Annotated in this window: 53 protein-coding genes and 6 pseudogenes (1 of these 59 running past the window's edge); 29 read left to right on the top strand and 30 right to left on the bottom strand. The window is 73.2% G+C overall.

The features are described 5' to 3' along the window. Nucleotides 1-1,345 carry the 5' end (the start) of an HAD-IC family P-type ATPase gene (locus ABZ928_RS37155; protein WP_361528640.1) on the bottom strand. It extends 1,358 nt beyond the left edge of the window, so only the first 1,345 of its 2,703 coding nucleotides appear in the window; the start codon lies at nucleotides 1,343-1,345; its stop codon lies off the left edge, out of view. Between the two features lie 2 nt (nucleotides 1,346-1,347). Further along, complete coding sequence (locus tag ABZ928_RS37150; protein ID WP_361528638.1) at nucleotides 1,348-2,145, bottom strand: universal stress protein; 798 nt, start codon at nucleotides 2,143-2,145, stop codon at nucleotides 1,348-1,350. Nucleotides 2,146-2,570: 425 nt separating this feature from the next. Between ABZ928_RS37150 and ABZ928_RS37145 the strand changes: the two genes are divergently transcribed. The 5 genes and pseudogenes from ABZ928_RS37145 (at nucleotide 2,571) to arsM (ending at nucleotide 5,301) form a co-directional block, all read left to right on the top strand. After that, nucleotides 2,571-3,239 carry a DUF4389 domain-containing protein gene (locus ABZ928_RS37145; RefSeq protein WP_361528636.1) on the top strand — a complete coding sequence of 223 codons (669 nt, stop codon included), beginning with the start codon at nucleotides 2,571-2,573 and terminating at the stop codon, nucleotides 3,237-3,239. A 184-nt stretch (nucleotides 3,240-3,423) separates the two neighbouring features. Continuing rightward, nucleotides 3,424-3,945, top strand: a complete 522-nt coding sequence (locus ABZ928_RS37140; RefSeq protein WP_361528634.1) for a universal stress protein — start codon at nucleotides 3,424-3,426, stop codon at nucleotides 3,943-3,945. A gap of 4 nt (nucleotides 3,946-3,949) precedes the next feature. Continuing rightward, a complete protein-coding gene (locus tag ABZ928_RS37135; protein ID WP_361528632.1) occupies nucleotides 3,950-4,234 on the top strand; it encodes a flavodoxin domain-containing protein in 285 nt (94 codons plus the stop codon). A 27-nt stretch (nucleotides 4,235-4,261) separates the two neighbouring features. Then, on the top strand, nucleotides 4,262-4,459 hold the full coding sequence (locus tag ABZ928_RS37130; protein WP_361528630.1) for a hypothetical protein: 198 nt from the start codon (nucleotides 4,262-4,264) through the stop codon (nucleotides 4,457-4,459). Nucleotides 4,460-4,505: 46 nt separating this feature from the next. Further along, nucleotides 4,506-5,301: pseudogene (gene arsM / locus ABZ928_RS37125) on the top strand (arsenite methyltransferase). 46 nt (nucleotides 5,302-5,347) lie between these two features. On the opposite strand, the gene ABZ928_RS37120 reads toward arsM, so the two are convergent. Beyond that, a complete protein-coding gene (locus tag ABZ928_RS37120) occupies nucleotides 5,348-5,584 on the bottom strand; it encodes a DUF1918 domain-containing protein (protein ID WP_361528628.1) in 237 nt (78 codons plus the stop codon). Between the two features lie 238 nt (nucleotides 5,585-5,822). Here ABZ928_RS37120 and ABZ928_RS37115 point away from each other — a divergent pair, with 238 nt between their 5' ends. The 6 genes from ABZ928_RS37115 to ABZ928_RS37090 all read left to right on the top strand — a co-directional run bounded on the left by ABZ928_RS37115 (nucleotide 5,823) and on the right by ABZ928_RS37090 (nucleotide 12,133). Continuing rightward, on the top strand, nucleotides 5,823-6,875 hold the full coding sequence (locus ABZ928_RS37115; protein ID WP_361528626.1) for a class I fructose-bisphosphate aldolase: 1,053 nt from the start codon (nucleotides 5,823-5,825) through the stop codon (nucleotides 6,873-6,875). 257 nt (nucleotides 6,876-7,132) lie between these two features. Then, complete coding sequence (locus ABZ928_RS37110; protein WP_361528624.1) at nucleotides 7,133-7,990, top strand: universal stress protein; 858 nt, start codon at nucleotides 7,133-7,135, stop codon at nucleotides 7,988-7,990. A 30-nt stretch (nucleotides 7,991-8,020) separates the two neighbouring features. After that, nucleotides 8,021-10,354, top strand: a complete 2,334-nt coding sequence (locus ABZ928_RS37105) for a heavy metal translocating P-type ATPase (protein ID WP_361528622.1) — start codon at nucleotides 8,021-8,023, stop codon at nucleotides 10,352-10,354. Nucleotides 10,355-10,481: 127 nt separating this feature from the next. Continuing rightward, nucleotides 10,482-10,988, top strand: coding sequence for a hypothetical protein (locus ABZ928_RS37100; protein WP_361528620.1), 507 nt, complete (start codon nucleotides 10,482-10,484; stop codon nucleotides 10,986-10,988). 298 nt (nucleotides 10,989-11,286) lie between these two features. Next, nucleotides 11,287-11,946, top strand: coding sequence for a phosphoribosyltransferase (locus ABZ928_RS37095; protein WP_361528618.1), 660 nt, complete (start codon nucleotides 11,287-11,289; stop codon nucleotides 11,944-11,946). Between the two features lie 55 nt (nucleotides 11,947-12,001). Then, nucleotides 12,002-12,133: a hypothetical protein gene (locus ABZ928_RS37090; RefSeq protein WP_361528616.1), complete on the top strand. Its 132-nt coding sequence runs from the start codon at nucleotides 12,002-12,004 to the stop codon at nucleotides 12,131-12,133. 302 nt (nucleotides 12,134-12,435) lie between these two features. Here ABZ928_RS37090 and ABZ928_RS37085 read toward each other — a convergent pair whose 3' ends face one another. Continuing rightward, entirely contained in the window at nucleotides 12,436-12,900 is a 465-nt protein-coding gene (locus tag ABZ928_RS37085; protein WP_361528614.1) for a cyclic nucleotide-binding domain-containing protein, read from the bottom strand. A gap of 380 nt (nucleotides 12,901-13,280) precedes the next feature. Between ABZ928_RS37085 and ABZ928_RS37080 the strand changes: the two genes are divergently transcribed. The 3 genes from ABZ928_RS37080 (at nucleotide 13,281) to ABZ928_RS37070 (ending at nucleotide 15,096) form a co-directional block, all read left to right on the top strand. Further along, nucleotides 13,281-13,664: a hypothetical protein gene (locus ABZ928_RS37080; RefSeq protein ID WP_361528612.1), complete on the top strand. Its 384-nt coding sequence runs from the start codon at nucleotides 13,281-13,283 to the stop codon at nucleotides 13,662-13,664. A gap of 367 nt (nucleotides 13,665-14,031) precedes the next feature. Beyond that, the gene (locus ABZ928_RS37075; protein ID WP_361528610.1) at nucleotides 14,032-14,409 is read left to right on the top strand and encodes a hypothetical protein; all 378 of its coding nucleotides are present in this window, start codon (nucleotides 14,032-14,034) and stop codon (nucleotides 14,407-14,409) included. A gap of 279 nt (nucleotides 14,410-14,688) precedes the next feature. After that, nucleotides 14,689-15,096, top strand: coding sequence for a universal stress protein (locus tag ABZ928_RS37070; RefSeq protein ID WP_361528608.1), 408 nt, complete (start codon nucleotides 14,689-14,691; stop codon nucleotides 15,094-15,096). A 207-nt stretch (nucleotides 15,097-15,303) separates the two neighbouring features. Here the strand turns inward: ABZ928_RS37070 and ABZ928_RS37065 are convergent, their stop codons facing one another. After that, nucleotides 15,304-16,926, bottom strand: a complete 1,623-nt coding sequence (locus tag ABZ928_RS37065; RefSeq protein WP_361528606.1) for a multicopper oxidase family protein — start codon at nucleotides 16,924-16,926, stop codon at nucleotides 15,304-15,306. Between the two features lie 75 nt (nucleotides 16,927-17,001). Then, complete coding sequence (locus ABZ928_RS37060) at nucleotides 17,002-17,478, bottom strand: hypothetical protein (protein WP_361528604.1); 477 nt, start codon at nucleotides 17,476-17,478, stop codon at nucleotides 17,002-17,004. 331 nt (nucleotides 17,479-17,809) lie between these two features. Here ABZ928_RS37060 and ABZ928_RS37055 point away from each other — a divergent pair, with 331 nt between their 5' ends. Beyond that, nucleotides 17,810-18,703: a universal stress protein gene (locus tag ABZ928_RS37055; RefSeq protein WP_361528602.1), complete on the top strand. Its 894-nt coding sequence runs from the start codon at nucleotides 17,810-17,812 to the stop codon at nucleotides 18,701-18,703. A 104-nt stretch (nucleotides 18,704-18,807) separates the two neighbouring features. On the opposite strand, the gene ABZ928_RS37050 is transcribed toward ABZ928_RS37055, so the two are convergent. Next, complete coding sequence (locus tag ABZ928_RS37050) at nucleotides 18,808-19,488, bottom strand: pyridoxamine 5'-phosphate oxidase family protein (protein ID WP_361528600.1); 681 nt, start codon at nucleotides 19,486-19,488, stop codon at nucleotides 18,808-18,810. 19 nt (nucleotides 19,489-19,507) lie between these two features. Then, nucleotides 19,508-20,578, bottom strand: a complete 1,071-nt coding sequence (locus ABZ928_RS37045) for an alcohol dehydrogenase catalytic domain-containing protein (protein WP_361528598.1) — start codon at nucleotides 20,576-20,578, stop codon at nucleotides 19,508-19,510. Between the two features lie 723 nt (nucleotides 20,579-21,301). Here ABZ928_RS37045 and ABZ928_RS37040 point away from each other — a divergent pair. The 3 genes and pseudogenes from ABZ928_RS37040 (at nucleotide 21,302) to ABZ928_RS37030 (ending at nucleotide 23,019) form a co-directional block, all read left to right on the top strand. After that, nucleotides 21,302-21,871 (top strand): hypothetical protein, encoded by a 570-nt coding sequence (locus tag ABZ928_RS37040; protein ID WP_361528596.1) that lies wholly within the window; start codon nucleotides 21,302-21,304, stop codon nucleotides 21,869-21,871. Nucleotides 21,872-21,917: 46 nt separating this feature from the next. Next, nucleotides 21,918-22,409: pseudogene (locus ABZ928_RS37035) on the top strand (DUF4118 domain-containing protein); the annotation flags it as partial. A gap of 79 nt (nucleotides 22,410-22,488) precedes the next feature. Beyond that, on the top strand, nucleotides 22,489-23,019 hold the full coding sequence (locus ABZ928_RS37030; RefSeq protein WP_361528594.1) for a TerD family protein: 531 nt from the start codon (nucleotides 22,489-22,491) through the stop codon (nucleotides 23,017-23,019). Nucleotides 23,020-23,079: 60 nt separating this feature from the next. Here the strand turns inward: ABZ928_RS37030 and ABZ928_RS37025 are convergent, their stop codons facing one another. The 4 genes and pseudogenes from ABZ928_RS37025 to ABZ928_RS37010 all read right to left on the bottom strand — a co-directional run bounded on the left by ABZ928_RS37025 (nucleotide 23,080) and on the right by ABZ928_RS37010 (nucleotide 24,391). Then, the gene (locus tag ABZ928_RS37025; RefSeq protein ID WP_361528592.1) at nucleotides 23,080-23,220 is read right to left on the bottom strand and encodes a hypothetical protein; all 141 of its coding nucleotides are present in this window, start codon (nucleotides 23,218-23,220) and stop codon (nucleotides 23,080-23,082) included. Nucleotides 23,221-23,654: 434 nt separating this feature from the next. Continuing rightward, a pseudogene (locus tag ABZ928_RS37020) lies at nucleotides 23,655-23,831 on the bottom strand (isoprenylcysteine carboxylmethyltransferase family protein); the annotation flags it as partial. Further along, nucleotides 23,824-24,105, bottom strand: a complete 282-nt coding sequence (locus ABZ928_RS37015) for a hypothetical protein (protein ID WP_361528590.1) — start codon at nucleotides 24,103-24,105, stop codon at nucleotides 23,824-23,826. The gene ABZ928_RS37015 and the pseudogene ABZ928_RS37020, both read right to left, overlap by 8 nt. 31 nt (nucleotides 24,106-24,136) lie before the next feature. Beyond that, a complete protein-coding gene (locus tag ABZ928_RS37010; protein ID WP_361528588.1) occupies nucleotides 24,137-24,391 on the bottom strand; it encodes a hypothetical protein in 255 nt (84 codons plus the stop codon). A gap of 176 nt (nucleotides 24,392-24,567) precedes the next feature. Here ABZ928_RS37010 and ABZ928_RS37005 point away from each other — a divergent pair, with 176 nt between their 5' ends. The 3 genes and pseudogenes from ABZ928_RS37005 to ABZ928_RS36995 form a co-directional block, all read left to right on the top strand. After that, nucleotides 24,568-27,315, top strand: coding sequence for a heavy metal translocating P-type ATPase (locus ABZ928_RS37005; RefSeq protein ID WP_361528586.1), 2,748 nt, complete (start codon nucleotides 24,568-24,570; stop codon nucleotides 27,313-27,315). Further along, on the top strand, nucleotides 27,312-27,623 hold the full coding sequence (locus tag ABZ928_RS37000) for a metal-sensitive transcriptional regulator (RefSeq protein WP_361528584.1): 312 nt from the start codon (nucleotides 27,312-27,314) through the stop codon (nucleotides 27,621-27,623). Before ABZ928_RS37005 ends, ABZ928_RS37000 begins: the two co-directional genes overlap by 4 nt. 97 nt (nucleotides 27,624-27,720) lie before the next feature. Continuing rightward, a pseudogene (locus tag ABZ928_RS36995) lies at nucleotides 27,721-27,873 on the top strand (transcriptional regulator); the annotation flags it as partial. 91 nt (nucleotides 27,874-27,964) lie between these two features. Here ABZ928_RS36995 and ABZ928_RS36990 read toward each other — a convergent pair. From ABZ928_RS36990 to ABZ928_RS36940, 11 genes and pseudogenes are all read right to left on the bottom strand, one after another. Next, nucleotides 27,965-28,314: pseudogene (locus ABZ928_RS36990) on the bottom strand (metalloregulator ArsR/SmtB family transcription factor). Between the two features lie 148 nt (nucleotides 28,315-28,462). Further along, nucleotides 28,463-28,876 carry an anti-sigma factor antagonist gene (locus tag ABZ928_RS36985; protein ID WP_361528582.1) on the bottom strand — a complete coding sequence of 138 codons (414 nt, stop codon included), beginning with the start codon at nucleotides 28,874-28,876 and terminating at the stop codon, nucleotides 28,463-28,465. 77 nt (nucleotides 28,877-28,953) lie between these two features. Continuing rightward, nucleotides 28,954-29,070, bottom strand: a pseudogene (locus ABZ928_RS36980) (pyridoxamine 5'-phosphate oxidase family protein); the annotation flags it as partial. 155 nt (nucleotides 29,071-29,225) lie between these two features. Further along, the gene (locus ABZ928_RS36975; protein ID WP_361528580.1) at nucleotides 29,226-29,585 is read right to left on the bottom strand and encodes a zinc ribbon domain-containing protein YjdM; all 360 of its coding nucleotides are present in this window, start codon (nucleotides 29,583-29,585) and stop codon (nucleotides 29,226-29,228) included. Nucleotides 29,586-29,675: 90 nt separating this feature from the next. After that, nucleotides 29,676-30,245, bottom strand: coding sequence for a hypothetical protein (locus ABZ928_RS36970; RefSeq protein ID WP_361528578.1), 570 nt, complete (start codon nucleotides 30,243-30,245; stop codon nucleotides 29,676-29,678). Continuing rightward, the gene (locus ABZ928_RS36965) at nucleotides 30,242-31,237 is read right to left on the bottom strand and encodes a hypothetical protein (RefSeq protein WP_361528576.1); all 996 of its coding nucleotides are present in this window, start codon (nucleotides 31,235-31,237) and stop codon (nucleotides 30,242-30,244) included. Before ABZ928_RS36965 ends, ABZ928_RS36970 begins: the two co-directional genes overlap by 4 nt. Nucleotides 31,238-31,297: 60 nt before the next feature. Next, a complete protein-coding gene (locus ABZ928_RS36960) occupies nucleotides 31,298-31,804 on the bottom strand; it encodes a flavodoxin domain-containing protein (RefSeq protein WP_361528574.1) in 507 nt (168 codons plus the stop codon). Nucleotides 31,805-31,825: 21 nt separating this feature from the next. After that, nucleotides 31,826-32,557: a CBS domain-containing protein gene (locus ABZ928_RS36955; RefSeq protein ID WP_361528572.1), complete on the bottom strand. Its 732-nt coding sequence runs from the start codon at nucleotides 32,555-32,557 to the stop codon at nucleotides 31,826-31,828. 13 nt (nucleotides 32,558-32,570) lie between these two features. Next, on the bottom strand, nucleotides 32,571-35,264 hold the full coding sequence (locus ABZ928_RS36950; protein ID WP_361528570.1) for a GNAT family N-acetyltransferase: 2,694 nt from the start codon (nucleotides 35,262-35,264) through the stop codon (nucleotides 32,571-32,573). 180 nt (nucleotides 35,265-35,444) lie between these two features. Next, complete coding sequence (locus ABZ928_RS36945) at nucleotides 35,445-36,329, bottom strand: universal stress protein (protein WP_361528568.1); 885 nt, start codon at nucleotides 36,327-36,329, stop codon at nucleotides 35,445-35,447. 41 nt (nucleotides 36,330-36,370) lie between these two features. Further along, a complete protein-coding gene (locus ABZ928_RS36940; RefSeq protein ID WP_361528566.1) occupies nucleotides 36,371-37,276 on the bottom strand; it encodes a universal stress protein in 906 nt (301 codons plus the stop codon). 153 nt (nucleotides 37,277-37,429) lie between these two features. On the opposite strand from ABZ928_RS36940, the gene sulP reads away from it, so the two are divergent. Continuing rightward, nucleotides 37,430-39,154: a sulfate permease gene (gene sulP, locus ABZ928_RS36935; RefSeq protein WP_361528564.1), complete on the top strand. Its 1,725-nt coding sequence runs from the start codon at nucleotides 37,430-37,432 to the stop codon at nucleotides 39,152-39,154. Between the two features lie 7 nt (nucleotides 39,155-39,161). Here sulP and ABZ928_RS36930 read toward each other — a convergent pair whose 3' ends face one another. Next, nucleotides 39,162-40,085: a carbamate kinase gene (locus ABZ928_RS36930; protein ID WP_361528562.1), complete on the bottom strand. Its 924-nt coding sequence runs from the start codon at nucleotides 40,083-40,085 to the stop codon at nucleotides 39,162-39,164. Nucleotides 40,086-40,274: 189 nt separating this feature from the next. Here ABZ928_RS36930 and ABZ928_RS36925 point away from each other — a divergent pair, with 189 nt between their 5' ends. Both ABZ928_RS36925 and ABZ928_RS36920 read left to right on the top strand, forming a co-directional pair. Continuing rightward, nucleotides 40,275-40,739 carry a cyclic nucleotide-binding domain-containing protein gene (locus ABZ928_RS36925; protein ID WP_361528560.1) on the top strand — a complete coding sequence of 155 codons (465 nt, stop codon included), beginning with the start codon at nucleotides 40,275-40,277 and terminating at the stop codon, nucleotides 40,737-40,739. A 44-nt stretch (nucleotides 40,740-40,783) separates the two neighbouring features. After that, entirely contained in the window at nucleotides 40,784-41,443 is a 660-nt protein-coding gene (locus tag ABZ928_RS36920) for a CBS domain-containing protein (protein ID WP_361528558.1), read from the top strand. A gap of 22 nt (nucleotides 41,444-41,465) precedes the next feature. Here ABZ928_RS36920 and ABZ928_RS36915 read toward each other — a convergent pair whose 3' ends face one another. The 5 genes from ABZ928_RS36915 to ABZ928_RS36895 form a co-directional block, all read right to left on the bottom strand. Next, entirely contained in the window at nucleotides 41,466-43,190 is a 1,725-nt protein-coding gene (locus ABZ928_RS36915) for a GAF domain-containing sensor histidine kinase (protein WP_361528556.1), read from the bottom strand. Nucleotides 43,191-43,306: 116 nt separating this feature from the next. Next, complete coding sequence (locus ABZ928_RS36910) at nucleotides 43,307-44,158, bottom strand: universal stress protein (protein WP_361528554.1); 852 nt, start codon at nucleotides 44,156-44,158, stop codon at nucleotides 43,307-43,309. A gap of 125 nt (nucleotides 44,159-44,283) precedes the next feature. After that, a complete protein-coding gene (locus ABZ928_RS36905; protein ID WP_361528552.1) occupies nucleotides 44,284-44,523 on the bottom strand; it encodes a hypothetical protein in 240 nt (79 codons plus the stop codon). 121 nt (nucleotides 44,524-44,644) lie between these two features. Then, nucleotides 44,645-46,066, bottom strand: coding sequence for an MBL fold metallo-hydrolase (locus tag ABZ928_RS36900; protein WP_361528550.1), 1,422 nt, complete (start codon nucleotides 46,064-46,066; stop codon nucleotides 44,645-44,647). 185 nt (nucleotides 46,067-46,251) lie between these two features. Further along, a complete protein-coding gene (locus ABZ928_RS36895; protein ID WP_361528548.1) occupies nucleotides 46,252-46,983 on the bottom strand; it encodes a CBS domain-containing protein in 732 nt (243 codons plus the stop codon). Nucleotides 46,984-47,205: 222 nt separating this feature from the next. Between ABZ928_RS36895 and ABZ928_RS36890 the strand changes: the two genes are divergently transcribed. Continuing rightward, a complete protein-coding gene (locus tag ABZ928_RS36890) occupies nucleotides 47,206-49,161 on the top strand; it encodes a PAS domain S-box protein (RefSeq protein ID WP_361528546.1) in 1,956 nt (651 codons plus the stop codon). On the opposite strand, the gene ABZ928_RS36885 is transcribed toward ABZ928_RS36890, so the two are convergent. After that, on the bottom strand, nucleotides 49,145-49,525 hold the full coding sequence (locus ABZ928_RS36885) for a respiratory nitrate reductase subunit gamma (protein WP_361528544.1): 381 nt from the start codon (nucleotides 49,523-49,525) through the stop codon (nucleotides 49,145-49,147). The genes ABZ928_RS36890 and ABZ928_RS36885 overlap by 17 nt on opposite strands. 23 nt (nucleotides 49,526-49,548) lie before the next feature. Between ABZ928_RS36885 and ABZ928_RS36880 the strand changes: the two genes are divergently transcribed. The 4 genes from ABZ928_RS36880 to ABZ928_RS36865 are packed head-to-tail and all read left to right on the top strand — an operon-like array spanning nucleotide 49,549 to nucleotide 53,885. Next, the gene (locus ABZ928_RS36880) at nucleotides 49,549-50,127 is read left to right on the top strand and encodes a 2-oxoacid:acceptor oxidoreductase family protein (protein ID WP_361528542.1); all 579 of its coding nucleotides are present in this window, start codon (nucleotides 49,549-49,551) and stop codon (nucleotides 50,125-50,127) included. After that, complete coding sequence (gene porA, locus ABZ928_RS36875) at nucleotides 50,111-51,352, top strand: pyruvate ferredoxin oxidoreductase (protein ID WP_361528540.1); 1,242 nt, start codon at nucleotides 50,111-50,113, stop codon at nucleotides 51,350-51,352. The genes ABZ928_RS36880 and porA overlap by 17 nt, the downstream gene beginning before the upstream one ends. Then, nucleotides 51,349-52,359, top strand: coding sequence for a thiamine pyrophosphate-dependent enzyme (locus ABZ928_RS36870; protein ID WP_361528538.1), 1,011 nt, complete (start codon nucleotides 51,349-51,351; stop codon nucleotides 52,357-52,359). Before porA ends, ABZ928_RS36870 begins: the two co-directional genes overlap by 4 nt. Then, nucleotides 52,356-53,885, top strand: a complete 1,530-nt coding sequence (locus ABZ928_RS36865) for an NAD(P)-binding protein (RefSeq protein ID WP_361528536.1) — start codon at nucleotides 52,356-52,358, stop codon at nucleotides 53,883-53,885. The genes ABZ928_RS36870 and ABZ928_RS36865 overlap by 4 nt, the downstream gene beginning before the upstream one ends. The last annotated feature ends 36 nt before the right edge of the window (nucleotides 53,886-53,921 follow it).

Genomic DNA, 53,921 nt, shown 5'->3' with positions numbered 1-53,921 from the left:
AGGGCAGCTCGCCCACGCGGGGCACCTCGGCCCGCAGCAGGTCGGCGTCCACGCCGGCCTTGGCCGCGAGCACCACGAGCGCGGCCTCCGTCGGGTCGCCGACGAACCCGCCGTCGGTCAGGCGGGCGTCGTTGCACAGCGCGAACGGCACTACCGCGTCGGAGAGTTGACCCGCCCCTCCCTCGGCGTCGCGTACGGTGCCCCGCGTGCCGTAGCCCTCGCCGGTGACCTCGTGAAGCCTGCCCGCGGCCCACAGCGCCCGTACGGTCATCTCGTTGAGGGTCAGCGTGCCGGTCTTGTCACTGCACACGACGGTGGCCGAGCCGAGGGACTCCACGGAGGCCAGGCGCTTGACGATGGCACCCCGGCGGGCCATCCGGTACACACCGAGGGCGAGGGTCAGGGCCAGCACGGCGGGCAGTCCTTCGGGGATCGCCGCGACGGCGAGCGCCACGGCCCGCAGCGCGATGTCCGCCAGCTCCTCACCCCTCACCAGGGCGACGAGCGCGTACGCGACGACCGCGACGCCGCTGAGCAGCGCGAGCCGCCGCCCGAGGCTGTCCAGCTGCACCTGGAGCGGACTGGGCGGTTCGGTGCCGCCACGCAACTCCTCGGCTATGGCGCCCAGTTCCGTCCGCATTCCGGTCGCCGTGACGATCATCTCGGCGCGGCCCCGGGTCAGCGCGGTGTTCATGAACAGCATGCCGGTGCGTTCGGCGAGCGGGAGGGCCCCCGCGGTGTCCGCGACCGCCGTGGTCTTGGCGACGGGCTGCGACTCCCCCGTCAGCGCCGCCTCGGCGACCTCCACCGACTCCGCGACGACCAGCCGCCCGTCGGCCGGCACCCGGTCACCGGCCTCCAGCAGGACCACGTCGCCGGGGACGAGGGTGTGGGCCTCCACGATCAGTTCCTCGCCGCCGCGGCGCACCCGGGTGGTGGGCACCAGCATCCGGCGCAGCGCCTCCAGGCTGCGTTCGGCGCGCCGCTCCTGGAGGTATCCGAGAACGGCGTTGATCTGCAGGACGACGGTGATCACCAGGGCGTCCTTGAGGTCGCCGATGGCTCCGGCGACGACGGCCGCGATGAGCAGGATGCCGATGAGCCAGTTGCGGAACTGGTCGAGGAACTTCAGCCATTCCGGCCGCCGGGCCGGTTCGGCCAGCCGGTTCGGGCCCCAGGCCACGGCCCGCTCGGCCGCCTCGGGCCCGCTCAGCCCGGTCGCCGGGTCCACGTCGAGGCGCTCCGTCACCTCGACGGCGGTCAGCCGATACGCGTCCGGTGCGCCCGCCGGGTGACGCCCGGCCGGGAGCGGCGGTGCAGCGGTCATCGCCGTCGGTCCGTCCATGCTCACGCCTTCCCTCCGGGCACCACGGCGACGGGGCAGTGCGCGTGGCGCAGGGCCGTCCGGCCGATCGAGCGGGGCCGCAGGCCCGTGCCGTGCGCGCGCCGCCGTACGCCGACCACGACGAGCTGCGCGCCGACGCTCGCCTCGGCGAGCCGCCGGTGGGTACGCCCGCGCACCCGCCGGAGACGCACGACGACGTCCGGGTGCTTCTCGCGCAGGACCGACACCGCCCGCGCGGTCCGGACACCGCGCCGGTTCAGGACCACCAGATCCGTGCCGCGTTCGGCGGCCTCGGCGAAGGCGAACTCGGCGGCTTCCCGGAACGCCGGGGAGGCGTCACCGGCCAGCACCACCGATCCCGTCCGGGCCGGCCGGCCGCACACCACCAGCACCGGACAGGCGCCGTCGGCGCTCAGCCGCCCGGCGACCGATGCGTGCAGCAGATCGCTCAGCCCGCCGCGACGGTGACCGCCCAGCACGGCGAGGGAGGCGGTGTCCGCCTCCTGTTCGAGCACCGACGCGGGCGCGCCGACGAGGACACCACGGGTGACCGTCAGCCCGGGGGCGATCCGGCGGGCGCGCCATTCGGCGTCGCCGAGTGCGCCGTTGATCCGGTCGCGCTGCTCGGCGGCGTCGGGATCCCAGGGCGGCACACCGGGTGCCGGCTGCCCGGAATCCGGATCGAGGGCGTGCGCCAGCCGCAGCTGCACACCGCGCCGCTCGGCTTCCCGGGCCGCGATCTCCACGGCCGCCAGGCTCGCCGGCGATCCGTCCACTCCCACGACGACCGGACCGGTCATGGCCCCTCTCCCCTCTCCGGGCGACCCGTCCCCGAGGGCCGGGACGACGACGGCACCGCGCGGCCGGACCCGCCCCACCGCGTCGGCCGGGCGGCCCCCTCTCGCGTCCACCTCCCACCCTCCGGCCGCCGCGCCCGCGTCCGCACTGGGCCGTACGGACCCCAAGGGCACACCGTCCGGCCCTCCCCCTTCCCGCCCGTCTCCCCGACGGCGCGACGGGGACCCACGGCGGCACACCCCGGCGTCCGGAGCCCCTGCGGACCGGAGCCCTGGCGGAGCCGCGGGCCGGGACCCTCGGCCGCCCGGACGCCCCCGGTCGGCCCTCGCGGAGCCGGCCGGACGGCGCAACGCTGATGCTGGGCCACGCCTCGGCGTGCGGCGCCCTGCCCCGCCGGGAGCGGGCCGGCCCGAAGGAGCTGATCCCCATGACGACCCTTGCCGGACTGCCGGACCGCCCGGTCCGGGTGAACGCGGTGCTGGACGCGCCGCTGTCCCGCTGGCTGTGGCTGGTGAAGTGGATCCTCGTCATCCCGCACTACGTGGTGCTGTTCTTCCTCTGGATCGCCTTCACCGCGGTGAGCGTGATCGCCTTCTTCGCGATCCTGTTCACGGAGCGCTACCCCCGTGCCCTGTTCGACTTCAACCTCGGGGTGCTGCGCTGGAGTTGGCGGGTCGCCTACTACTCGTACGGCGCTCTGGGCACCGACCGCTACCCCCCGTTCAGCCTGAGGGAGGAACCCGACTACCCGGCACGCCTCGACATCGCCTACCCCCAGCACCTCTCCCGGGGCCTGGTCCTGGTGAAGTGGTGGCTGCTGGCCATCCCGCACTACATCGTCATCGGCTTCTTCCTCGGCGGCTGGCACCTCGGCTGGTGGGACGGCGGGCTCGTCGCCGTACTGGCGCTGATCGCCGCCGTGATCCTGACCTTCACCGAGAAGTACCCCAAGAGCCTGTTCGACCTCATCCTCGGCCTCAACCGCTGGGTGCTCCGAGTCGCCGCCTATGCCGCCCTGATGACCGACACCTACCCGCCGTTCCGGCTGGACCTGGGCGGCACCGAGCCGGACGAGGTCCCGCAGGACCGGCCGTGACCAGCCGGTGAGGACGCCCCGGCGCGCCCAGGCCCGCGACGAGGACGAGGCGGGCGCTGGACACGGTCCACGAGCGCCGCCGGGGAGGGGCCGTTCGGCACGTGCTCGGTGCCGCACGGCCCACGTCCCCGCCGGCCCGGCCGGGTCACTGTGGGACCGGGAAGGGTCTTCCGGGGAGGCAACCATGACCGAACGCGCCGACGGCAACGGCATCGTGGTGGGTGTCGACGGATCCGAGGCGTCGCTGGCCGCCCTGCGCTGGGCCGCGAGCCAGGCGCGCGCCCTCGGCGTCGTCCTCGTCGCCGTGCACGCCTGGGAACCGGCCTCGGCCGCTTTGGCCCCCTACGCTCCGGCGTCCGCACAGCCCACCGAGGAGGAACAGCGGGAGCGGGCCGCCGCGCTCCTGGCCACCGCCGTCCGGGAAGCCTTCGGACCGCGGGTCGGCCCGGCCGTGCGCGCTGTCGTGGTGCAGGGGCCGCCGGCCCGGGTGCTGCTCCAGCACACACGCGACGCCCTGCTGCTCGCTCTGGGGCGCAGGGCCCGCGGGCAGTGGGAGGCGCCCGCCATCGGCACGGTGGGGCGCGAGTGTCTCCGGCACGCGGCGGTGCCCGTGGTGACTGTGCCCCCTGCCCGACCGTCCCTGCGGACGTCGAGGGCCGTCACCCTGCCCGAGCGTGTCCGCAGTGGCGCCGCACAGCCGAGGTGACGTCATGGACATCCTGGTGGGATACGCGAGCAGCCACGGCTCCACCCTCGAGATCGCGGACCGTCTCGCGGTCCGGCTGGGGGAAGCGGGCTTCAAGACCGAGGTGAGGGCGATGGAGACGGTGGACGACGCCGACGCCTACCGCGCGTTCGTCCTCGGCAGTGCCGTGCACGGGCAGACCTGGCTGGAACCGGCGAAGGCGTTCCTCCGCGACAACCCCGACGTGCTGGGCGCACGGCCGGTATGGATCTTCAGTGTCGGGATGCCGGGCGCACTGCCCGGGCCGTAGAAGCGACTGGCTTCCACGGAGATCCCGGTGATCGCGCGGAGCCTGCCCGGCGATCTCACCTACCGCGACCACCGGCTCTTCTCCGGTGTCGTCGCCCCCGCCCAACTGCCCCTCGCCGGCCGTCTGCTGTTCCGTCTCATGGGCGGCCGGTTCGGCGACCACCGCGACTGGGCCACCATCGACGGCTGGGCGGACACGATCGCCGCGGAACTCGCCGCCGGCTGAACTGGAGCGCTGACCCGCCTCGTCACCCAGGAGCGCGTCCACGAGCGTGCAGTCCACCGATCTCTGTGAAGCCGTACGCCGTCGGTACGCCGCCGCGGCCGAGAGGGTCGCCGACGGCGGAACCGCCTGCTGCGGGCCGCAGCCCGTCGAGGTCGACGAGAATTTCGGCTCCGCCCGCTGCACCGCCGACGAACGCGAGGCCCTGCCGCCCGAGGCCGTCGCCGCCTCGCTCGGCTCCGGCAACCCCACCGCCGTGGTCGAACTCCGCGAGGGCGAGCGCGTTCTCGACCTCGGGTCCGGGGCCGCCATCGACGTCCTGCTCTCCACCGGCCGCGTCGGTCCCACCGGCAAGACGTACGGGCTGGACATGACCGACGAGATGCTCGCCCGCGCCCTGGCCAACGCGCGGGAGGCGGGCACCACGAATGTGGAGTTCCTCAAGGCACCATCGAGGCCGTACCGCTACCCGCGAACACCATCGACGTGGTCATCCCCAACTGCGTCATCAATCTGTCCACGGACAAGCCCGCGTCTTCGCCGAGGCCTTCCGCGTACTCAGGCCGGGTGGCCGCGTCGGCGTCTCCGGCCTCGTCGCGGACGACAGCCTCACGCCCGGGCCGCGGGCCGAGTGCGGCGACCATGTCGGCTGCATCGCCGGTGCGCTGTCCTTCGCCGAATACCGCCAAGGCCTGGAGGCCGTCGGCTTCACCGCCGTCGAGATCACCCCGACCCACCCGGTAGCCGACGGCATGTACTCCGCCGTCGTCCGTGCCACCAAGCCCCTGGTCACCGAAACGCCTCCCGCGGCGGCCGGGCCGACCGGGACATGCCGCCGGAACTGACCGCACGCCATGCCGCGGGTGCGGACCAGGCGGGTGACGGAGCGCTTCAGGCCGCGTCGGTCGCGTCAGGGCCGGCGGCCGGAGCGCCGGTGCGGTGCCCGATGTGACGGACATGGGCGTCAGGGCCGGGGAACACGAGCGTCACGTGCTGCGTGTCCGACCAGCGCACGTCGTACGGAGGCGTGCCGTCCTCGTGGTGCAGTCCGACGATCTCGCCGTCGCGCTTGGTGACACCGGTGGTCGGGCTTTCGACGACAAGTACATCACCGACATGAGCTCGCATGATCTCCACCCGCTTTCTCGGACGGCTCTCCTGTGCTCAAGCTGGCGCACGCCCTACGCACGGCGATGCGCGTCTGTCCAGCGTCGCGCCCTCGGGCCTGTCCCTCAAGGGCCGTTGGACCTCCGTCAGGGGTCCCACGGGCCCTGCCGAGCACCTGGAACGGATCGCAGGGTGAGAGTGAACCCCCGAGGCGGCCCGTGGCCTCTCGGCGCTTCCGTGTGACAGGAAAGGCGGAGCGATGACCGACATCCAAGCCTTGCTGGGCGAGGACGCCAAGGACCTGCTGACGCACACGAGTGAGGGGATCCCGAAGGAGGACCTGACGCTGCCGGGTCACGACTTCGTCGACCGGGTCATGGCCGCGACCGACCGCTCGCCGCAAGTGCTGCGCAACCTGCAGTCCCTCATCGACCACGGCCGACTGGCCGGCACGGGCTACGTGTCGATCCTGCCGGTCGACCAGGGCATCGAGCACTCCGCGGCATCGGCGTTCGCACCCAACCCCCGCTACCTCGACCCGAAGAACATCGTCGAACTCGCCGTCGAGGGCGGCTGCAACGCGGTCGCCAGCACACTGGGCGTGCTCGGGGCCGTGTCCCGGCGCTACGCGCACAAGATCCCCTTCATCGTGAAGCTCAACCACAACGAACTGCTCACCTACCCCAACCACCACGACCAGGTCATGTTCGGCACCGTCCAGCAGTGCTTCGACCTCGGCGCGGCCGGCGTCGGGGCCACCGTCTACTTCGGCTCCGAGCAGGCCGACCGCCAGCTGCGGGAAGCCAGCGAGGCCTTCGCCCGCGCCCACCAACTGGGCATGTTCACCGTGCTGTGGTGCTATCTGCGCAACCCGGCGTTCCAGCACGTCGGCGTGGACTACTCGCTGTCGGCCGACCTCACCGGCCAGGCCAACCACCTCGGCGTGACCATCGAGGCCGACATCGTCAAACAGAAGCAGCCCGAGAACAACGGCGGCTACCGCGCGCTGGACTTCGGCAAGACCCATCCCCTCGTGTACGACCGGCTCACCACCGACCATCCGATCGACCTCACCCGCTGGCAGGTCGCCAACTGCTACATGGGCCGCGCCGGTCTGATCAACAGCGGCGGCGCCTCGGCGGGCCAGGACGACCTCGCCCAGGCCGTCCGGACCGCGGTCATCAACAAGCGGGCCGGCGGCACCGGCCTGATCACCGGCCGCAAAGCCTTCCAACGGCCCACCCGTGAGGGCGTCCAGCTCCTCCACGCCGTCCAGGACGTCTACCTCGACGACGGCATCACCATCGCCTGACGCAGACGACACGAGAACCCCGGCGCATCCGCTGCGCCGGGGTCATCCATGGCCGGTGCTGTCACCGGCCGACCTGGCCTTCACTTCTCCTCCGGGCGCCTCTGTCCACTTCGAGCGTCCAGCGGAACGCGGCGGGGGCCATGGGCTGACCGGCGGTGGCAGGGGGCCGTCCGGCCCTCCCTCGCGGCTCGCGCGACGGCCAGCCTGGATACAGGAGGCGTGGTGGTCGGCGTTCGCATCGACACCGGAGGTGTGCCATGACCGGACCTGTCGTCGTCGGACTCGACGGCTCCCCCGCGAGCGTGACGGCCGCGTGGTGGGCGGCGCGCGAAGCCGCGGGCCGCCATCTGCCCGTCGTGCTGCTGCACTCCTGGACCACCCAGCCACTCGACGCGCCCGTCGCCCAGGAGGCCCTCGGTAAGCAGCGCTACGGAGGGCGGGTGCTGCACCAGATGGAGGCCGAACTGACGCACCGTTACAAAGACCTCACCCTGATCACGGAACTGGTCTCCGGCACCGCGGCACAGTCCCTCGTGGACGCGAGCGACGGCGCATCGCTCCTCGTGCTCGGCTCCCGCGGCCACGGTTCGGTGGCCGGTTTCCTGCTCGGGTCCGTCAGCCTGCACGTGCTCGGTCTGACCCGCTGCCCCACCGTGGCCGTACGCGCGGACGGTCCCGCCGCGGAGGCCGGCCGGCCGGAGATCGTCGTCGGCGTGCGGGAGGCCGGACCGAGCACCGACCCGCTGCTGGAGCTCGCCTTCACCTCCGCCGAACTGCACGGGGCCCGGGTGCGCGCCGTCCGGGCACTGCCGCTGTCGTCGCTGGTGACCCATCCGCACATCGGCGGGGATGACGACGGCTACGAGTCGGACGAACGCGGCCGGCTCGGCGCCGCGCTCGCACCGTGGCGCGAGAAGTTCCCCGACATCGACGTCGTGAACCACGTCGCCCGCGGCGTGGCGGCACAGGTACTGCTCTCCGCCTCCGCCCACGGCATGCTCACCGTCCTGGGCCGTCGGCGCCACCCCGCGCCGCTCACGTGGCGGCTCGGTCCCGTCACGCACGCGGCCCTCCACCACACGCCGTGCCCCGTGGCCGTCGTCCCGCACGACTGAGCCGCGCCGGCCGAGGGAGCGAGGCCCGACATGGACCGTGGGACCACGAGGAAGCGGCTGCGCCGGCTGTACGCGGCCCTGTTCGTGCCGCCGACGCCCGAATCCGTCCTGTTGTGCCTGACCACGGCCGCGCTCGTCGCGGGCGGTGTCTTCCGCCTCGCCGGTGCTCCCGCGCTCGCCGACCTGTGCTGGGCGCTCGGCACGGTGGCCGCCGTGATCCCGGCGGTCGGCTGGGTGCTGGAGACCCTGCGGCGCGGCAACGCCGGCGTCGACGTCATCGCCGTCCTCGCGCTCGGCGGAACTCTGGCGGTGCGGGAGTACCTGGCGGGTGCGCTGATCGCGCTGATGCTCGCCTCCGGCCGCACCCTGGAGGCGGCGGCGCAGCGGCGCGCCTCGCACGATCTGCGGGCCCTGCTGGAACGGGCGCCCCGCACCGCGCGGATCACCACCGGGTCCGGCGTGCGGACGGTCCCCTCCGCCGAGGTCGCCGTCGGTGACCTGCTGGTCGTGGGGCCCGGCGAGGTGGTGCCCGTGGACGGCCGGGTGGTCTCGGCTCCCGCCGTGCTGGACGAGTCCGTGCTCACCGGCGAGCCGCTCGCCGTGGAGCGCGCCCCGGAGGAGTCGGTGCGCAGCGGGGTGGTCAACGCGGGCGGCGCCTTCGAACTGCGCGCCACCGCGACCGAGCAGGACAGCACCTACGCCGGGATCGTCCGGCTGGCCCGGCAGGCGGGCGCGGAATCGGCACCGGTGGTGCGGCTGGCCGACCGGTACGCGGCCTGCTTCGTGCCACTGTCCCTGGCGGCCGCCGGGCTGGCCTGGCTGGTCAGCGGCTCCGCCGTGCGGGCGGTGGCCGTCCTGGTGGTGGCGACGCCGTGTCCGCTGCTGCTGGCGGCGCCGGTAGCCGTCGTCTCCGGTCTGTCCCGGGCCTCCCGGCTCGGGGTGGTGGTCCGCGACGGAGGGGCGCTGGAGAACCTCGGCCGCGCCCGGACGCTGCTCCTCGACAAGACGGGAACCCTCACGGGCGGCCACCCCCGCGTGCTCGACGTGGCCGCCGCGCCGCGCTGGCAGCCGGCCCAGGTGCTCAGGCTCGCGGCCTCCCTCGACCAGTACTCGCCGCACGTCCTGGCGCAGGCCGTGGTCGACGCGGCCCGTGAGCGCGGCCTTCGCCTGTCGGTGCCCGCGGACATGTCGGAGGAACCCGGCCGGGGCGCATCCGGCACGCTGGCCGGGCGCCGGATGACGATCGGCAGGCGCCCCGACCACGCTCGACTGCCTGACTGGGCACGGTCGGTGGAGAACCGGGCGCTGCTGGACGGCGCGGCCGTGGCCTGGCTCTCGGTGGACGGCCGTCCCGTCGGCGCGGTGCTCCTGCGCGATCCGCTGCGTCCGGACGCGCCGCGCACCCTGCGCCGGCTGCGCGCCTCGGGCATCGCACGCCTGGTGATGATCACCGGCGACCGGGCCGCGCCCGCGCGCGAGGTGGGCGCCGTCCTCGGCCTCGACGACGTACGGGCCGGCCTCACCCCCGCCGACAAGGTCGCCGCCGTCCGCGCCGAGCGTGAGCGCGCGGTCACCGTGATGGTGGGCGACGGCGTCAACGACGCCCCGGCCCTGGCGGCCGCCGACATCGGCGTGGCCATGGGCGCACGGGGCTCCACGGCCTCCTCGGAGGCGGCCGACATCGTCCTGACCACCGATCGGGTGGACCGTCTGGCCGACGCCGGGGCCATCGCCGTACGCACCCGGCGCATCGCCGTGCAGAGCGCGCTCGGCGGCATGCTGCTGTCGCTGGCCGCCATGACCGCGGCCGCCTTCGGGCTGCTCCCGCCGGCCACCGGTGCCCTGCTGCAGGAAGGCATCGACGTCGCGGTGATCCTCAACGCCCTGCGGGTGCTGCGCGACGACCGGCAGGGCCGGCCTGCGCTGCCGCCGTCGACCGAGGCCCTCATCCGCCGCTTCGCCGCGGAGCACGACGACCTGCGGGACGTCCTGGACGCCGTACGCGACGCCGCCGACCGGCTGTCGGACGGCGCGGGGCCGCGGTCGCTGGCCGCCGTGCGCGAGGTGCACCGGCTGCTCACCGAGCGGCTCCTGCCACACGAGTACGCCGAGGAGCATCAGTTGTATCCCGCGCTCGCCCCGACGCTCGGAGGTCCGGAGGCGACAGCCACCATGAGCCGCGCGCACGCCGAGATCGAACGGCTGGCCCTGCGCATCGCCACCCATCTCACGCTCGCGGGCCGCGACGGATCCCTGTCCCCGGAACAGCTGGACGATCTGCGGGCCTGCCTCTACGGCCTGCACAGCGTGCTGCGCCTGCACTTCACGCAGGAGGAGGAGAGCTACTTCTCCCTGGCACCCTGAGCACCCGCCCCGGGCCGCGGCCAACCGGCCCGCCGCATCGGGCCGGTCGGCCCGCGATCGCGGCAACTCAATGGCGGTGTACTGGAGTTGACGGGATTTCCGCACCGCGTCGAGGGAGGGAAACGACATGATGACACCTCGTGCCGTACGCCGTGTCGCGCTGGGTTCCGTGGTGCTGGCTCTCGCGGCCACCGCACCGGCCACGGCCACGGGCCTGCGGACGGAGCGCGGCTCCGCGAACGCCACCACCGCCACCACCGCCGCGCCCGCCCGCACGGGCACGCCGCGTTCCGCGGTCGACAGGGTCGCCGACTTCTACGGCACCTACATCGACGTCCTGTACGACTCCGGCCGCGGCCGGCTCGCCGGTGCCCTGCGTACCCACTATCTGACCGCCGGTCTGCGCGCGGACCTGGCGCGGTGGGAGGCCGCCCACCACAAGGACGGCGTCCTGCGCGCCAAGGGGGTGCCCATCGCCTGGGAGGTCGTCTACAACGACAGCGGCATGGGGCACTGCTGGAGCAGGGTCACGCTCACCTGGGAGGACTCCGGGGAGCACACCCACCGAACGCGCCTGATGGTCCAGTCCGACCTGTCCTCGCAGTTGATCTCCGGCATCCGCTCCGACAGCTGACGCACCGGGCCGCCCCGTCCTGTCCGCGGGTGGGCCTGTCGGCCCCGATACGGTCCGCTCCGGCCCATGATCGGGGGTCGAAGGCCCCATGGCGCCGCCTCCGGTCCGGGACAAGGCTTGTCGCTGTACGCGGCGCCGGGATCACCGGCACCTCGCGGACCACACGGCAGGAGGAGGCGGCCATGAAGCGGATACAGGAGACCCGTCGCCCCGGCACACCGCGCCGGCCGGAGCCCCCGGATCTGCGCACGCCGTCGGGGCGGCCTCTCCCCTACTGAGCGAGAACGAGGCGGTGACCATGCGTTTCGAGAACCGTTCGGATGCGGGCCGCCGGCTGGCGCCCCTGCTGGCGGACCTGCGCGGCCACCATGCCGTCGTCCTGGGACTGCCCAGGGGTGGGGTGCCCGTGGCCTTCGAGGTGGCGCGGGCACTCGACGCCCCGCTGGACATCCTCGTGGTGCGGAAGCTGGGCGTGCCCTGGCAACCCGAGCTGGCCTTCGGCGCCATCGGGGAACACGGGGTCCTCGTGCTCAACGACGACGTGATCGAGCAGACGAGGCTGGGACCGGCCGAGCGTCGGACGGTGGAGCAGGCCCAGCGTGCCGAACTGCGCCGACGGTCGGACCTCTACCGCCGCGACCGTGCACCCGTCCCGCTCACCGGCCGGACGGTCGTGGTGGTCGACGACGGGCTGGCCACCGGCGCCACCGCCGAGGCCGCATGCCGGGTCGTCCGGGGTCTGGGGGCGGCCCGGGTCCTGCTCGCCGTGCCCGTCGGCGCGGAAGGAACCGTCGTACGCCTGCGCGGAGCCGCCGACCAAGTGGTCTGTCTCCACTCGCCGCGCTTCTTCGGCTCGGTCGGCGCCTGGTACCGGGACTTCACGCAGGTCACCGACGCGGAGGTGACCGACCTGTTGCACCGGGCCACTCGCCCCGCGCCGTCGGGGCATTCCGCGTGAGGTCCACGGGCCCCTGCCCCGGGCCGTACGGTCCCTGGCCGCCGCGGACGGCACGGTGTCCGATGGAAAGGAGAAGAAGAGGAAGAGGGAGGACACCATGGACTGGCCGACCGCGGCTGTGGTCATCGCCGCCATCTTCGCCTTCGCGGGCATCGTCAGCGCCTTTGCCGGGCGCCAGAAGAAGTAGCCGTCATCGCGGGTGATCCGGATCGTGTATCGCGGTACCGGCCGGCTCACCTGCCGTCATCCGTCACTGCACCGGATCCTCCGGCTCCCGCGCCGGTACGGTGCGGGCCACGGCGCCGGGGCGCCGTGGCCGGCTGCCGCGCCGTCGTGGGGTCGGCCCGTGCGGCACAGGGCCTCGGCCCGGTCAGTTTCTCCACGACCTGCGCTGCGAGCCGTGCGGCCAAGGCGTGCCGTTCATCTTCATGCGCACCAGCGCACACGCAGCGGCCGAACCGCGAGGACGGCAGCGCCGGTCACACGGCCTCAGTCCCGGGCTCCGCTGCCGTAGGGGGTACGGAGATCCGGCAGCCGGGTGCGGGCGGCGTTCAGCCTGCGGACGACGGCTTCGCCCACCCACAGCGCGATCGCGCGCCCCGCCTCCGGATCGTCCTCGCACATCCGCCGGACGGCCTCGGCGTCGAACTCGTGTGCTCGCACCGGGCCGACGGTCCGGGCACCGAACCGCCACCGGTGGGGCTCGTACAGCCAGGACCAGCCGAGGAGTTCGCCGGGGCCCAGGGTGCCGATCACGGCCGCGTGGCGTCCGGGCACACGCATCTCCAGGGCGATGGTGCCCGACTCGACGAGCCAGAAGTGATCGGCCCGGCCCCCCTCGTCGAACAGACGCGTGTCCGGTGGGTAGCACACATCGTGCGCCATGCTCATGAGCCTGCCCCGGTACACGGCGGCGAGATTCCGGGCCGTCCGGGTAGTGGTCGCGGTGGTCATGGCTGCGCCTCCTCCTGCGCCGAGCCGGCTCGGCGGTCGTCCAGGGGGACGTCGCCCGTCTCCAGCGTCAGGGCACGACCGAGGGCACCACATGGGCCGACCGGCCCCCGTCAAGAGGGCCGACAGGCAGGTCTCCGAAGACCAGTGGGCAGTGGTACGGAAGACGCGGTGTGCGCCACACCCACCCGACCCCCGTGGGACCGCGCCGGAGTGTCCGATGGCCCCCGGAAGCGCCCCCAACGGCCCTCGCACGGACCGGCGTTCGGCGCGAGGCTGGACCTGAACCCAGGTCGCCGCGCGGCGGCTTGTCGGTCCGAAGGAGCTGATGGCCATGACGACCCCGGCGAGCGCACCGAACCGTTCGAGCCGGTGAGCGGGCCATGACCGCTCTGCTGGTGGCGGCTTTCCTGGTCGTGCACGGGCTGCTGCATCCCGGCGTGTGGACGGCACCTCAGCAGCCCGGTGGCACGCCCGCGCCGTTCACCCCCGGACACTCGTGGCTGCTGGTGTCCGCGGGGGTCCCGGCGGCGACCGCCAGGACGGCTGCGCTCACGCTGGCCTGGTGCACGGCCCTCGTGTACGTGGTCGCCGGCGCCGGGGTTCCGGCGGACGCCGGGTGGTGGCCCACGGCCGCTCTGGTCGCCGCGTCGGGCGGACTCATGCTCAAGGCGGTCTGGTTCGACCCGTGGCTCAGCGTGGGCGTGCTGCTGGACCTGGGCGTCATCACCGCCGTCGCCTGTTCCTGGCCCGGCTCCCTCTACTGACGCACGGCCCGAGCGACGCAGTCCGCACGAGCACGCGTTCCCTCGCGAACGGGCGACGGCCGGACCGGGATCGAAGGAGCGCGGACAAGGGCCCGAACGGCCCGCAGAGAGATCCGGTCATCCCTCTTCCCGACCTCCTCAGGGAGCGATCCTTGAATCAGGCGCGGAGGCCGCACACGGTGTCCCCAAGGGGCTCCCCCGTCCCCACCCGGAAACGGCTCCACGCCAGGGGGACGGCCTCGGAAAGGGGCCGTGGCCGCACGTGGGTCGTCGGCCGCGTGCCCGCGCGATCCACCCCCGCGGGCTCGTCCCCCGTCCCTCCTCGATCTCGGAGGGGCGCGGTTTCACCTGCAGAAAGGGGAGCACGATGACCAGCGACAGAGTCCGGCCCACGCGGACGGTCCGGTTGCGTGCCGACGGGCCGGTGGACCAGGCCACGCTCGTCTACGCCCGTACCAAGATCGATGCCGTCGTCGGCCGGACCGGTCTGCCCGCCGTCACCGGTGAGGTCCGGATCGTGCGGGCGGGCGCCCGGCACGCGGACCGCCCCTGGCTGGCCACGGCCGACCTCCGGGTCGGCGGCCGACAAGTGGTCGCCGCCGCCGAGGAGGCAACCGGCCGGGAGGTCATCGACCAGCTTCAGGACCGGCTGCGCCGCCAGACCGCCAGGGCCGCCCACACCCCGGGCGGAGACCACCGGACGGCAGCTCCGCCGTGGCGAGGAGGCGAACAGCAGTCGGTGTAGGCCCCATTGGCGCGGTTCCCCGACCGACCACCCCCCCCTTGCGGGGCAATGTCCACACGGCTCACGGGCGGGCCGTGGAACGGCCCGCTCCTCTGGAGGAGTTCGAGCGGATCGCCGACCGGATCCCCGTCTTCCGTATCCGGCCCGCCGGGGCTGGTGCGCAGGGGCCACAAGGACCCCAGGGCGGGACCGCCGGCCCCTCCGGCCCGCCGGGCTCCCGGACGACGATGAGCACGGAACCACGCCAGCCGAGTGCGCAACACCACGGAGGTGCCCGCCATGTCACGACCGGTCGTCGTCGGGGTCGACGGATCTCCCGAGAGCCTGGCCGCCGCCGAGTGGGCGGCGCGGGAGGCGGTGCGCCGCGGTCTCCCCCTTCACCTGCTGCACACCTCCGAGTGGCGCCCGGAGCGGTCCCCCGCCGGCGCGGGGAACGTCGCGCGGCGGCACATGGGCGAGGGCTTCCTGCGCCAGGCCGAGGACCACGTCGCGTGGACCTGCCCCGACGTGTCGGTCACCCAGGAGCAGATCGAGGCGCCGGCCGTCACGGCCCTGTCGAGCGCCGCGTCCTGTTGCACGCCACCACCCGCTGGGCCGTGGCCGCCTTCCACACCCAACCTCTCGAAGTGGCCGCGCTGCGCGAGCAGGTGCGCACGGCGATCGTCCGCGGCGAGTTCCCTCAGATGATCCTCCGCCTGGGCCACTTCACCCGCGGCCGCCCGACCCCGAGACGTGCCGCGGACGCGGTGCTCACGACGGCGTGAAGGCGCCCGCCACGCCACCGCCGTACGCCCTGTCCGCAGCACGCCTCGTCTCGGCGCGCCACCCGCACGAGGACCGCCCGTTCCGCCTGCGGGCCGGGCACCCGTTCTCACCGGGCACGCGCCGTGAACCTCAGGCCTGGTAGGCCACGTTGGCCATCATCCCGGCCTCACCGTGGTAGGCGTTGTGGCAGTGCAGCATCCACTGGCCCGGGTTGTCGGCGTCGAAGAAGACGCTCAGCTTCTTCTTGGGCAGCACGATCGCGGTGTCCTTGCGCGGCCCCGCGGCACCGATCTGGTACGTGTGCCCGTGCAGGTGCATGGGGTGCCACATGGTGGTGTCGTTGACGAAGTCGAGCCGTACGCGCCCGCCTTGCTCGACGAGGATCGGGTTCGCCTCGGGGTTCTTCATGTCGAACGGCTCGCCGTTGATGGCCCAGTTGTACTTCGTCATGCCGCCGGTCAGTTTGATCTGGTGCGTGACGTCGGTCTTCGCGGAGTTCAGGCGTACGTCGTCGGCGGCGCGCAGCTGGGACGCCGTCATGATCATGCCGTCGAGTTCCTTCGGGCGGACGGTCGGCTTCGGGGCGCTCCCCGAGCCCGTGCGCACCAGGGCGAGGCCGTTGGCGTTCTTGCCCTCGGCCAGGGCGACGAGCGGGAAGACGCCGTCGCCGAGGGTGACGAGCACGTCGTAGCGCTCACCCATGCCGATCAGCAGGGCGTCCACCTGCTGGTGCCGGACCGGGAATCCGTCGGTGTGGGTGATGGTGAGCTTGTGACCGCCGAGGGCGAGACGGTACGCGGTGTCGGAGCCCGCGTTGATGATGCGCAGTCGTACCTTCGTGCCGGGCTTGCCGGTGTAGGTGTCCGGGTCGGTCGCCACGCGGCCGTTGACCAGGTGGTGCGGGTACCGCACATCACCGGCGTCACCGCCGAGCAGCTCGCTCTCGGCGCCCATGAGCATGAACTTCATGGACATGCCGCCGGAGGAGGCGGAGGCCGAGGGGGACGCGGAGTCGCCGCCCATGTCCATTCCGCCCATGTCCCCCATGTCATGGCCGTCCATGCCGCTGGAGCCGCCGCTGTCCCCCATGTCCATGCCCATGCCGCCCATGCCGTGCCGGAGTTCGGCCCAGACCTCGTCGGGCGTGCCGGTGACGCCGTCGACCCAGTCGTCGAGGACGACGACCCACTCGTCGTCGTGGCCGAGGCTCTCCTTGGGGTCCTCGACGATCAGCGGGGCGTAGAGGCCGCGGTCGAGCTGGACACCGATGTGCGGGTGGAGGAAGTAGGTGCCGGGGGCGTCCGCGACGAAGTCGTAGGTGAAAGTAGAGCCTGCCCGGACAGCGGTCTGGGTGGCGGGCGGGACGCCGTCCATGTCATTGCGCAGGGCGATGCCGTGCCAGTGGATGGATGTGCTGGTCCTGCCGGGGAGCTGGTTGGACAGCTCGGCGACGAGGGTGTCACCGACGGAGAGACGGATCTCCTTGCCCGGGGTGCGGCCATCGAAGGCCCAGGTCCTGGGGGTGATGCCGCCGCCCAGGTCGATCGTCGCGGGCGCCGCGGTCAGAGTGAGTTTCCGCTGCCGTCCGGTGGCCCTGCGCTTCTTCTCGGCGGCGGCGACCGCCGAACCGGTGGGGTCGACCAGGGCGTTGCCGGAGCCGGAGCCACCCCCACTCGTACAGGCGGCGAGCGCGCCCGCACCGGCGGCTCCCAGACCGGCGAGCAGGACGGAGCGGCGGTTGATGCTGTTCATCGTGGTGTGTCCTCAGTGTCGTAACTGCCGATGCGGTCGCGGAAGGACGGCACATCGCGCGCCGTCCGGCGCGGCCTATATGCGCAGTTGCGAGAGGACGGACAGATCGGGCGGGGCGCGGCCGACCGCACCGGCCGGCGAGTACCCCGCGATGCCTCCACGGAGGTCCGCAAGCGGTGAGGGGTCGCTCTCGGCGGGCACGGCCAGCTGTACGGAGGTGATGCTCGCCGTGGTGCAGTGCTGCATACCGAGGGCGGAGCAGCCGCCGGCATCGGCACTGTGCGCGGAGGGCGGCCCCCAAGCGGCCGGCGTCGCCTGGCCCGGCATGGCATGAGCGGCGTGAGACGCGCCCGGCGCGGCATGGGCGGCGCTCGGCATGGACGTGGACGCGGCGTCCGTCATGGACATGGATGACGCGCTCATCACGTGCGTGGCGCTCGTCGCGGCCGTCTCATGGTGCACGAGTACGGCCAGCGCGACGCACAGGGTGAGCAACACCCCGTACGTCCAGCGGACGGCGCTGCCGCCGCCGCGAGCCGCCCGTATCGCCATGACCTCCACCTGTGCCGAACTTCGCCGTGACCGAGTCGCCATCTTACCCCCAGGGGGTAATTTTCCCGCCCGGTGGAGCGTTCGGTAGGGCCCCCACCGTCCCCCGGCGCAGGGCCACACGGCCCCTGCACCGATGCCCTAGTCGAGTGGAAGGTTGCCTCATACGCAGTTTCGGTGCCGCCGACGTCCGTCTCCAAAGAGGGCCGTTCGGCCCCGTTGTCGGACCGCTCCGGCCTCTGCCGGTGACGGGCCCGCGAGAGGACCCTGGTACTGCAAGGACCCGCACACCGGCACACCGGCGTGCGAGCACCGATCCAGGGAGGTGTCGGCCATGCTTCGCCCTGTCGCTGTAGGACTGGACGGCTCTCGTGAGAGTCTTGCCGCCGCGGACTGGGCGGCCCGAGAGGCCCTCAGGCGCGGCCTGCCGCTGCGCCTGGTACATGCGTGGGAGGGCGGTACGTCGCCCCTGGAGACGGAGCTTCCCGAGCTGGAGGCGCCTCGTTACTGGGCACGTCGGATTCTCCGCGGTGCCATGGACCGGGTCAACGAGCGCTACCCGCAGGTCTATTTGAGCGGGGACCAGATCTCCCGGCCCGCCGCCGATGCCCTGGTGGCAGCGGGTGACGAGGCCGAGCTGCTGGTTCTGGGCAGCCGGGCGTTCAGCGGCTTCGGCGGGTTCATGGCCGGTTCGGTGGCGCAGGCGACGGTGGCCCATGTGACGCGGCCCGTCGTGCTGGTCCGAGCGGAACAGACGCTGGAGGACGAGCACCTGGCAGACGCCTCGGGGCATGCCTCGACACATACGCCGTTCCGCGCCGTCGTGGTCGGGGTGGATCCGGCGTCTCCGTGCGAGGAGTTGCTGGCGTTCGCCTTCGAGAGCGCGGCACTGCGTTCCGCGCCGCTGAAGGTGGTGCACGCCTGGCATCTGCCGTACGTACCCGACTCGCTGGAGAGCAAGGCCCGCAAGGCCGTCGAGAAGGCGGCCGAGCGGGCGCTGGCCGCCGTGCTCGGGCCGTGGCGGGAGAAGTACCCCACGGTGGAGATCCTTGAGCTGCTGGAGGAGGGGCGTCCGGCGCAGCAGCTGCTGGAGGCCACGCGGGACGCCGGCCTGCTGGTGGTCGGCCGCAAAGTCCGCCCCGCCAAGCTCGGTGCACACACCGGTCCCATCGCGCACGCGGTGATTCACCACGTCCGCTGCCCGGTCGCGATCGTGCCGCACGAGTAGGTCCACACGGGAGCGGGGCACCGTCCTGGTGCCCCGCTCCCGCATGATCCGCCGGTGCAGATCAGCGCGTCATCACCGTCCCGGGGCCCTGCCCTAATCGGTCCCTAATCGATCGAGCGGCCGGTGATGCCGTCGGCCTCGATGCACACCCAGAAGTCGCGCCGGCCGCCGGCCCAGGGCTCGCTGTACGCCTGGTCCTCCAGTCGGCGCAGGGTCTCCGGACTCGTCACGCCCCGGGCGCGGCCACGCACCAGCACACTCCACCCCCGGCTGAGCGCGTCGTCGATGTGATCGACCTCGAACGCGACGCGCTCCCCCAGGACTTGGGACGGTACGGCGCCGACAGCGGTCCGGAACGTGATCGTGCCGTCGACGACGGTGTAGTTCACGGGCAGGACGGTCGGCCCCTCGGGGCTGTTCCTCGCGAGTCGGCCCACACCGTGTGTTCCCAGTCGGCTCCAGCATTCCTCGGTGCCGAGCGCGGTGAGCTCGGGGTGGCGGGCGGCCTGCCCGGGACCTGGCGGGTCGTCGGCGTCGCCACCGGTCAGCACCGTGAGGGGGGTCTCGAGGGCCGCCGCGAGCCGGAGGAGCACGTTCCTGCCGGGGGCGGCGACGGGCGACTCCTCCAGGTACCGGAGATAGTTCGAGGACATGCCCGCTCGGTCGGCCGTCTCCTGGCGCGTCAGCTCGAGTTCGGCCCGGCGCCGCACGAGACGGCGCCCGAGGTCCCCGTGCGCGTGGGCCGTCCGGGGGTGCGGTGCGGGCGACACCGTGGGCTCGTCCACAGTCCTCGCCTCCTTCGTGTCAGGCCGTCGGGACGGCCAGGGCGTCGTGCCGTTGTCCGCCGAGCACCACCTTGAGCGCGCCGGTGTCGGCGGCGTTGGCGAAGACGTCGTAGGCCTCCGCCATGTGCTCCACGGGGAACGTGTGGGTGACCAGGGACGAGGTGGGCAGCCGGCCGGCGGCGGACAGGCGCAGCAGGGTCGGTGTGGAGGAGGTGTCGACGAGACCGGTGGTGATCGTCACGTTCTTGATCCACAGGTCTTCGAGGTGCAGCGTCGCGGGCTTGCCGTGCACACCGACATTGGCGACGTGTCCGCCCGGGCGCACCATCCGTGTGCACATCTCGAAGCTCTCCGGCGCACCGACCGCCTCGATGACCACGTCGGCGCCACGTCCTTCGGTGAGGTCGGTGATCAGCTGCTCGGGGGCTTCCCGGGCATCGGCCACGGCGTCCGCGCCGATCCGTCGTGCGGCTTCGAGCCGGGAGCCGACACGGTCCACGGCGATGATCCGCTCGGGTGTGTACAGACGGGCGGTGACGATGGCCGCGAGTCCGACGGGACCGGCTCCCACGACGACGACGGTGTCTCCGGGCCCCACCCGCCCCTTGAGCACACCCACTTCGTAGGCGGTCGGGAGGATGTCGGCGAGCAGCACGGCGTCCTCGTCGCCGACCGTGCTGGGCAGGGTGTGCAGGGAGTGGTCGGCGTACGGCACCCGGACGTACTCCGCCTGCGTGCCGTCGATCCGATGGCCGAGGATCCATCCGCCGCCTCCCAGGCACTGGCCGTAGGCGCCTTCCCGGCACGAGCGGCAGCGCCCGCAGGCCGTGATGCACGAGACCAGGACCCGGTCCCCGGGCCGCATCGTGCGTACGTCGGAGCCGGTCTCCACGATCTCGCCGACCGCCTCGTGCCCCAGCACCGTGCCGGGAGGGACGTCCGGCACGTCGCCCTTGAGGATGTGCAGGTCCGTTCCGCAGACGGTGACCGTGTCGACGCGCACGATCGCGTCGGTGGGGTCCTTGATGCCGGGATCCGCCACGTCTTCCCAGGCGGACTGTCCGGGGCCGTGGAACACGAAGCCCTTCATGACCGATCCTCCCTTGGTCCGGAGTCGCGCGGCCGAGGCGCCATGGCTTCTGGTCCGCAACTCCAGCGTCTCCCGGAGAGCCGTCGGCCGCTTGGGCCGATCGGCCCTGGCACACGCCCCACTTCCACCGCTTCCAACCGACCGAGTCCGCGCCCTGCACCCCGCCCCAGGCCTGTGCCCTGGCTGTACTGTGCCGGGCGGGTGAGCCGGGCGCCCACGTCTTCCACGTGGCCGGACCGCGGCCGCCGCCGGGGATCGACCCGCGCCGGCGGCAGCCGCGTCCGCGCGAGGATCGTGCGGCCCCCTCCGCGGTCTCCTCGCGCGCGCGTCCTCTCCGACGTCCGGGGACTGCGGGAGATGCCCCGGGATCAGGCCGGGAGGACGACGGGCCGGAGTCGCGCTGTCGGCGTGGAACGCGGCCCCGGCCGCCCAACGGGTGTCGGGCGAGCTCCTCGCGACCCGGGGACTGGGGGCCGGCGTGACGAGAGGGGCGACGCATACTCGGAGGCAGCACACGTTCCATCCCGTTGCTTGAATCCTAAATGATATTTCCGGTCCGAGGAAGGGCCCCTCTCGGCCACCGTAGGCGGTCCGAACGTCCCGTCACCGCCTCGGACTTGGTCCCGGTCGGCCCCGATCAGCCCCCCCTCTTCGGCCCATGCCGCACCAGGGCGCCCGATGTCACCTTGCTGGGAGTGACGACGACGAGGGGGTGCGGAGACGATGCAGGGCAACAGGCGCACGAAGAAGACACTGTGGCGGTGGCGGAGCAACCCGCTGCGCCGACGCGACGACGTGCTGGAAGCATGGGTCGTCCTGGCCGTCTGGGCGGTCATCGCGGTCGGCGGCACGCTCGCCGGAGTGGTCACGGCCCGGGCCGCGGGCGACGTCCTCGACCGGCAGCGCGCCCAGCGGACCCCCGTGAGCGCGGTGCTCCTCGCGGACACCCCCAAGGCCACCTCGAAGAGCTACCGGTCGGTCGCCGACGTCCGCTGGACCGGCCGGGACGGCTCCACCCGCACCGGCAAGGCCCTGGTTGGCTCCGGGAAGAAGGCCGGAACCACCCTCACCCTCTGGGCGGACGCACAGGGCCACCTGGTCGCGGCACCGCCCAGTTCGTCGGAGGCGGCCGTGGAAGCGGGCTCCCTGGGGGCGGCCGCCGCTCTCGCCGCCACGGGCGTCATATGCGGCGCCGGCCGCGTCGCACGGTGGCGGCTGGACCGGCGGCGCATCGCACAGTGGAGCAGGGAGTGGGAGCTGGTCGGCCCTCGGTGGAGCCACAAGACGCGTTGACCCGTCGCATGAGTGAAGGGGCGGACACCGTCAAAGCCGGACCGCGGGCGCGATCGCCGCGCCGTCGGCCGCGGCCTGGTTCGACTTCTTCCTCGCCCTTCCGTACGAGCGGTTCACCATGACCGACACGGACGACATCGAGACCTCGGTGCTCCTCCTGATCGTCGGCCTGATCGTCTCGCAACTGGCCGCCAGGGCCAGGCTGTTGGGGGTGATAACGGTGACCGACGCGGACCACCTCCGGCGCATCCATGAGACCGCCGACCTCGCCCGCACCAGCCGGTCGGCCGACCCCGTCGTCGAACATGTGCGGCGTCAGCTGATCGAGCTGCTGCGACTGCGCGGGCTGCCGCTTCGAGTACGGCACGGCCACTGCTTCGGGCGTTTCATGATGACCCCGGAACCGGGAGCCGCCCCCTCCCTCAAGGCCCGGCTCGTGGCGGCGACCCTGGTCGACCAGGCGGGCACCGCCCTGGACACGGCGGGACTGGCGAACGAGCACGCACCGGCCTCAGCGGCCGGGGACGGAGCTCGCTAAGGAAGCATCAAAACCCTGGTCAGTGCGCATACTTGACGATGCGGGGACCTCCCGCTTCGGTCTGACGGGGAGCTTCAGGGTGAGTGGTGTCGACAACGGGCTGAGCAGAGTCGAGGTCAAGCTGCGGTGGGATCCGAGTCCGTACGGCGAGCCGCCCCGGCATCTCGACATCATCGCGGCCACCTACGCGGCGGACGATCCCCATGGGCGGCCGGTGTACATCGTCCACCACGACAGCCGGTCACCGGACGGGACGATCAACATGAGCCGGTACAGCGAGACCGGCATGGGGCTCGGGTACGTCGAGGCCATGGTGTTCGAGTTCGACCGGATGTCGTCCGCATACGGGCGGGTGGTCGTCGGTGTGGCCATCCATCAGGACACCGGCCCTCGCACGTTCGGCGACATCTCCAACGGCGGGGTACTCGTCGTGGAGGGGTACCGCCAGTTGCTGGCGGACGACTTCGCGGGCGTCACCGACGCCACGGCCGCGACCGTCGCGGAGTTCACCAGGGACGCGGCCGGAGCGTGGGAGTTTCACGAGATGGTCCGCGGGTTCGACAGCGACCCGGCACTCTTCGCCGCGGAAATGGGCGGTGTCCGGCAGTGACGTGAGCCGGACCCGCCTTCATCGACGGCTGGTTGACCACCTGGGCCTCAGGGAGCCGGATCAGGTGGTCACCACTGCTGTGGCCGGTGAGCCGCGGTCGCCGTCGGCGGCGTGCAGGACTTCGCTGAGGAGCAGGTCGAGGTCGTCGGTGGTGGTGCGGTAGTTGCACAGACAGGCGCGCGGGACGGTACGTCCGCGCACGGCGACGGTGGCGAGGCAGGCACGGCCGCGGGCCTGGACACGGTGGGCGATGCGGGCGTGGAACTCGTCCGGATCCCCAGGGCCGGTGTCGGCGACGCGGAAGCAGGCGACCGGCCGGGAGCCGCTGGGCAGGAGTTCGAGGCGGGGGTTTGCGGTGATCCGGTGGCGGAGCTGGTCGGCGAGGGTGAGGTAGTGCTCGATCAGTGCGGTGACCCCGTCGTGGCCCAGGTGCTTGAGGGTGGCCCACAGGGCCAGGGCTCTGGTGCCGGGGCGGGTGAGCTCGATGGTGGCGTGGGAGAGCCAGGGCAGTGCGTCGCCCCGTCGCCGGCGGTGAGGTAGGAGGCGCGTTGGGCGAAGGCCGTGTGCAGATGCTCGGGGTCGGGGACGAGCAGGGCGCCGCAGCCGACCGGCATGCTGAGGGTCTTGTGCGGGTCCACGGTCAGCGGGGTGCCGTACATCTCGGTGAACAGGACCACCACGAACGCGCTGTAGGCGCCCATCGCCCGCCAGTCCCGCTTGGTCCTCGGCTGGAAGAAGCTCGCGGCGAAGGCGACGAACAGCAGGGTGTTGAGGATCACGAGGGGCCACAGGCCGTATGCGGCGTCAGCCATGACGTTCTCCCGTCGTGTCGGACGGTCCCGTGGTCGTGCGGCGCTGTCCGCGGGCTATGCCACTCATGCGGCGCTGGTAGGTGGCCTCGTCGATGCGGTGGTTCAGGCGCAGGCCCACCAGCCGTCGTTCGGCTTCCTCCAGCGCGGGGCGGCGGCCGCGCAGCCGGGCCAGGGGTGGGCGGCGCGGCTCGTCGGGGGTGATCAGGCGGACGGTGTCGTAGACGATGCCTGCCAGGATCAGCACCCCGGCCAGCGTGGCGATCACCCCGGCCATCTCTGTCACCCCCTGCCGGGTCCCGGGGCGGTCAGGCCCGCCCGGGCCCGGTGTGGTGGTCGTTCTTGCGCAGTGGGTCGTCGTCCCGGTCGTCGCGGTGCCGGCCCTGGCCGCCGTGCATGTCCTGGCCGTGCATGCCGCGCATCATGAAGAACATCATCAGCGGGCAGGCGGCGACGAGGGCGAGCCAGGCCAGGCTTTCCAGGGGCAGGCCGACGATCAGGACACCGACGACGACGAGCGCGGCGGCGAGCGCGTACATGCCGTAGTTGCGTTGGTCGTTCATCACGAGGCCTCCTTCGGAAGCGGGGGCTGGGAGATTGCCTCCACTGTCAGCGTCCTCCCGGACGGTGCGGCGGTCTGGGGCCGGACGGGCCAGGACCGGTGGGCCGTTCAGCCCCTACCTGGCAGGGGTACCCGGGCGCAGGCTGGGAGTGATCCGCCGAGGGAGGCGAGGAGCCCATGGGTGCCGTGGATGTCGTCGTGGTCGTGCTGTCCGCCGTGCTGATCGGCGCGCTGGCCCGGTACTTCTTCGGGCCGCGCCGGGCCGGCGCGGCCCGGGTCGAGGGCGGGGTGCAGCGGCTGGAGGTGACCGTGCGGGGTGGCTACAGCCCCGATGTGGTCAAGGTCCGCCAGGGCATGCCGGTGGAGCTGGTCTTCGACCGGCAGGAGGCCGGCGAGTGCACCTCGCGGGTGGTCTTCCCGGACCTCGGGGTGGGTGCGGGGCTGCCCGCGCACGCCCGCACCACCGTGCGGCTGAACCCCGACCGGCCGGGCTCCTTCGGCTTCGCCTGCGGTATGAACATGATCCACGGCACGTTGTTGGTCGAACCCGCGGAAGGCTCCCAACCGCCCGCGCCGGAGGCCCGCACCGCCGCCGCGGAGCCTGCCGAGACCGGCGGGACGGCCGCCGACGCGGAGGCCGCGGACGCCGCCGAGCGGCAGGCGGAGATCCAGGACCTCACCCGCCGGGTCGTCGTGGGCGCGGTGCTCACCGCCCCGGTGCTGTTCGCGGTGATGGCCCACGAGGTCTTCGGCGCGGGGTGGGTGCCCGAGTGGCTGCTGAACCGCTGGCTGCAACTGGCCCTGATCGCACCGGTGATGCTCTACACGGGCCGGCCGATCCATGTGACGGGCTGGCTGACCCTGCGGCACCGGGCCGCCGACATGAACTCCCTGATCACCCTGGGCACTTCGGCGGCCTTCGGCTACAGCCTGCTGGTCACCCTCGCGCCCGCCCTGCTCCCCGAGGACGTGCGCGAGGTCTACTTCGAGGCCGTCGGCGTGATCCTGACCCTGATCCTGCTCGGACGGCTCCTCGAGGCGCGCGCCAAGGCCGGTACCGGCGAGGCGATCCGCGCCCTCCTGGGACTGCGGGCCCGTACCGCACGGGTGGTGCGCGACGGCACCGAGACCGAGATCCCCGTCGAGGACGTCGTGGTCGGGGACGAGATCGTCATCCGTCCCGGCGAGAAGATCCCCGTCGACGCCGAGGTGCTCTCCGGTACGTCGCCCGTGGACGAGTCGATGGTCACCGGCGAGCCCATGCCGGTGACGAAGCACGGCGGCGACGAGGTCATCGGCGCCACCGTCAACGGCACCGGATCGCTGCGGGTGCGGGCCGCCAAGGTCGGCGCGGACACGATGCTGGCCCAGATCGTCCGGCTGGTGCAGCAGGCTCAGGCGTCGAAGGCACCGATCCAGCGACTGGCCGACGCGGTGTCGGCGTACTTCGTGCCCGCCGTCATCGCGATCGCCGTCGGCACGTTCGCTCTCTGGTACACGGTCGGCCCCTCCCCCGCGCTGACCCTCGCGCTGGTCTCCGCGGTCGCCGTGCTGATCATCGCCTGCCCGTGCGCGCTCGGACTCGCCACGCCGCTGTCCGTGATGGTGGGCACCGGCAAGGGCGCCCGCGCCGGGATCCTGATCCGTTCCGCCGAGGCGCTGGAGACCGCGCACAAGCTGGACACGGTGATCCTGGACAAGACCGGCACCGTCACCGAGGGCAGGCCCGTCCTGACGGACGTCCACACGGCTGAGGGATTCGGCGAATCCGAGCTGCTACGGCTCGTGGCGGCCGCCGAGGCCGACAGCGAACACCCCCTCGCCCAGGCCGTCGTGACCGGCGTACGGGACCGGGGGCTGCGTCCGTCGACGGCGACCGGCTTCGACTCGGTCACCGGCATGGGTGTCCGGGCCGACGTCGACGGGCGGGCCGTCCTGGTCGGCACCGCCCGGCTCCTCGGCGACGCCGGGATCGACACCGCCGCGCTCGTCCCCGTGGCGACGGCCTTCTCGGGCGAGGGCAAGACCCCCGTGCTCGCGGCCGTCGACGGGCGGCCCGCCGGGGTACTGGCGGTCGCCGACACCGTCAAGTCCGACTCGGCCGCCGCCATCGCGGCCCTGCAACACCTCGGCATCGAGGTCGTCGTCCTCACCGGCGACAACGCCCGTACCGCCGCGGCCATCGCCGAACAGGTGGGCGTGGAGCGGGTGCTGGCCGAAGTCCTGCCGGAACACAAGGCCGACGAGATCCGCCGCCTCCAGGGCGAGGGCCGCACCGTCGGCATGGTCGGCGACGGCATCAACGACGCCCCCGCACTGGCCGCGGCCGACGTGGGCCTCGCGATCGGCACCGGCACCGACGTGGCCATCGAGGCCGCCGACATCACCCTTGTCTCCGGCTCACTCTCCGGTGTCGTCACCGCGATCCGGCTGTCCCGGGCGACCATGCGCAACATCCGGCAGAACCTGTTCTTCGCCCTGGTCTACAACGCCGTCGGCATCCCCCTCGCCGCGGGCGCCCTCTACCCGCTGTGGAGCATCCGGCTCAGCCCGGTCATCGCCGCCGCGGCCATGGCGCTCAGCTCCCTGTCGGTGGTCACCAACGCCTCCCGGCTGCGCCGCTGGACCACCCCGCCGCTGCCCGACACCCGACCGGCGCGCGTACGGCCCCGGGTCGAGAGCGGCGCCGAACGGGCCGCCGTGCACGATGCCCACGAGCACCACGCCGCCGCCACGGTCACGGACCCGGTGTGCGGCATGGAGCTCGACCCGGCGACCGCCGCCGAGAGCCGGCGGACCGAACACGGCACCCGCTACTTCTGCTCCGCCCACTGCGCCGCCGCCTTCGACGCCGCCCCGGAGCGCCGTACGGCCCCGGCGACCGCCGTACCGCACAGGGGGCATGGAGGAGGCGGATCCCGATGACCACCACGCACCACCGGGGCGCGGGGGCCCCGGGTTACGCCGCCCACAAGGCCGACCACCTGACCCGCCTGAGCAAGGTCGAGGGCCAGATACGCGGCATCTCCCGCATGGTCACCGACGACCGCTACTGCTTGGACGTCCTCACCCAGATCACCGCGGCCAGCCGCGCCCTGCAGGAGGTCGCGCTCAGCCTCCTCGACGACCATGTGCGCGGATGCGTCACCGACGCCGCTCGCACCGATCCCGCCCGGGCCGAGGAGAAGTTCGCGGAACTCGGCGACACCCTGCGCCTCGCGCTGCGCCTGTAGCGACCACGGACAGCGGCCGCGTGCGCGGGTCCCACGGCGTCTGGCCGTGGCCAAGGACGAGCTGGACGGCGCGGTGCGGCCGGCACGGCGGCACCGGACCGCGACCCGTACCGGCTCGACCGTGGTGTACGAGCTGGCCGGGGGTGACGTGGCCGAACTGCTCGCCGCCGCGCGACGGATCCTGGCCACGTTGCTGACCGGCCGGCAGGACCTGCTGGACGAGCCGCGCGCGACGGAGTCGGTGCGCTGAGGGCGGCGGGTTCCGGCCGCTGCGCCCCAGGCCCGTGGCCCTCCCAAGCGCCGTCAACTCCCGGGAGGCGTCGGCCGGTTGCGGGCCGCCGTCACGACGGGGGCTTCGTCTCCCCCTGGACGGCCTGGAGGTCCGCGAGGAGTTCGGCCTGTCCGGCGAGGACACCCGAAAGGATCGTGCGGGCCACCCGCAGCAGCTCGGCCACGTGCGGGCTGGTCAGCGAGTAGTACACGTTCGAACCCTCCTTCCGGGTCACCACCAGGTTCGCCCGTCGCAGCACGGCCAGCTGCTGCGAGAGATGCGCGGCCTCGATGCCCACCTCGGGCAGCATCTCCGCGACAGCGTGCTCCCGCTCGCTCAGCAGCTCCAGGACCCGGATGCGCGCGGGGTGGCCGAGGGTTTGAAGAACTCGGCCTTCAGCTGGTAAAGCGGCGTACTCACCGTGCCGCCCCTTCCCCCGTACAGCGAACCGGCCCCGTCGGCCGGGCCTCGGCGCATCGCATCCACCCACTCGTCAACACCATGCGGCCCATCCTCGCCTGTTGCGGCCGCCAGACCGAATCCGCGTCCAGGACGCAGGCCGGGGACGTCACTCGGCGGCCTGGTCACCGGCCGGCCAGCCGGTGGTGCGCCACTCGTGGCGGCACTCCGCCCGGTCGCCGTGCCGCGCGCTGTGCGCGGCGAGCTCGGCCGTCAGGTCGGCATGGACGGGGATGGGCGGGCAGTCGCCCGTCGGGACGAGGGATCCGTCGGCCGGAATGGCGGCCAGTTCCAGACCGCGGCCCGCCTCCGCGAGCCGCCGGGCGGCCTCGGTGATGGCCAGCTGCCCCTCGGCCGACCAGCTGCGCAGCTCGGTCAGGTCGACGACGACCGGGCCGGTGCCACGGGCCGGCGCCCAGCCGACCGCGCCGGAGAAGCGACGGACGGCGTCCGGACCCAGGAATCCGGCGACGGAGAGGACGCCGAGATCCTCCTCGACGGTGTAACGCCAGTCGATGGTCATGATGTGAACTTCCTTGCGCGGGTTCGGAGTGGGCTGGGGATCCGGAGCACGGATGAGGAGAGGCGGTCCTACGGCCGTCATCCCTCCGCACGGGCGAGCCGGAAGCCCGTCACCGACTTGGGGCTGACGCGCAGGATCGTGTCGTGCGGTCCGTGCGCCCAGCCGGCGAGGGTGCGCTTGTAGTGGGCCCCTTCGAGGTCCCCACCCGGGTGGCAGACGCGAAAGGCTGTGCCCGCGGCTACCTGCGGGCACAGCCAATAAAGCATCTAACGAATTGCAGAATTTTGCAATTCGGCATACTGCTACGGCGCTGTTCACCCCGCCGTACCCGGGGTCGCCTCGTGCGGGGTCAGGCCTTCTTGACCACGCTCGACTTGAGCTGCATCGCACCGAAACCGTCGACCTTGCAGTCGATGTCATGGCCGTCGACACCGTCGACCAGCCGGATGTTGCGCACCTTGGTCCCGGCCTTGATCCCCGAGGGGCTGCCCTTGACCTTGAGCGCCTTCACGACGACGACGCTGTCGCCGTCCCGCAGCACATTGCCGACGGCGTCCTTGACGACGCGCTCCCCGGAGCTGTCGCCGCTGCTGGCACCGGCCTCGGCCGGGACCCATTCGTGGCCGCATTCCGGGCAGACCACCAGGGCGTTCATCTCGTAGGTGTACTCACAGGAGCACTTCGGACAGGGCGGAAGATTGTCGATCATCCCACCAGACTATCCGGCACCGCACCCCTCACGAACCCGCCGGCCGAGGACCGCGAGGCACTGACCGAGCCGGGTGCAGCCTCGGTCGCGTCACCCCGTCATGCGTCCCCACTGCGGGCCGATCTCCGCCCACTCCTCGTCCCACCGCGCCAGTCGCCGCCGCTCCAGTCGGGCACAGCCGCTCAGCCCCGTGAACGCCACCGCCGCGAACGCGACCAGCGCGGTCGCCGCGCCCAGTACGGCGCCGTTCAGCTCAGCCTGCGCGGCGGTCGCGGGCTCGGACACCACGTGGCCCTCGGTGTCCAGCCAGATCCGCGTCGGGCTCCCGGCCCGGCCGCCGGGTTCGACCCGGGCCACGCCCTTGTGCGCCGTGCCGTCCGCACCGGTCCAGTGCACGGTGGCCCATGCCTGGTCGGTGTCACCGCCCTCGGCCGGGGGCTGCTGCGCGTCCTGGGTGAGCAGGGCCGGCACGGCGTGCCGCTCGGCGCGCAGTCGGTTCATGTCCCGCTCGACGCCCTGGGCGGTCACCGCGCCGGCGACGACGGCCGTCACGACGGCGAGCGTCCAGGTCACGAGCAGCAGCCAGGCCTCGACGAGGTAGCTGGGCCGTCGCAGCGGGCTGCGGCGGAAGCGCCACCCCACGCGCCGGGTCCTGGTCATCGCGGGCACCCCGCCGGTACGCCGTCGTGGGCGAGCGTCTCGACGGGCGCGCGCCGGGGGGTGGGCCAGGCCCGCGTCGTACGGCCCAGGCGCAGCACCACCTGCGGGTGCAGGCCGGCGGTGAGCCGGGTGCGCATCCGGGCCCGCGGTGCGGGCAGTTCGAGGGGCTGGGTGTGGAAGGCCGCCATGACGTCATGGGCCGCCGCGTGCAGCAGGAGCCGTTGGAGGGCCTGGCCCGACCGCAGCCAGTCCTGGCGGGTGTCGTACCGGGTGGACAGGATCGCCACGGTGCCCGTCCGCGGGGACCAGCGCTTCGGCTGCCGCGCGAAGTACCAGGAGAGGCCGAGGTAGTCGCGGCCCGCGAGCAGGGTGCCGTCGGGGTGGCGGCGGCACACCTCGCGCGGTATCCCGTGGGGTCCCACGCACCGCGCCAGCTCGGCGGCGTGACCGGCATCCGCGCGGTGTGTGTCCTCCGCCGTGCGCACCAGGTCGGCCAGCAGCCGCAGTCGCTCCGGTTCGTCGACGATCTGAAGGACGGCTCCCTCGGCCCGGGCGTGGTCCCGCAGTGCGTCGAGGAGCGGGTCCGGTACCGGATCGGGCTCGAAGGGGCCGCGGTGGGTGTGCCGGCGGGGCATCGCGCGAGCCAGCAGCATCTCGTCGGGGCCGGCCGGAGCGTGGGCCGCGCAGCCGACATGGGCGAGGTGCCCGGGGTCGCCGGGGTCGGGCAGCAGGTCGACGGCGGGCCGGAAGCCGAGCCGTCGTACCGCGAGCCGTACGTTGAACAGGGCCGCCCCGCAGGCGATGACCGCCTCCCGGCCGCCCGGGTCGGTGAGGATCAGCCGCCGCCCGCCGTCCAGGCGCAGCTCGAAGCCGTGGTCGTGGCCCTCCTCGACGAAGGACCACGGCTGACTGTTGTGCGGCGAGGGCGCCAGGGCGGCGGTGCGCGCCAGGTGGAGAGCCACGCGGCCGGGCGCCTCGTGGGTAAGGGACATGAGCGTTCACCCTTCGTGAGTTCCCTGCTCGTAGGGCCCTTTCACGGCGTGCAGCGGCGCTCAGGCCTGCCGTGCCACCGTCAGCTCGTCGGCGATCTTCCGCGCCCACTCCTCGATCCCGTCGAAGTCCCGGAAGTCACCGCCCTTTCCGCTGCGCAGGATCATCCGGGCCATCCGGCCCTTCGCTCCCTCCTCCAGACAGCCGCCGAAGGTGATGTGTTCGCGGGCGTCGAGCCGGATCATGGCCTTCCGCACGCCGGGCACCGGCGGGATGTCCCGCTCGGAGGCCGAGGCGTCGAGCGGGCCGCTGCTGAACAGCCACAGCGGGAGCCCAGCCAGGTCGCGGCCGTGCCGTCGGGCGAAGCGGCGGGCGTCCTTCTGCCAGCGTCCGGCGTACAGCCCGCCGCCGAGCACGACGGCGTCGTACGGCGTCACCCGGGCGACCGCGCCGGCGGGCAGTGCCTCAGCGGTGAAGCCCTCCTTGCGCAGCACCGCGGCGACGGCCTCGGCGATCCGCGCGGTCGATCCGTTCGTCGTCCCGTAGGCGACCAGCACCTTGCCGGTCATGGCGATCCGCCTCCTCTCGGGTCAGATCCGGCGCAGCCAGTCGTCGGCGACGCCGTGCAGGGCCTGCTCGTCCGGCTTCAGGTGCGAGTCGTCCAGCCGGTAGGTGAGCTTGTCGACGACGGCGACCACTCCGTCGATCTGACGGGTCATCGAGACGGCGATCTCCGTCTCGCTCTTGCGTTCCATGTGACCGGCGAGGGTGACCACGCCCTCCACCACGGTGATGTCGATGCCGCGCGGCGGCAGCCACAGCGCCCGTACGAGGACCTCGTCGATGATCTCGGCGCGGATCTCCCCGTCGGGACGCAGGAACACCTGGAGCAGGTCGCGGCGGGTGACGATGCCGACGAGGCGCTGCTCCTCGTCCAGGACGGGCAGGCGTTCGATGTGGTGCTGGGCCATGGTGCGGGCCGCCTCGACGATGGTGTCGTCGGCGTGCACCGTGACGGGCGGCCGGGACATGAGCTGACCAGCGGTGCGGGCGGCGGCCTTGGCGATGCGCCGGCGGCCCGCGCGGGTCAGCGTGGCGAGCCGGAAGCGCTTCTTCGGCTCGTAGGGGTCGGGGGTCTCGGCCTGCCGGACCAGCAGGTCGGTCTCGGAGATGACTCCGATGACCTTGTCGTCCTCGTCGACCACGGGCAGTCCGCTGATGCGGTGGGCACCGAGCAGCCGGGCCACCTCCTTGAACGGGGTGCCGTAGCCGGCACGGACGACCTGGGTGGTCATCACGGAGCCGACCTTGTTGTGCTTCATGACGGTGTCCTCCTCAGCGGAGTCGGCGCAGATAGGGGTCCTGGGGCCTGCTGGGCAGCAGGCGTACGCGCGCATCGAGCACGGTGACTCCGCCCGGTGTCGCGAGAACGGGGTTGAAGTCGGCCTCGGCCAGCTGGGGCAGCTCGCTCGCCATGCGGGACAGCCGCAGCAGGAGCTGTTCGAGCCCGGCGAGGTCGACCGGCCCGCCGCCTCCGGCGCCGAACAGCAGCGGGGCGCAGCGCGGGGCGGTGATCAGGTCGTGGACGTCGTGGTCGGTGAGCGGGGCGAGCCGGGCGGCGTGGTCGGCGAGGATCTCGGTGGCGGTGCCGCCGAGACCGAACAGGACGAGGGGTCCGAAGACCTGGTCCTGGACGACGCCGGCGAACAGCTCGGTGCCGCGGCCGGCGAGCGGCTGGATCGTCACGCCCTCCAGCAGTCCGGCGAAGCGGGTCTCCAGGTCCCGGAACGCCGCCCGTACCTGGGAGTCGCCGCGCAGGTCGAGATGGACGGCGTGCTCGGCGCTCTTGTGGAGCAGGCCCGGCCAGTGGCCCTTCATGACCACGCGGCCGTCGGCGCCGCGCAGCCGTTCGGCGGCCAGGACGGCGGTGTCCTCGGTGTCGGCCCAGGCCCACGCGATCTGCGGAACGCCGTAGCAGTCGAGGAGTTCGGCCGTTTCGCGCGGGCTGAGCCAGCCGCCGTCCGGGTGGGCGTCGAGGTAGGTCTCGACGACGGAGCGGGCGCGCTCGCTCTCGATCCCGTCCAGGTCGGGGATCGTCCCGGCGGGCCGGGCCAGCCAGGCCGCGCGGTGCGCCGCGTGCGCCAACGCCCGTGCGGCGGCGCGGGGTTCGGCGTACGACGGGAGCGTGCCGTCAGCCTCGGTGGGCAGCAGTTCGACGGGCAGCGCCTGTTCGAGGCGGATCAGGGCGAGCGGCTTGGGCCGGTGGCCGCCGGCGCGGGTGAGGGCGCGGACGAGGTCGTCGCCGGTCGCCACGGCCACCGCGGTGGGGACGAGGGCCACGAGGACGGCGTCGATCCCGCCGTGCCGCATGATCCGGTCCACGCAGTCGGTGAGCTGCTCCTCGGTGACGGCGGCGGTGGCGTCGACGGGGTTGCCGGCGGCGGCGCCGTCCGGGAGCGCGGCGAGCAGGTCGTCGATCAGTTCCGGGGTGGGCACGGGGAGCTGGAGTCCGGCCTCGGCGCAGGCGTCGGCGGCGAGGACACCGGCGCCGCCCGCGTTGGTGACGATGGCGACGCGGGGTCCGGCGGGCAGCGGCTGGGAGTGCAACAGGGCCGCCGTTTCCAGGAGTTCGCCGATCGACCCGGCGGCGGTGATGCCGGCCTGGGTGAAGAGGGCTGCCCGGGTCATGGTGCGGGTGGCGGCGGCCGCGGTGTGCGAGGCGGCGGCCCGCCGGCCGGCCTCGGTGCGGCCCGCGTCGACGGTGAGCACCGGCAAGCGGCGGGTCACCCGGCGGGCGGTGCGGGAGAAGGCGCGGGGGCTGCCGAAGGACTCCAGGTGCAGCAGGGCGAGTTCGGTGCGGCCGTCGCTCTCCCACCACTGGAGCAGGTCGTTGCCGCTGACGTCGTACTTGTCGCCGAGGGAGGCGAAGGAGGAGACGCCGATGCCGAGCCGGGACAGCCCGTCGAGCAGGGCGATGCCGACGCCTCCGGACTGCACGGCGACGCCCGCGGTGCCGGGGCGGGGGTGGGCGGCGGCGAAGGTCGCGTCGAGGCTCAGTCCCGGCGCGGTGTGGGAGATGCCGAGGCAGTTGGGGCCGACGAGGCGCATGCCGTGGGTCCGGCAGGCGGCGAGCAGGGCCTGCGCCTGGCCGGAATCCAGGCCCGCGGTGACGACGAGGAGGGCGCGGACGCCCGCCTTGCCGCACTCCTCGGCGGTCTGCGGGATCGCGGCCGCGGGTACGGCGAGGACGGCGAGGTCGGGGGTGACCGGCAGGGCGCTGACCGACGGGTGCGAGGGCACGCCGAGGATCGCGTGCGCGGCGGGGTTCACAGCGAACAGGCGCCCGGTGTAGCCACCCGCGCGCAGCTGGTGCAGGACCGCCCGGCCCACCGAGCCGGGCTTGCGGCCGGCGCCGACGACGGCGACCGACCCGGGACACAGAAGCGGCCGCAGGCTGGCGACGTCGGCGGCCCGGCCGCGTTCCTCGACGGCCGTGAGATAGGTGTCGCTCGCGTCCAGGGCGATGGTGCAGCGCACCTCGGGCCCTTCGAAGGTGCGGGCCGTGCGCAGCCCGAGGTCGGCGAAGAGGCGCAGCACCTCGTGGTTCTCGCTCAGGGCGTCGGCGGTGAAGGAGGTGATGCCGTCGGCGCGGGCGGCCGACACGAGGTGTTCGACGAGGAGGGTACCGACGCCCCGGTGGTGCAGTCCGTCGGCGACCGCGATGGAGATCTCGGCCTCGGTCCCGGTGCCGCCGGTGTCGTACTCGGCGAGCCCGATCAGCCGCCCCTCCGTCTCGGCCAGCAGCGCCAGATACCCGGGGTGGGCGGGGGCGCAGGCCCGGTCGGCCGCCATCCCGGCGGAGCGGCGGCTCGCGGCGAAGAACCTCAGCCGCAGGTTCTCCGGGGACATCTCCTCGTACAGCCCCTGCACCTGGTCGTGGTCCGCGCGTCGCACCGGGCGGATGCACACGGTGGTTCCGTCGGCCAGCAGACCGTGGACCGTGGGCCGGCTGAGCGTGTCGTCCGTCATCGCGGTTCTCCTCCAGGTTGTCCCGTCACTTTGAGCGTCCCGCGGAACGGGCCGCGGTCCCATGGGCTGTACGGGCGGGACCCGGGGGCCGGTCGGCCCTGCCGCGAGGGACTCGCGCCGCCGGAGGGCTCGCCGCGCGAACCGCCGGTCCGGGCGCGGTTCGTGCGGCGAGCCCTCGGCTCAGGCCTCGTGCGGTACGACGGCCACCGGGCAGCTCGCGTGGTGCAGTGCCGCGTGGGTGACGCGGCCGAGCTGGAGTCCGAGATGTCCGGCGCGGCGCCTGGCGCCCACGATCAGGAGGTCGGCGCCTTGGGCGGCGTCCACCAGCGCCCGGCGGGGGTGGCCCTCGACGGCGCGGCGTTCGATCCCGATGTCCGGCGGGGCGTCCTGGAGGGCCTCGGTGAGCGCCTCCTCGGCCTGCTCCCGGTGCAGCCGGGCGGGGGCGTCGGCGAGCAGCGGGTGGTCGGTGGTCTCGTGCGCCGGGCAACGCCAGGCCCGTACGGCCTCCAGGACCGCGCCGCGGCGCCGGGCCTCCTCGTAGGCGAAGCGGACCACCGCCGAGTCTTTGGTGTCCTCGCCGACGCCCACGACGACCCGTCCGCCGTCCGGGGACAGCGCACGCATGTCGTGGTTGCCGCGCAGCACGATCACCGGGCACTCGGCGTGCGCGGCCACGGTCAGGCTGACCGAGCCGAGCAGCATCTCGGCGAGGCCGCTGCGCCCGCGGGAGCCCACGACCAGCGCGGACGCCTGCCGGGCCTCGCGGACCAGGGCGTACTCGGGTTCCTCGAACACCACGTCGGCGGAGACCGTCAGGCCGGGCTGCCGGGTGCGGGCGCGGTCCGCGGCGGCGCCGACGAGGTCCTGCGGCAGCACGCGCCGCGACGGTTCACCGAGGTCGTGGGCGAGGGCGGCCCCCTCGTAGCGCTCCCACAGGCACGCGTACACCAGCCGCAGCGGCACCCCGCGCACCGCGGCCTCGTCGGCCGCCCAGTCCACGGCGCGCAGGCTCGGCTCGGAGCCGTCGACGCCGACGACCAGCGGCCGTTCCTCCATCGTCCTCATGGTCTCTTCTCCTCCGGATGAGACAGGTCTCGGGTGGTGCGTCAGTCGTGGGCGACGACGGCGACCGGGGCGGCGGCGTGGTGCAGTACGGCGTGGGCCACCGGGCCGATGTGCGCGCCGAAGGGGTTGCGGCGGATCCTGCGGCCGACGACGACCAGCGATGCCCCGCTCGCGACGTCGATCAGACGGTTCGCGGCGTTCCCGGACCGGGACTCCTCGGTGACCTGGACGTCCGGGTACTTGCGGCGCCAGGGCCGCAGCACCTCGGCGAGGGCCGCGGACTGGGCCCGGGCGATCTCGTCGTGCAGTTCCGGGTCGGCGGGCAGGCTGTAGACGTAGTAGGGCGGCAGGTTCCAGCCGTTGATGACCCGCAGCACCGCGGAGCGGCGGGCGGCCGCCTCGAAGGCGAACTCGATGACCGAGTCGTCGGGGTGGCCGGGGTCGAGGCCCAGGACGACGGGGCGGTAGGGGGCGGCGGCCGACGGGATGCCCGTCGGGTCCGGTTCGTGCTCGTCGGCGGCCTGTTCGCCGGCGCGGACCAGGACCACGGGCGTGTCGGTGTGCGCGACGGTGGCCAGTCCGACGGAGCCGACGAGGAATCCGCCGATGCCGCTGAGCCCGCGCGAGCCGAGGACCAGCAGTTCGGCGTCCTTCGCCGCGTCGGCCAGGACGTCGGCGGGCCGGCCGCTCAGCTGCTCGGTGCTCACGTCCACTCCGGGGTGGCGCAGCGCGATTCCCTCGGCCGCCTCCCGCGGAATGCGCTCGCTCCAGTGCTGCTGGGTCTCCGGGCCGAGCAGCGGCGCCTGGGCCATGGGGGCCGGGACCGGCTCCCACACGTGGACGATCTTCAGCGGCAGGCCGCGCAGATGCGCCTCGCGGGCCGCCCACTCCGCGGCGGCACGGCTCTCGGTCGAGCCGTCGAGGCCCACGGTGACGTTGCGGGACATGCTGTCCACCTCCAGAATCGGGATCCGTCTCCAGACTGGCGGCGGCCGGGCCCCGGGCTGCAGGGGCCGCAGGTCCCCGGCCTGGGCCGACCGGCCCTTCCCCGGGGCCGGTCGCGGCGCGAGTCTGGGACGGCAGCCGGTGAAGGGAGCTCCATGTCGCGCGGCCCGGGCCGACTTCGCGAGGTGCGCGCCTCGGCATGGCACCGCCTGGCGCCGGGCGTCCCCGTGCTGCTCGCCTACCGGCGTTCCTGGCTGCGCGGCGATCTGCTGGCCGGGGTCACGGTCGCCGCGTATCTGGTCCCGCAGGTGATGGCGTACGCGGGCGTGGCCGGGCTGTCGCCGGTCGCCGGGCTGTGGGCGATCCTGCCCGCGCTCGGTCTGTACGCGCTGCTGGGTTCGTCCCGGCTGCTGTCGGTGGGCCCGGAGTCGACGACCGCGCTGATGACGGCGGCCGTGGTGGCCCCGCTCGCCGGCGCGGATCCCGACCGCTACGCCACACTGGCCGCCACCCTCGCCGTGACGGTCGGTCTGCTCTGTCTGGCGGCCCGCCTGCTGCGCCTCGGCTTCGTCGCCGACCTGCTCTCCCGCCCGGTGCTGATCGGCTATCTCGCGGGCGTGGCCCTGATCATGATCGTGGACCAGCTCCCGAAACTCACCGGAGTGCCGACCGACGGCTCCCGCTTCTTCCCCCAACTGTGGTCCTTCGTACGGCATGTGGACCGGGCCGATCCGGCGACGGTGGTCTTCTCCGCCGTCACGCTCACGCTCCTGTTCACGGTCCTGTGGCTGCCGCGTACCGTGCCGGGCCCGCTGCTGGCGGTGGTGCTGGGAACGGCGGCGGTGGCGGCCTTCGACCTGGACGAGCGGTACGGCGTCAAGGTGATCGGCGACGTCCCGGCGGGTCTGCCCACCATCGCGGCCCCGGACCTCACCGAACTGCCGCACCTGGTGCTGCCCGCCCTCGGTGTGCTGCTGGTCGCCTACACGGACTTCATCCTCACCGCCCGCGCCTTCGCCGGCCAGGAAGAGGAGGACCGACGGCTGGACGCGGACCAGGAGTTCCTGGCGCTGGGCGCGGCGAACCTCGGCGCCGGCTGCCTCCAGGGCTTCCCGGTGAGCAGCAGCGCCAGCCGTACCGCGCTCGCCTCCTCGGCGGGCGCGCGCAGTCAGGCGTACTCCCTGGTGGCCGGCGCGGTGGTGCTCGCCGTGCTGCTGTTCCTCAGTCCGCTGCTGACGCGCACCCCGTCGGCGGTCCTCGGCGCGCTCGTCGTCTACGCGGCCGTCCGCATGATCGACCTCGCGGGCTTCCGCCGGCTGGCCGCGTTCCGGCGCCGCGAACTCCTGCTGTCACTCGGCTGTCTGGCCGGTGTGCTCACCCTGGACCTGCTGTACGGCGTGCTGGTCGCCGTCGGTCTGTCGGTGGCCGAGATGCTGAGCCGGGTGGCCCGCCCGCACGACGCCGTGGAGGGCCTCGTCCCCGGGGTGGCCGGAATGCACGACGTCGACGACTACCCGCAGGCCCGCACCATCCCCGGGCTGCTCGTCTACCGCTACGACTCCCCGCTGTTCTTCGCCAACGCCCAGGACTTCCACCGCCGCGCCCTGGCCGCCCTCGACGAACAGACCGGCCCGGTCCGCTGGTTCGTGCTGAACACCGAGGCCAATGTGGAGGTCGACATCACGGCTCTGGACGCCGTCGACGAGCTGCGCCGCGAACTGGCGCACCGCGGGATCGTGTTCGCCCTGGCCCGGGTGAAGCAGGATCTGCTGGACGACCTGGAGGCGTACGGGCTGACGGAGTCGGTGGGCCGGGACTTCATCTTTCCCACCCTGCCGACGGCGGTGGCCGCGTACCGGCGGTGGTGCCGCGAGCGGTGAACTCCCGTCAGGCGCCGGGCAGATCGGGCCGTACGAGGGTGCCCGAGCGGCCGTGGACGATCTCGTACGCCGCGTCCAGCGCCCCGATCGCGGCGAGGGCCCCGGTGTTCTCCACGAAGCGGGCGGCGGCTTCGCCCTTGGGGCCCATCGAGTCCTCGGGCAGGTGGGCGGCCCGCAGTTCGGTGGGGGTCATGTCGAGGACCGGTTCGCGCTCGGGGGTGCCGTGGCGAATGTAGAGGTTCGGGACGTCGGTGAGCAGGAGCAGGAAGTCCGCCTTGAGGTCCTCGGCGAGCCGGGCCGCTGCGAGGTCCTTGTCGACGACCGCCTCGACACCGCGCAGCGCGCCGGTGGCCCAGTCGGAGACGACGGGGACGCCCCCGCCGCCCGCGCAGACCACCACGGTCCCCATCTCGATCAGGGTACGGACGGTGTCGGACTCCAGGATCCGCTCCGGTCCCGGCGCCGGCAGCACCCGCCGCAGACCGCCCTCGGCCTCGGTCATGCACCAGCCGTGCTTGGCCTCCAGGAACTGGGCCGCCCGCCTCGGATAAGCCGGTCCGACGGGTGCGGTGGGCCGCTCGAAGGCGGGGTCGTCGGCGCGCACCTGGGTATGGGTGAGCAGCGCGACGACCCGCCGCCCGGGCAGCACGTCCCGCAGGGTGCGCACCAGGAGGGTGCCGATCAGGCCCTGGGACTCGGCGCCCAGCAGATCCAGCGGGTAAGGGGCGGCCAGCGACGGGTCGGCCACGCTCTGCTTGACGAGCAGCCCGAGCTGGGGGTCGTTGCCGTGGGTGACGACGAGGTCGTTCTCGTGGGCGAGGGCGGCGACGGCGTTCGCGACCCGGACGACGTTCGAGCACTGGAGGTCCGCGTCGGGCTGCTCCCCGCGGTGCAGCAGGGCGTTGCCGCCGAGGGAGACGACGATGCGCATGGTTGCGTCCCTTCCGCCGAGTGGTCTCGGGTCCCATCGAAGGGGCCGAGGCCGCGGAAGGCAGGACGCCGAAGGGCTCCGCCCGGCCGCCGACCGGCCCCGTCGCGGGGCCGGGTGGCCCATGGCCCGGGCGGTGCCGCACGGCCACCCTGGAGGTGGTAGCTCCGTACGCCGCACTGGAGGCACGCCATGAACGCTCCCGTCACGACGAGCATGCCGCGGGCGCTGCCCGCCGAGCACCGGGACCGGCTCATGCGGATCGCCCGCGAGGTGTCGTTCCCGCAGGGCGCCCGGCTCTTCGAGGAAGGCACCCGCGCCGACCGGTTCTGGATCATCCGGACCGGCACGATCGACCTCGACATGCGGGTGCCCGGCCGCCAGGCCGCCGTCATCGAGTCCCTGCGCCACAACGAACTGCTCGGCTGGTCGTGGCTGTACCCCCCGCACGTCTGGCACCTGGGCGCCGAGGCGTCCTCGCCGGTGCGGGCCTACGAGTTCGACGCCGACGCCGTACGCGCGATGTGCCATGAGGACCCCGAGTTCGGCCGGAACATCGCCACCTGGGTGGGCGAGGTCGTCGCCCACCGGCTCCAGACGGCCCGGGTGCGGCTGCTGGACCTGTACGCCCCCTACGGCAGCGGAGTCCGGGGCTGACCGCCCCGGGCCGCGCCGACCGAAAGCGAATCAAGGAGTTCCCGGTGCCCGGTTCCCCGCACATCGTGAGTGACGTGATGACCCGCGACGTGGCCACCGTCGGCCGTGACGCCGCCTTCAAGGACATCGTGCGGACCATGCAGGACCGGAAGGTCAGCGCGCTGCCCGTGGTGGACGGCGGCCGCCGGGTCCTCGGCGTCGTCTCCGAGGCGGATCTGCTGCCCAAGGAGGAGTTCCGCGACAGCGACCCGGACCGGTACACGCAGTTGCGCCGCCTCTCCGACCTGGCGAAGGCCGGTTCGGTGACGGCGGGCGAGCTGATGACCTCCCCGGCGCTCACCGTCGGCCCCGGCGAGACCCTCGCCCAGGCCGCCCGGACCATGGCCCGGGCCAGGGTCAAACGGCTGCCCGTCGTCGACGACACCGGCCGGCTGGCGGGTGTCGTCAGCCGCGCGGACCTCCTCAAGGTGTTCCTGCGGGACGACACGGACATCGCCGAAGAGGTACGGCGTGAGGTCGTCGCCTATCTCTTCCCGGCCCCGCAGTCGGCGATCCGGGTCGAGGTCCGCGAGGGGGTCGTCACCCTGCGCGGCCGGGTCCGGGACACGTCCCTGGTGCCGGTGGCCGCACGGCTGGTGCGGGCCGTGGAGGGGGTCGTGGACATGGGGTTCGAGCTGGACGGGCCGGTGGACCCGACCGGTTGAGGGACCGTCCGGTTCCGAGTGCTCACTCCTCCCCCGTCGGCACCCGCCAGACCAGCGTGGTGCCGCCCTCCGCCGGCGTGCGCAACTCCAGTTCCCCGCCCAGCTGTTCGGCCCGTTCGGCCATGTTCCGCAGGCCGCTGCGGCGACCGTCCGGCGGGATGCCCACGCCGTCGTCGGTCACGGTGAGCCGGACCTCGCGGCCGTCGGTCTCCAGGACGACGTCGGCCCGGCTCGCGCGGGCGTGCCGGGCGACGTTGGTGAGGGCCTCGGACAGGACGGCGACCACATGGTCGGCGGTCTCGCGCGGGATGTCGGTGTCGAGCAGGCCCTCCATGCGGATGCTGGGGGCGAAGCCGAGCACCGGGGCGGCCTCGCCGGCCGCCTTCACCACCCGGGCCCGCAGCCCGGATCCGCCGCCGCTCTCGCGGGAGCGCAGGCCGAAGATGGTCGACCTGATGATCTTGATCGTCTCGTCGAGATCGTCGACCGCGCGCGCCACCCGCTCGGAGGCCTCACGGTGTTCGATGAGCCGGCCCGCGCTCTGCAGGGTCATGCCGGTGGCGAACAGCCGCTGGATGGCCAGGTCGTGCAGGTCACGGGCGATCCGGTCGCGGTCCTGGAGCATGGCGATCTGCTCGGCGTCCCGGCGCCGCTCGGCCAGCTCCATGGCGACCGCCGCCTGGGCGGCGAAGCCCCGCAGGGGTTCGATCTCCTTCCCGGAGAACACCGTGTGCCCCTGCTCCCGCACCAGCAGCACGACGCCGCGGACGCCCTCGCCGGTGCCGATCGGGACGGCGACCGCGGGTCCGAGTCCCGCGAAGCGCCGGGGCCCGGCCCAGATCCGCTCGTCGCTGGAGGCGTCGACGCTGGTGGCCGGGGCGGCGGTGGAGAAGGCGTCTCCGATCAGCGTGCCGGCCACGGGCAGCACCAGTCCGTGGTGCTTCTCCGCGTCCAGGCCGACGGCGAGTTCCACGGCCAGTGAGTCGGTGCCCTCCATCGGCACCGCCACCACGGCCAGGGCCGCGACCGAGATCTCCCTGGCCCGGTCGGCGATCAGCCGCAGCACCTCGGTCTGGCCGCTGCCGGACATCAGGCTGTGGGTGATCTCCGCGTTCGCCTGCAGCCAGCGCTCACGCAGCCGGGACTCCTCGTAGAGCCGGGCGTTGTCGATCGCGACGCCGGCCGCCACCGCCAGCGTCGACAGGACGGCCTCGTCCTCCTCGTCGAACTGGACACCGCCCCGCTTCTCGGTGAGGTACAGATTGCCGAACACCTGCTCGCGCACCCGGATCGGGACGCCGAGGAAGGTGTTCATCGGCGGGTGGTGGAGCGGGAAACCGTAGGAGGCGGAGTGCCCGGAGATCTTCCCCAGCCGCAGGGGCTCGGGGTGACGGATCAGCTCGCCCAGGATGCCGTGACCCTCGGGGTAGTGGCCGATCCTCGCGATCTGCTCCTCGGTGATGCCGACGGTGAGGAACTCCGACAGCCGCCTGCCGTCCGGCCCGATGACGCCCAGGGCCGCGTACTCGGCGTCGACGAGCGTCGCGGCCGCCTCCACGATGCTGCGCAGCGCCTGCTCCAGGTCCAGCTCCCGGCCGACCGAGAGCACCGCCTCCAGCAGGCTGTGCACCCGGTCCCGGGTGCCGCGCGCCGCGTCGAGCCGGGCCTGCAGCTCCTCCAGCAGTTCGTCGAGCCTCAGCTGCGGCAACTTCACTCGGGTCCCGCGGGACTCCTCCGAGCTTCCCAAGCGTGTGCCTCCACGTCATCGCCCGATCGACCGCCGAACCGTCGCACTCATGTGCAACGCTATCGGGCTTCCGGCCGAAAGGGCACAGGGAGCGGTGAGTGCGCGGCCGTCGCGGCTCAGTCGAGGGGCACGACCGCGACCGGCGCGGCGGCGCCCTGGAGCACCTGATGGGTCACCGGGCCGATGTGCGGTCCGACCAGGGCGGCGCGATTCCTGCGGCCGACGACGACCAGCGCGGCGTCACGGGAGGAGTCCACGAGGTGCGGGCCCGGCGAGCCGATCACCGCCTCCTGCGTCACCTCGACCCCGGGGAACTTGTCCTGCCATGGGCGCAGGGCCCCGGTCGGCTCCGCTTCTTCCGCCGGGTGTGCCCCCGGCTTCCGGCCGTGCACGATCCGCAGGACGGCCGAGCGGCGCGCGGCGGCCTCGAAGGCGAAGGCGAGGAGGGGGTCGGCGGGCAGGTCGTGCAGTCCGAGGCCGAGGACGACGTCCGGGGAGGGCACGGCGCCCCGGCTCTCCGGCCGCTGCCCGTCGTCCGTTCCGGTTCCGGCGCGTACGAGGACCACCGGCCGCGCCGCCCGCGCCACCACCGCGGACGCCACGGAACCGAGCAGGTATCCGGCGGCCCGGCCCAGCCCACGCGAGCCGAGCACCAGCATTTCCGCCTCCCGGGCGGCCGCCACCAGCGCCACCGCGGGGCGCCCGGCCAGCTGTTCCGACGTGACGCGCAGACCGGGGTGACGCCGGGCGAGGGACGCCTCGGCCTCGCGGAGCAGGTGCGCGGCCCGGTCCGCGCCGGGCGGCGGGACGGCCTCCCCGGCGAACGGCACCCAGTCGTGCGGGGGTTGGTCCCCGGCGTGCACAAGACGCAGCGGCAGGCCGAGCAGCGCCGCCTCGTGGGCCGCCCAGTCGGCGGCGACGACGCTCTCGGGTGAACCGTCGAGGCCGACGGTGACGGGACGGGACATGAGGGGCCTCCTTGGTGACGTGCCCCCACTCTCGTGTCCGGGACGGCCGGGGCAGGAGGGCCGACCGGTCCTGACGGGCCGCCGACAGTCCTGACGCCGGGCGACTCACTCGTCGTCGGCCGTGGTCACCGCCGCCCGGCCGGGCCGTCCAGCAGCGGACGCGGTTCGGTCCTCGGGCGGGGCAGCCGGCCCTCGGCCGTCGGGACCTGTCCCGCGGCCCGCGGCCGTCGGCCGGAACCGGGCCGGTGCGGCAGCCGCGCGGCGAGCGCGTCGAGTGCCGCGGTGAGGACGACCGTCACCGCCACGGCCACGACGAGCAGGATGGTGAATCGTTCCCAGAACTCCGGTGTCAGGCTCGTGCCCACTGTCCTCGCCCCCTTCGGGCCGGGGTATCTCCCCTCACTACCAGCCAACTCCGGTACGAAAGACGGCGCATGAGCCGATCGTCCCGGACTCGGGTCTCCTACGGCCCTTGCGCGGGCCGTGTCACCGCACGAGGACGTGTTCCCCGGAGCGGGGGACGACGGCGTTCCAGCCGAGGGTGTGGTCGATGCGGTCGCGCAGCGCGGCGGCCGCGTCGGGCTCCCCGTGCACCAGGTAGGTCATCCGCGGGGGTTCGGCGTGGCGCAGCCAGTCGAGGATCTGCCCGGCGTCCGCGTGCGCGGAGAAGTGCGGTACGTCGGCCACCTGGGCGCGCACCGGGACGTACTCGCCGAACATCTTCAGCGCGCGGGCGCCGTCGACGAGGTCCCGGGCCCGGGTGCCCTGGGCCGCGAAGCCCACCACGACCACGGCGTTGCGCGGATCGGGCAGCACGCGCCGCAGATGGTGCAGGACACGGCCGCCGGTCGCCATGCCGGACGCCGAGACGATGACGGCCGGTCCGCCGTGCCCGCTGATGTCGACGGACTCCTGGACGGAGCGTGCCACGAGGAACGGCTCGGGGCTCAGCACGGCCGGGCCGGCAGCGGTGACCTCGGGGCGCAGCTCGGGCGCCCGGGTCAGGACGGCGTCGCGGTAGACGTCGAGGGCGGCCAGCGCCATCGGGCTGTCGACGTACACCGGGACCTCGGCCGGGAGGCGTCCGGTGCGGCGCAGTTCGGCGAGTTCGTGCAGGACGACCTCGGTGCGGTCGAGGGCGAAGGCGGGGATGACGACCGTGCCGCCGCGGGCCAGGGTGCGGGTGAGCACGCTCGTGAAGTGGGCGCGGCCCGCGTCCTCCTCGTGGCGCCGGTTTCCGTAGGTCGACTCCATGAGCAGCACGTCCGCCCCGGAGAACGGCTCCGGCGGGCGCAGCAGGGGATGGCCGGGGCGGCCGAGGTCGCCGCTGACCGCCAGGGTGCGGCCGTCCTCCAGGGTGAGCCGGGCCCAGGCCGATCCGAGGATGTGTCCGGCGGAGTGCAGGGTGACGGTGGTTCCGGTGGCGATGTCGGTCGTCGTGCCGGTCGGGACGGGGTCGAGGAGTTTGAGGGTGCGGTCGACGTCCGTGTCGTCGTAGAGCGGCTGGGCGGGGCGGTGTTTGGACCAGCCGTGCTCGTTGGCGTGCCGGGCCGCCTCCGTCTGGAGTTTGGCACTGTCCCTGAGCACGATCTCCATCAGCCGGGCGGTGAACTCGGTCGTGACGATCCGTCCCCGGAAGCCGTGCCGCACCAGCCGGGGCAGATAGCCGCAGTGGTCGAGGTGGGCGTGGGTGACCACGACCGTCTCGATGTCGGCGCCGTCGCAGGGCAGCCGCCGCCAGTTGCGCCTGCGCAGATCGGCCAGGCCCTGGAAGAGCCCGCAGTCGACGAGGACGCGGGCGTGGTCGGACTCGACGAGGAACTTGCTGCCGGTGACCGTGCCCACCGCGCCGAGGAAGGTGAGCAGCGCGGGCCGGGAGAGTGCCCGGTCCGGTTCGTTGCCTGTCATGACGTCCTCTCCTCACCCGCGGGGCCAGGTGTCGGGGCCGTTCGGCCCTGGCCGTCGCGCGGTCTGCGTGTTGTGCTGGAGGTGTCGGGAAGGGACCCGGAACGACGCGGAGAAGCGGCCGGCGGCCGTGCACCGCGCAATCAGGATCCGCGAGAAGCGGGTGGGGCCCTTCCCGTTCTCGTGTGTCATCCGCCGGCCCCGGCGGACCGAACGGCCGTCTCCTCGTCCGGGACGTCCGGGACGTCCGGGACGTCCGGGACGTCCGGGAGGTCCGGGTCCAGGTCGGGATGGCGGGGCGGGCCGGTCAGCGCGCACTCCACGTCCACCACTCCCCCGACGGTGCGTACGAGTCGGGTGGCGACGGGCACGAGCGTGGTGTCCCTGATCCGTCCGGTCAGTGTCACGACACCGTCGCGCACCTGGACCCGGACCGGTTCGAGCGGGGCCGGGAACAGCGGCCCGACGACCTGCCGCCGGACCTCCCCGGCGATGTCCTCGTCGTCCCGCAGATAGACCTTGAGCAGGTCGGACCGGCTGACGATGCCCTTCAGCACGCCGTCCCCGTCGACCACGGGCAGCCGCTTGACCCGGTTGCGCGCCATGATCCGCGCGGCCCGCGGAAGCGAGGCGTCCGCGGTGACGGTGACGGCCGGCGCGGTCATCAGCTGCTCGGCGGTCACCGCGTCGGCCTTCCTCCGCCCGACCCCGTCCTGGGCGTCGTCCCGTGCCTCCTCCTTGACCAGCAGATCAGCCTCGGAGACGACGCCGACGACACGGTCGCCGCCCACCAGGACGGGCAGGGCGCTGACCTTCCACCGGTGCATGGTCCGGACGATGTCCTTGTACGTCGCCTCGCGGCCGAGGGCGACGACGGTACGGGTCATCACATCGCTCACGAGGTGCGCGGTGTCGTGCATGGCGTCCTCCCGGGCTCGGATCCCGCGAACACCTTCAGCGTCCGGCAAGGGGCCGCCGCGGACATGGGCCGAGTGGCCCTGACCAGAGTTCCGGTCGGACCGCATCCCGGTGACCGACAGCTTCGGGCAGGGGACGAACAGTTAACGACATATGCCGGCGTGGGCGGTACGGGTGCGTTGAGATGGTCTGCGTCACCGTGGCCGGTGGAGCAGGAGGTGCTCATGGGCGACTTCGTCGGAGCGGACCCGATCTTGTCGGGGGCCGTGGTCGGTCCGGAAGCGTGCGGGTGCGGTGCGGAGGTGGACCGGGGCGCCTCGGGGGCCGCCGAGGAGCAGTTCCGGGGGCTGCTGGAGGCGGCGCCGGACGCCATGGTCATCGTCGACGACACCGGCACCATCAAGCTCGTCAACGCCCAGACCGAGGCCCTGTTCGGCTATCCGCGCATGGAACTGCTCGGCCGCCCGGTCGAGTTGCTGATCCCGCACCGGTTCCGTGACCATCACACGCAACACCGCAGCGGATACACCGCCAACCGCCAGGTCCGGCCGATGGGGGCGGGACTCGAACTGCACGGGCTGCGCAAGGACGGCACCGAGTTCCCCGTCGAGATCAGTCTCAGCCCCATGGAGACCCCGGACGGGCTGCTGGTGTCCGCCGCGGTACGCGACGTCAGCGACCGCAAGGCCGCCGAGGCCCGTATCAACGAACTCGCCGGGCTGGTCGAGTCCTCACAGGACGCGATCCTCGCCAAGACCCTCGACGGGTACATCACGTACTGGAACACCGCCGCGCAGTCACTGTACGGCTACACGGCGGAGGAGATCATCGGCAAGCACACCTCCTGCCTCGCCCCGCCGGACAGACGCGAGGAGATCGACGCGCTCCTCGACCGGTTGCGGCACGGCGAGAAGGTCGAGCACTTCGAGACCCTGCGCGTCACCAAGGCGAACACCCTGCTGGACGTCGACGTCACGCTGTGGCCCACCCGGGACACGGACGGCACGGTGGTCGGCGTGTGCGCGATCGTCCGGGACATCAGCGACAGCAAGCGCGCGGAGGCCGAGCTCAAGTCCCTCTACGAGCAGCAACGTCACGTCGCCCTCACCCTGCAGCGCAGCCTCATGGGCACCCCTCCCCCGGTCCCCGGACTCACCACGGCCAGCCGCTACCGGCCCGCCACCCAGGGCGCCGGTGTGGGCGGCGACTGGTTCGACCTGATCCCGCTGGGCGCCGGCCGGGTCGGGGTGCTCATCGGCGATGTCATGGGCCGGGGTCTGGAAGCCGCGGCCGTGATGGGCCAGTTGCGCTCGGCGGCGCATGCGCTGGCCAAGACCGGTATGCAGCCCCGCCAGTTGATGCAGGCCCTGGACGGCTGTGTCGCCGATCTCGACGTCCCCGACCAGCTCGTCACCTGCTGCTATCTGATCATCGCCCCGGACACCGGCACCGTGACGGTGTGTTCGGCGGGGCATCTGCCGATCCTGGTCGCCACTCCCGGCGAGGGCGTCCACCGGCTGCCCGCCTCCGTCAACGCCCCGCTGGGCGTGGGCGACATCCTGCACGAGCAGTCCAGCACCGAACTCCCGCCCGGCGCCACCCTCGTCCTCTACACCGACGGTCTGATCGAGACACCCGGCAGCGACATCGAGGAACGGGTCGGTGAACTCACCGCCGTCCTGGACGGGTTCTTCACCGACACGCCCTGTCTGGAGGCGGCCGCCGAGCATGTGCTGGCCGGCATGCTGACCGACGCCGACAGCCACGACGATGACGTAACGCTCCTGCTGGCCCAGCTCCCGGCGGCGCCGCTCGCGACCGTGACCACCGAACTGCCCGCCGTCCCGGTCGCCGTGCCCGAGGGGCGGGCCTTCCTCCACAAGGCGCTGATCGCCTGGGACTGCACCGCGCCCACCGACGAGGCGTTGCTGCTGCTGTCGGAGACCCTCACCAACGCCGTCCAGCACGCCGAGGGCCCCGTCACCCTGCATCTGCGCTGCACCGCCACCGACTTGACCGTCGAGGTCAGCGACCGCAGTCCGCATCTCCCCCAGCCCCGGCTGGCGGCCGAGGACGAGGAGTCCGGCCGGGGCCTGCTCCTGGTCCGGACTCTCGCCGACAGCTGGGGCGTACGCCCCACCGACGACGGCAAGACGACCTGGTTCACCCTGAAACTGTGACCCGCTGCGGCCGCAGCGCGAACAGGCCGCGGAACCACACGGAGACAGCGCCGCGGTAGTCGTGGCCCGCGCCGAAGACGTGGTGGGCGGCGGTCGCGGTGATGCCGAGCAGGACCGTCGCGGACAGCAGCGGGCGGTGGAGCCTGTCGCCGCGGTCGGTGCCCCGGCGGATCCTGCGGGTCAGTGGCGACCGCGGCCCTCGTCCACACCGGTATCGGAGTTGCGCCGGGCGGCGGTCCCGCGCGTCCCCGCGGCGGAGAAGGCCGCTCGGCGGTCTGTCCGGGTCCCGCGGGCCGCTCAGCCCTGCGCCGGGGACGTTCGGCCTCTGCGGCGTCGTACCGCCGCGGCGGTACGACGGTGGCATGGCCCGGATGGGAGGAGTGCGCTGTGTTCCAGATACGTATCCACGGCCGCGGCGGCCAGGGCGCCGTCACGGCGGCGGAGGTGCTGTCGGTGGCGGCCTTCCTGGAGGGCCGGCACGCTCAGGCCTTCCCGAGCTTCGGCTCGGAACGGACCGGGGCGCCCGTGACGGCGTTCTGCCGGATCGACGAGGGGCCCATCCGGGTCCGGGAACCGGTCACCCGGCCCGACGCCCTGGTCGTCCAGGACGCGACGCTGCTGCACCAGGTGAACGTGTTCGACGGGCTGCGGCCCGAGGGAACCGTCCTCGTCAACTCGCCGCGCGGTCCTGCCGACCTGGCCCTCGCGGCCGCCGTCGGCACCGTCCTGACGGTCCCGGCCACCGCGCTCGCGCTGCGGCATCTCGGCCGCCCGGTCCCGAACATCGTCCTGCTCGGCGGTCTGGCCGCCCTCACCGGCGTCGTGACGATCGACTCGCTCACCGCCGCCGTGCACGAACGCTTCCCGGGCGAGCTGGGGACCGCCAACGCGGCCGCCGCCCAGGAGGCGTACCACCATGTCGAAGCGGTCCTGCGGGAGGAGCGGGCGCATGCTGAAGCAGACTGAGGGCTCACGCGCGGTCGCCGAGACCGTCGCCCACTGCCGCCCCGAAGTGATCGCGGCCTACCCCATCTCGCCCCAGACGCACATCGTCGAGGAGCTCAGCCGGCTGGTGAAGTCCGGTGCGCTCCAGGGCTGCGAGTACCTCAACGTGGAGTCGGAGTTCGCCGCGATGTCGACGTGCATCGGCGCCTCGGCGACGGGTGCCCGCACCTACACGGCGACCGCGAGCCAGGGCCTGCTGTACATGGTGGAGGCCCTCTACAACGCCTCCGGGCTCGGCCTGCCGATCGTCATGACGGTGGCCAACCGGGCGATCGGCGCCCCCATCAACATCTGGAACGACCACAGCGACACCATGTCCCAGCGTGACTCCGGCTGGATCCAGCTGTACGCCCGTGACAACCAGGAGGCCGCCGACCTGCACCCGCAGGCGTTCCGGCTGGCCGAGGAGCTGTCGCTGCCGGTGATGGTGTGCATGGACGGCTTCGTCCTCACGCACGCCTGGGAGCGCATCGAGGTGCCGGAGCGGACGCAGATCGAGGCGTTCCTGCCGCCGTACGAGCCCCGCCAGGTCCTGGACCCGGAGGATCCCGTGTCGATCGGCGCGATGGTCGGTCCGGACGCCTTCACCGAGGTGCGCTATCTGGCGCACGCCAAGCAGATGCGGGCGCTGGAGGCGATCCCGGACATCGCGCGGGAGTTCCGGGAGGTGTTCGGGCGGGACTCCGGGGGCCTGCTCCATCCGTACGCCTGCGAGTTCGCCGACACGATCGTCGTGGCCCTCGGCTCGGTGCTGGGCACGGTCTGCGACGTCGTCGACGAGATGCGCGAGGCCGGGGTGCGGATCGGCGCGCTGGGGATCACCTCCTTCCGGCCGTTCCCGCTGGAGGCGGTGCGGACGGTCCTGGGCCACGCCCGCCGGGTGGTCGTCCTCGAACGCGCGCTCGCGGTCGGCATCGGCGGGATCGTCTCGGCGAACGTACGGACCGCGCTGTCCGGGATCCGGCTCGACGGCCACACTGTGGTCGCCGGACTCGGCGGGCGCCCGATCACCAAGGCCTCGCTGCACCGGCTGTTCGCCGACGCGGTCGCCGGACGGCTCGGGCATCTGACGTTCCTGGACCTCGACACCGGGCTGGTGGAGCGGGAGCTGGCGCGGATGGCGGCCACCCGCAGGTCCGGTCCGTCGGCGGAGAACATCCTGCGCGACCGAGGGAGCAACCTATGAGCGCCGTACCGCAGGTGAAGTTCTACCAGGTGGGCAGCCACGCCGCCGGAAACCGGCTGCTGGGCCCGGAGCTCCAGTCCGACCAGGCCGAACCGGCCCGTTCCAACGCGCTCACCTCCGGCCATCGCGCCTGCCAGGGCTGCGGTGAGGCGCTCGGCGCCCGCTATGTCCTGGACGCGGCACAACGGGCGGCCGGCGGCAAGGTGATCGCGGTCAACGCGACCGGCTGCCTGGAGGTGTTCTCCACGCCGTACCCGGAGACCTCCTGGCAACTGCCCTGGCTGCACTCGCTGTTCGGCAACGCCCCCGCCGTCGCCGCGGGGGTCGCCGCCGCCCTGCGGGCCAAGGGCCGCACCGACATCAGGGTGATCGGACAGGGCGGGGACGGCGGCACGGTCGACATCGGGCTCGGCTGTCTGTCGGGCATGTTCGAGCGGGGCGACGACGTCCTGTACGTCTGCTACGACAACGAGGCGTACATGAACACCGGCGTCCAGCGCTCCGGCGCCACTCCCCCGACCGCGCGCACGGCCACCACCCAAGCCGTCGGCGACGAGCCCGGCGCGCCCTTCGGACAGGGCAAGAGCCTGCCCCTGATCGCGATGGCGCACGAGATCCCGTACGTCGCCACCGCCACCGTGGCGGGACTGCGCGACCTGGAGGCGAAGGTGCACCGGGCGATGGGGCTGCGCGGCGCCCGCTATCTGCATGTGCTGGTGCCCTGCCCGCTGGGCTGGGGCACGGCGTCCTGCGACACGGTCCGCATCGCCCGGCTCGCTGAACGCAGCGGGCTGTTCCCGGTGTTCGAGGCGGTCGACGGCGAGGTCACCGATGTCACCCCGATCCGCCGGCCCGTGCCGGTCGAGGAGTATCTGCGCCCGCAGAAGCGGTACGCCCATCTCTTCGCGCCCGAGGTCCGCACCGACGTCATCGCCCGGCTTCAGCGGGCCGCCGACCGCAACATCGCCCGATTCGGGCTCCTGGCGCAGGAGGAGGCGTCACCGTGAAGGACAAGCCGTTCGCGATCACTTTGGACGTGGGGTCCAGCCTGGCCAACCGGACCGGCGCCTGGCGCACCGAACGTCCCGCCTACGTCGACCGGATCCCGCCCTGCAACCAGGCCTGCCCGGCCGGCGAGAACATCCAGCAGTGGCTCTTCCACGCGGAGAGCGGTGACTACGAGGCCGCCTGGCGGCAGTTGATGCGCGACAATCCGCTGCCCGCCGTCATGGGCCGGGTCTGCTACCACCCCTGCGAGACGGCCTGCAACCGTGTGCAGGTGGACGACGCGGTCGGCATCAACTCCGTCGAGCGGTTCCTCGGCGACGAGGCGATCCGGCGGGGCTGGACCGTCGCGCCCCCGGCGGCCTCGACCGGCCGGCGGGTCCTGGTGGTCGGGTCCGGTCCGGCCGGGCTCTCGGCGGCCTACCATCTCCGGCTCCTGGGCCATGAGGTGACGATCCGTGAGGCGCAGGAGCGGGCGGGCGGCATGATGCGCTACGGCATCCCGCGCTACCGGCTGCCGCGCGAGGTGCTGGACGCGGAGATCGACCGCATCCGCGGGCTGGGGGTGACGTTCGAGCTGAACACCCGGGTGGACGACGTGCTCGCCGCGCAGCGGGACGGCGGGTTCGACGCCGTGTTCCTGGCCGTGGGCGCGGGCATCGGCCGGCGGACGTACATCCCGGCCGGCGACAGCGCCCGCATCCTCGACGCGGTGGCGCTGCTCGGCAGCATGGAGGGCGAGGATCCGCCCCTGCTGGGGCGCCGGGTCGCGGTCTACGGCGGCGGCAACACCGCCATGGACGCCGCCCGCACCGCGCGCAGGCTCGGCGCGACCGACGCCGTCGTCGTCTACCGGCGCACCCGGGACCGGATGCCCGCGCACGACGAGGAGGTCGAGGAGGCCCTGGAGGAGGGCGTGCGGATGCAGTGGCTCTCCACCATCAAGCACGCCGACGGCGACCGGATCACCATCGAGCGCATGCGGCTGGACGACACCGGATTCCCGCAGCCCACCGGCGAGTTCGAGGAACTGCGGGCGGACGCCGTGGTCCTCGCGCTCGGCCAGGACTGCGACCTGTCGCTCCTCGCGGACGTGCCGGACCTGTCCGTGGACCATGGCACGGTCCAGGTGGCCGACGGTCTGATGACGGGCCATCAGGGCATCTTCGCCGGCGGCGACATGGTGCCCGCCGAGCGCACGGTCACCGTGGCCGTCGGGCACGGCAAGAAGGCCGCGCGGCACATCGACGCGTATCTGCGCGGCACGGTCTTCGAGTCCGGACCCAAGCACGCGGCGGCGGACTTCGACCGGCTCAACACCTGGTACTACTCCGACGCGCCCGCCTCCGTACAGCCCCGGCTCGCCCTGGCGCGGCGGGTGTCGACCTTCGACGAGGTGGTGCGCGGACTCGACGAGTCGACGGCACTGTTCGAGGCACGGCGCTGCATGTCCTGCGGCAACTGCTTCGTCGCCGCCTGGCACCGGGCGAAGAAGGCCTTGAGGGATCAGGAATCGAGGGGCGAGTAGCCGTCCGGCGCCCCGGCGGTGATGAGTCCAGGGTCA

It is taken from the genome of Streptomyces sp. NPDC046909 (assembly GCF_040644695.1).
GTDB lineage: Bacteria > Actinomycetota > Actinomycetes > Streptomycetales > Streptomycetaceae > Streptomyces.
The sequence above is the reverse complement of the archived record's forward strand: the minus strand, read 5'-3'. Positions and strand labels throughout refer to the sequence as shown.

What these genes read in the sequence shown, in the direction of transcription:
- ABZ928_RS37150 (WP_361528638.1), bottom strand. Translation starts at nt 2,145, where the DNA reads ATGACCGGTCCGGTCGTCGTGGGAGTGGACGGATCGCCGGCGAGCCTG.
- ABZ928_RS37145 (WP_361528636.1), top strand. Translation starts at nt 2,571, where the DNA reads ATGACGACCCTTGCCGGACTGCCGGACCGCCCGGTCCGGGTGAACGCG.
- ABZ928_RS37140 (WP_361528634.1), top strand. Translation starts at nt 3,424, where the DNA reads ATGACCGAACGCGCCGACGGCAACGGCATCGTGGTGGGTGTCGACGGA.
- ABZ928_RS37135 (WP_361528632.1), top strand. Translation starts at nt 3,950, where the DNA reads ATGGACATCCTGGTGGGATACGCGAGCAGCCACGGCTCCACCCTCGAG.
- ABZ928_RS37120 (WP_361528628.1), bottom strand. Translation starts at nt 5,584, where the DNA reads ATGCGAGCTCATGTCGGTGATGTACTTGTCGTCGAAAGCCCGACCACC.
- ABZ928_RS37115 (WP_361528626.1), top strand. Translation starts at nt 5,823, where the DNA reads ATGACCGACATCCAAGCCTTGCTGGGCGAGGACGCCAAGGACCTGCTG.
- ABZ928_RS37110 (WP_361528624.1), top strand. Translation starts at nt 7,133, where the DNA reads ATGACCGGACCTGTCGTCGTCGGACTCGACGGCTCCCCCGCGAGCGTG.
- ABZ928_RS37105 (WP_361528622.1), top strand. Translation starts at nt 8,021, where the DNA reads ATGGACCGTGGGACCACGAGGAAGCGGCTGCGCCGGCTGTACGCGGCC.
- ABZ928_RS37100 (WP_361528620.1), top strand. Translation starts at nt 10,482, where the DNA reads ATGATGACACCTCGTGCCGTACGCCGTGTCGCGCTGGGTTCCGTGGTG.
- ABZ928_RS37095 (WP_361528618.1), top strand. Translation starts at nt 11,287, where the DNA reads ATGCGTTTCGAGAACCGTTCGGATGCGGGCCGCCGGCTGGCGCCCCTG.
- ABZ928_RS37085 (WP_361528614.1), bottom strand. Translation starts at nt 12,900, where the DNA reads ATGACCACCGCGACCACTACCCGGACGGCCCGGAATCTCGCCGCCGTG.
- ABZ928_RS37080 (WP_361528612.1), top strand. Translation starts at nt 13,281, where the DNA reads ATGACCGCTCTGCTGGTGGCGGCTTTCCTGGTCGTGCACGGGCTGCTG.
- ABZ928_RS37075 (WP_361528610.1), top strand. Translation starts at nt 14,032, where the DNA reads ATGACCAGCGACAGAGTCCGGCCCACGCGGACGGTCCGGTTGCGTGCC.
- ABZ928_RS37070 (WP_361528608.1), top strand. Translation starts at nt 14,689, where the DNA reads ATGTCACGACCGGTCGTCGTCGGGGTCGACGGATCTCCCGAGAGCCTG.
- ABZ928_RS37065 (WP_361528606.1), bottom strand. Translation starts at nt 16,926, where the DNA reads ATGAACAGCATCAACCGCCGCTCCGTCCTGCTCGCCGGTCTGGGAGCC.
- ABZ928_RS37060 (WP_361528604.1), bottom strand. Translation starts at nt 17,478, where the DNA reads ATGGCGATACGGGCGGCTCGCGGCGGCGGCAGCGCCGTCCGCTGGACG.
- ABZ928_RS37055 (WP_361528602.1), top strand. Translation starts at nt 17,810, where the DNA reads ATGCTTCGCCCTGTCGCTGTAGGACTGGACGGCTCTCGTGAGAGTCTT.
- ABZ928_RS37045 (WP_361528598.1), bottom strand. Translation starts at nt 20,578, where the DNA reads ATGAAGGGCTTCGTGTTCCACGGCCCCGGACAGTCCGCCTGGGAAGAC.
- ABZ928_RS37040 (WP_361528596.1), top strand. Translation starts at nt 21,302, where the DNA reads ATGCAGGGCAACAGGCGCACGAAGAAGACACTGTGGCGGTGGCGGAGC.
- ABZ928_RS37015 (WP_361528590.1), bottom strand. Translation starts at nt 24,105, where the DNA reads ATGGCCGGGGTGATCGCCACGCTGGCCGGGGTGCTGATCCTGGCAGGC.
- ABZ928_RS37010 (WP_361528588.1), bottom strand. Translation starts at nt 24,391, where the DNA reads ATGAACGACCAACGCAACTACGGCATGTACGCGCTCGCCGCCGCGCTC.
- ABZ928_RS37005 (WP_361528586.1), top strand. Translation starts at nt 24,568, where the DNA reads ATGGGTGCCGTGGATGTCGTCGTGGTCGTGCTGTCCGCCGTGCTGATC.
- ABZ928_RS37000 (WP_361528584.1), top strand. Translation starts at nt 27,312, where the DNA reads ATGACCACCACGCACCACCGGGGCGCGGGGGCCCCGGGTTACGCCGCC.
- ABZ928_RS36985 (WP_361528582.1), bottom strand. Translation starts at nt 28,876, where the DNA reads ATGACCATCGACTGGCGTTACACCGTCGAGGAGGATCTCGGCGTCCTC.
- ABZ928_RS36975 (WP_361528580.1), bottom strand. Translation starts at nt 29,585, where the DNA reads ATGATCGACAATCTTCCGCCCTGTCCGAAGTGCTCCTGTGAGTACACC.
- ABZ928_RS36970 (WP_361528578.1), bottom strand. Translation starts at nt 30,245, where the DNA reads ATGACCAGGACCCGGCGCGTGGGGTGGCGCTTCCGCCGCAGCCCGCTG.
- ABZ928_RS36965 (WP_361528576.1), bottom strand. Translation starts at nt 31,237, where the DNA reads ATGTCCCTTACCCACGAGGCGCCCGGCCGCGTGGCTCTCCACCTGGCG.
- ABZ928_RS36960 (WP_361528574.1), bottom strand. Translation starts at nt 31,804, where the DNA reads ATGACCGGCAAGGTGCTGGTCGCCTACGGGACGACGAACGGATCGACC.
- ABZ928_RS36955 (WP_361528572.1), bottom strand. Translation starts at nt 32,557, where the DNA reads ATGAAGCACAACAAGGTCGGCTCCGTGATGACCACCCAGGTCGTCCGT.
- ABZ928_RS36950 (WP_361528570.1), bottom strand. Translation starts at nt 35,264, where the DNA reads ATGACGGACGACACGCTCAGCCGGCCCACGGTCCACGGTCTGCTGGCC.
- ABZ928_RS36945 (WP_361528568.1), bottom strand. Translation starts at nt 36,329, where the DNA reads ATGAGGACGATGGAGGAACGGCCGCTGGTCGTCGGCGTCGACGGCTCC.
- ABZ928_RS36940 (WP_361528566.1), bottom strand. Translation starts at nt 37,276, where the DNA reads ATGTCCCGCAACGTCACCGTGGGCCTCGACGGCTCGACCGAGAGCCGT.
- sulP (WP_361528564.1), top strand. Translation starts at nt 37,430, where the DNA reads ATGTCGCGCGGCCCGGGCCGACTTCGCGAGGTGCGCGCCTCGGCATGG.
- ABZ928_RS36930 (WP_361528562.1), bottom strand. Translation starts at nt 40,085, where the DNA reads ATGCGCATCGTCGTCTCCCTCGGCGGCAACGCCCTGCTGCACCGCGGG.
- ABZ928_RS36925 (WP_361528560.1), top strand. Translation starts at nt 40,275, where the DNA reads ATGAACGCTCCCGTCACGACGAGCATGCCGCGGGCGCTGCCCGCCGAG.
- ABZ928_RS36910 (WP_361528554.1), bottom strand. Translation starts at nt 44,158, where the DNA reads ATGTCCCGTCCCGTCACCGTCGGCCTCGACGGTTCACCCGAGAGCGTC.
- ABZ928_RS36900 (WP_361528550.1), bottom strand. Translation starts at nt 46,066, where the DNA reads ATGACAGGCAACGAACCGGACCGGGCACTCTCCCGGCCCGCGCTGCTC.
- ABZ928_RS36895 (WP_361528548.1), bottom strand. Translation starts at nt 46,983, where the DNA reads ATGCACGACACCGCGCACCTCGTGAGCGATGTGATGACCCGTACCGTC.
- ABZ928_RS36890 (WP_361528546.1), top strand. Translation starts at nt 47,206, where the DNA reads ATGGGCGACTTCGTCGGAGCGGACCCGATCTTGTCGGGGGCCGTGGTC.
- ABZ928_RS36885 (WP_361528544.1), bottom strand. Translation starts at nt 49,525, where the DNA reads ATGCCACCGTCGTACCGCCGCGGCGGTACGACGCCGCAGAGGCCGAAC.
- porA (WP_361528540.1), top strand. Translation starts at nt 50,111, where the DNA reads ATGCTGAAGCAGACTGAGGGCTCACGCGCGGTCGCCGAGACCGTCGCC.
- ABZ928_RS36870 (WP_361528538.1), top strand. Translation starts at nt 51,349, where the DNA reads ATGAGCGCCGTACCGCAGGTGAAGTTCTACCAGGTGGGCAGCCACGCC.